Source organism: Streptosporangium sp. NPDC049078 (assembly GCF_040648855.1).
Taxonomy (GTDB): Bacteria; Actinomycetota; Actinomycetes; order Streptosporangiales; family Streptosporangiaceae; genus Streptosporangium.
In genome coordinates, this window is record NZ_JBEZEL010000008.1 from 1 (window position 1) to 57,671 (window position 57,671).

43 protein-coding genes and 1 pseudogene are annotated in these 57,671 nt (G+C 71.0%); 19 read left to right on the top strand and 25 right to left on the bottom strand.

What is annotated here, in order from left to right:
• The 7 genes and pseudogenes from AB0B90_RS14695 to AB0B90_RS14725 form a co-directional block, all read right to left on the bottom strand.
• Positions 1 to 686: pseudogene (locus tag AB0B90_RS14695) on the bottom strand (hypothetical protein); the annotation flags it as partial.
• A 31-nt stretch (positions 687 to 717) separates the two neighbouring features.
• Positions 718 to 2,016, bottom strand: coding sequence for an activator-dependent family glycosyltransferase (locus tag AB0B90_RS14700; RefSeq protein ID WP_362922856.1), 1,299 nt, complete (start codon positions 2,014 to 2,016; stop codon positions 718 to 720).
• Positions 2,013 to 3,128 (bottom strand): DegT/DnrJ/EryC1/StrS family aminotransferase, encoded by a 1,116-nt coding sequence (locus tag AB0B90_RS14705; protein ID WP_362922858.1) that lies wholly within the window; start codon positions 3,126 to 3,128, stop codon positions 2,013 to 2,015. Before AB0B90_RS14705 ends, AB0B90_RS14700 begins: the two co-directional genes overlap by 4 nt.
• Before the next feature lie 31 nt (positions 3,129 to 3,159).
• Positions 3,160 to 4,965, bottom strand: coding sequence for a fatty acyl-AMP ligase (locus tag AB0B90_RS14710; RefSeq protein WP_362922860.1), 1,806 nt, complete (start codon positions 4,963 to 4,965; stop codon positions 3,160 to 3,162).
• 43 nt (positions 4,966 to 5,008) lie between these two features.
• Positions 5,009 to 5,572 (bottom strand): LmbU family transcriptional regulator, encoded by a 564-nt coding sequence (locus AB0B90_RS14715; RefSeq protein WP_362522351.1) that lies wholly within the window; start codon positions 5,570 to 5,572, stop codon positions 5,009 to 5,011.
• A 259-nt stretch (positions 5,573 to 5,831) separates the two neighbouring features.
• Positions 5,832 to 6,134, bottom strand: coding sequence for a hypothetical protein (locus AB0B90_RS14720; RefSeq protein WP_350950407.1), 303 nt, complete (start codon positions 6,132 to 6,134; stop codon positions 5,832 to 5,834).
• A 5-nt stretch (positions 6,135 to 6,139) separates the two neighbouring features.
• Positions 6,140 to 6,775: a GNAT family protein gene (locus tag AB0B90_RS14725; protein WP_350950399.1), complete on the bottom strand. Its 636-nt coding sequence runs from the start codon at positions 6,773 to 6,775 to the stop codon at positions 6,140 to 6,142.
• Between the two features lie 306 nt (positions 6,776 to 7,081).
• Here AB0B90_RS14725 and AB0B90_RS14730 point away from each other — a divergent pair, with 306 nt between their 5' ends.
• The gene (locus tag AB0B90_RS14730; protein ID WP_350950397.1) at positions 7,082 to 8,311 is read left to right on the top strand and encodes an acyl-CoA dehydrogenase family protein; all 1,230 of its coding nucleotides are present in this window, start codon (positions 7,082 to 7,084) and stop codon (positions 8,309 to 8,311) included.
• Positions 8,312 to 8,319: 8 nt separating this feature from the next.
• Positions 8,320 to 9,633, top strand: coding sequence for an activator-dependent family glycosyltransferase (locus AB0B90_RS14735; protein ID WP_362922862.1), 1,314 nt, complete (start codon positions 8,320 to 8,322; stop codon positions 9,631 to 9,633).
• A gap of 27 nt (positions 9,634 to 9,660) precedes the next feature.
• Here the strand turns inward: AB0B90_RS14735 and AB0B90_RS14740 are convergent, their stop codons facing one another.
• The 7 genes from AB0B90_RS14740 to rfbA all read right to left on the bottom strand — a co-directional run bounded on the left by AB0B90_RS14740 (position 9,661) and on the right by rfbA (position 16,871).
• The gene (locus AB0B90_RS14740; protein WP_350949588.1) at positions 9,661 to 9,924 is read right to left on the bottom strand and encodes a phosphopantetheine-binding protein; all 264 of its coding nucleotides are present in this window, start codon (positions 9,922 to 9,924) and stop codon (positions 9,661 to 9,663) included.
• 14 nt (positions 9,925 to 9,938) lie between these two features.
• Positions 9,939 to 11,438 (bottom strand): amino acid adenylation domain-containing protein, encoded by a 1,500-nt coding sequence (locus AB0B90_RS14745; RefSeq protein WP_362922864.1) that lies wholly within the window; start codon positions 11,436 to 11,438, stop codon positions 9,939 to 9,941.
• Positions 11,435 to 12,709: an acyl-CoA dehydrogenase family protein gene (locus AB0B90_RS14750; protein WP_362922866.1), complete on the bottom strand. Its 1,275-nt coding sequence runs from the start codon at positions 12,707 to 12,709 to the stop codon at positions 11,435 to 11,437. Before AB0B90_RS14750 ends, AB0B90_RS14745 begins: the two co-directional genes overlap by 4 nt.
• 31 nt (positions 12,710 to 12,740) lie before the next feature.
• Positions 12,741 to 13,781, bottom strand: coding sequence for a ketoacyl-ACP synthase III family protein (locus tag AB0B90_RS14755; RefSeq protein WP_350949585.1), 1,041 nt, complete (start codon positions 13,779 to 13,781; stop codon positions 12,741 to 12,743).
• Positions 13,782 to 13,809: 28 nt separating this feature from the next.
• Positions 13,810 to 14,604 (bottom strand): NAD-dependent epimerase/dehydratase family protein, encoded by a 795-nt coding sequence (locus AB0B90_RS14760; protein WP_350949584.1) that lies wholly within the window; start codon positions 14,602 to 14,604, stop codon positions 13,810 to 13,812.
• 340 nt (positions 14,605 to 14,944) lie between these two features.
• Positions 14,945 to 15,976: a dTDP-glucose 4,6-dehydratase gene (gene rfbB, locus AB0B90_RS14765; protein WP_350949583.1), complete on the bottom strand. Its 1,032-nt coding sequence runs from the start codon at positions 15,974 to 15,976 to the stop codon at positions 14,945 to 14,947.
• 22 nt (positions 15,977 to 15,998) lie between these two features.
• A complete protein-coding gene (rfbA, locus tag AB0B90_RS14770) occupies positions 15,999 to 16,871 on the bottom strand; it encodes a glucose-1-phosphate thymidylyltransferase RfbA (protein WP_350949582.1) in 873 nt (290 codons plus the stop codon).
• A gap of 202 nt (positions 16,872 to 17,073) precedes the next feature.
• Here rfbA and AB0B90_RS14775 point away from each other — a divergent pair, with 202 nt between their 5' ends.
• Together AB0B90_RS14775 and AB0B90_RS14780 are read left to right on the top strand one after the other, a co-directional pair.
• Positions 17,074 to 18,384 (top strand): activator-dependent family glycosyltransferase, encoded by a 1,311-nt coding sequence (locus tag AB0B90_RS14775; protein WP_350949581.1) that lies wholly within the window; start codon positions 17,074 to 17,076, stop codon positions 18,382 to 18,384.
• A 13-nt stretch (positions 18,385 to 18,397) separates the two neighbouring features.
• Positions 18,398 to 19,111: a class I SAM-dependent methyltransferase gene (locus AB0B90_RS14780; RefSeq protein WP_350949580.1), complete on the top strand. Its 714-nt coding sequence runs from the start codon at positions 18,398 to 18,400 to the stop codon at positions 19,109 to 19,111.
• Here AB0B90_RS14780 and AB0B90_RS14785 read toward each other — a convergent pair.
• Complete coding sequence (locus AB0B90_RS14785; protein WP_350949579.1) at positions 19,057 to 21,261, bottom strand: BTAD domain-containing putative transcriptional regulator; 2,205 nt, start codon at positions 21,259 to 21,261, stop codon at positions 19,057 to 19,059. The two genes, AB0B90_RS14780 and AB0B90_RS14785, sit on opposite strands and share 55 nt — an antisense overlap.
• Positions 21,262 to 21,961: 700 nt before the next feature.
• Here AB0B90_RS14785 and AB0B90_RS14790 point away from each other — a divergent pair.
• The 5 genes from AB0B90_RS14790 (at position 21,962) to AB0B90_RS14810 (ending at position 28,287) form a co-directional block, all read left to right on the top strand.
• Positions 21,962 to 23,236: a beta-ketoacyl-[acyl-carrier-protein] synthase family protein gene (locus tag AB0B90_RS14790; RefSeq protein ID WP_350949578.1), complete on the top strand. Its 1,275-nt coding sequence runs from the start codon at positions 21,962 to 21,964 to the stop codon at positions 23,234 to 23,236.
• A gap of 64 nt (positions 23,237 to 23,300) precedes the next feature.
• Positions 23,301 to 23,555 carry an acyl carrier protein gene (locus AB0B90_RS14795; protein ID WP_350949577.1) on the top strand — a complete coding sequence of 85 codons (255 nt, stop codon included), beginning with the start codon at positions 23,301 to 23,303 and terminating at the stop codon, positions 23,553 to 23,555.
• 107 nt (positions 23,556 to 23,662) lie between these two features.
• Complete coding sequence (locus tag AB0B90_RS14800; RefSeq protein ID WP_350949576.1) at positions 23,663 to 24,835, top strand: long-chain fatty acid--CoA ligase; 1,173 nt, start codon at positions 23,663 to 23,665, stop codon at positions 24,833 to 24,835.
• Complete coding sequence (locus AB0B90_RS14805; protein ID WP_350949575.1) at positions 24,832 to 26,340, top strand: aromatic amino acid ammonia-lyase; 1,509 nt, start codon at positions 24,832 to 24,834, stop codon at positions 26,338 to 26,340. Before AB0B90_RS14800 ends, AB0B90_RS14805 begins: the two co-directional genes overlap by 4 nt.
• A gap of 162 nt (positions 26,341 to 26,502) precedes the next feature.
• Complete coding sequence (locus tag AB0B90_RS14810) at positions 26,503 to 28,287, top strand: FAD-binding oxidoreductase (protein ID WP_362922871.1); 1,785 nt, start codon at positions 26,503 to 26,505, stop codon at positions 28,285 to 28,287.
• 51 nt (positions 28,288 to 28,338) lie between these two features.
• Here the strand turns inward: AB0B90_RS14810 and AB0B90_RS14815 are convergent, their stop codons facing one another.
• Together AB0B90_RS14815 and AB0B90_RS14820 are read right to left on the bottom strand one after the other, a co-directional pair.
• Positions 28,339 to 28,830, bottom strand: coding sequence for a nitroreductase/quinone reductase family protein (locus AB0B90_RS14815; protein WP_362922873.1), 492 nt, complete (start codon positions 28,828 to 28,830; stop codon positions 28,339 to 28,341).
• Between the two features lie 144 nt (positions 28,831 to 28,974).
• The gene (locus AB0B90_RS14820) at positions 28,975 to 30,048 is read right to left on the bottom strand and encodes a hypothetical protein (protein ID WP_350949573.1); all 1,074 of its coding nucleotides are present in this window, start codon (positions 30,046 to 30,048) and stop codon (positions 28,975 to 28,977) included.
• Positions 30,049 to 30,189: 141 nt separating this feature from the next.
• Between AB0B90_RS14820 and AB0B90_RS14825 the strand changes: the two genes are divergently transcribed.
• The gene (locus tag AB0B90_RS14825) at positions 30,190 to 32,289 is read left to right on the top strand and encodes a M6 family metalloprotease domain-containing protein (protein ID WP_362922876.1); all 2,100 of its coding nucleotides are present in this window, start codon (positions 30,190 to 30,192) and stop codon (positions 32,287 to 32,289) included.
• A 261-nt stretch (positions 32,290 to 32,550) separates the two neighbouring features.
• Here the strand turns inward: AB0B90_RS14825 and AB0B90_RS14830 are convergent, their stop codons facing one another.
• Positions 32,551 to 33,423 (bottom strand): hypothetical protein, encoded by an 873-nt coding sequence (locus AB0B90_RS14830; RefSeq protein WP_350949571.1) that lies wholly within the window; start codon positions 33,421 to 33,423, stop codon positions 32,551 to 32,553.
• 163 nt (positions 33,424 to 33,586) lie between these two features.
• Here AB0B90_RS14830 and AB0B90_RS14835 point away from each other — a divergent pair, with 163 nt between their 5' ends.
• A complete protein-coding gene (locus AB0B90_RS14835) occupies positions 33,587 to 34,387 on the top strand; it encodes a tyrosine-protein phosphatase (protein WP_362922879.1) in 801 nt (266 codons plus the stop codon).
• A gap of 3 nt (positions 34,388 to 34,390) precedes the next feature.
• Here the strand turns inward: AB0B90_RS14835 and AB0B90_RS14840 are convergent, their stop codons facing one another.
• Positions 34,391 to 35,458, bottom strand: coding sequence for a Gfo/Idh/MocA family oxidoreductase (locus AB0B90_RS14840; protein WP_350949569.1), 1,068 nt, complete (start codon positions 35,456 to 35,458; stop codon positions 34,391 to 34,393).
• Positions 35,459 to 35,518: 60 nt separating this feature from the next.
• Complete coding sequence (locus tag AB0B90_RS14845) at positions 35,519 to 36,427, bottom strand: PAC2 family protein (RefSeq protein WP_350949568.1); 909 nt, start codon at positions 36,425 to 36,427, stop codon at positions 35,519 to 35,521.
• Between the two features lie 331 nt (positions 36,428 to 36,758).
• Here AB0B90_RS14845 and AB0B90_RS14850 point away from each other — a divergent pair, with 331 nt between their 5' ends.
• Entirely contained in the window at positions 36,759 to 37,754 is a 996-nt protein-coding gene (locus AB0B90_RS14850) for a 4-epi-cubebol synthase (protein ID WP_350949567.1), read from the top strand.
• A 1-nt stretch (position 37,755) separates the two neighbouring features.
• On the opposite strand, the gene AB0B90_RS14855 is transcribed toward AB0B90_RS14850, so the two are convergent.
• Positions 37,756 to 39,870, bottom strand: a complete 2,115-nt coding sequence (locus AB0B90_RS14855) for an ATPase (RefSeq protein ID WP_350949566.1) — start codon at positions 39,868 to 39,870, stop codon at positions 37,756 to 37,758.
• A gap of 160 nt (positions 39,871 to 40,030) precedes the next feature.
• On the opposite strand from AB0B90_RS14855, the gene AB0B90_RS14860 reads away from it, so the two are divergent.
• Entirely contained in the window at positions 40,031 to 40,195 is a 165-nt protein-coding gene (locus AB0B90_RS14860) for a hypothetical protein (protein ID WP_350949594.1), read from the top strand.
• A gap of 119 nt (positions 40,196 to 40,314) precedes the next feature.
• On the opposite strand, the gene AB0B90_RS14865 is transcribed toward AB0B90_RS14860, so the two are convergent.
• Together AB0B90_RS14865 and AB0B90_RS14870 are read right to left on the bottom strand one after the other, a co-directional pair.
• A complete protein-coding gene (locus tag AB0B90_RS14865; RefSeq protein ID WP_362922883.1) occupies positions 40,315 to 41,253 on the bottom strand; it encodes an ABC transporter permease subunit in 939 nt (312 codons plus the stop codon).
• On the bottom strand, positions 41,250 to 43,961 hold the full coding sequence (locus tag AB0B90_RS14870; protein ID WP_362922885.1) for an alpha/beta fold hydrolase: 2,712 nt from the start codon (positions 43,959 to 43,961) through the stop codon (positions 41,250 to 41,252). Before AB0B90_RS14870 ends, AB0B90_RS14865 begins: the two co-directional genes overlap by 4 nt.
• 246 nt (positions 43,962 to 44,207) lie before the next feature.
• Between AB0B90_RS14870 and AB0B90_RS14875 the strand changes: the two genes are divergently transcribed.
• Positions 44,208 to 45,329, top strand: coding sequence for a hypothetical protein (locus AB0B90_RS14875; protein ID WP_362922887.1), 1,122 nt, complete (start codon positions 44,208 to 44,210; stop codon positions 45,327 to 45,329).
• Here the strand turns inward: AB0B90_RS14875 and AB0B90_RS14880 are convergent.
• Together AB0B90_RS14880 and AB0B90_RS14885 are read right to left on the bottom strand one after the other, a co-directional pair.
• Positions 45,287 to 46,318: a CopD family protein gene (locus tag AB0B90_RS14880; protein WP_362922889.1), complete on the bottom strand. Its 1,032-nt coding sequence runs from the start codon at positions 46,316 to 46,318 to the stop codon at positions 45,287 to 45,289. The genes AB0B90_RS14875 and AB0B90_RS14880 overlap by 43 nt on opposite strands.
• On the bottom strand, positions 46,315 to 46,911 hold the full coding sequence (locus AB0B90_RS14885) for a copper resistance CopC family protein (RefSeq protein WP_350949561.1): 597 nt from the start codon (positions 46,909 to 46,911) through the stop codon (positions 46,315 to 46,317). The genes AB0B90_RS14880 and AB0B90_RS14885 overlap by 4 nt, the downstream gene beginning before the upstream one ends.
• A 1,076-nt stretch (positions 46,912 to 47,987) precedes the next feature.
• On the opposite strand from AB0B90_RS14885, the gene AB0B90_RS14890 reads away from it, so the two are divergent.
• The 5 genes from AB0B90_RS14890 to AB0B90_RS14910 all read left to right on the top strand — a co-directional run bounded on the left by AB0B90_RS14890 (position 47,988) and on the right by AB0B90_RS14910 (position 57,628).
• The gene (locus tag AB0B90_RS14890; protein WP_362922891.1) at positions 47,988 to 49,505 is read left to right on the top strand and encodes a condensation domain-containing protein; all 1,518 of its coding nucleotides are present in this window, start codon (positions 47,988 to 47,990) and stop codon (positions 49,503 to 49,505) included.
• Entirely contained in the window at positions 49,492 to 50,931 is a 1,440-nt protein-coding gene (locus AB0B90_RS14895; protein ID WP_362922893.1) for a condensation domain-containing protein, read from the top strand. The genes AB0B90_RS14890 and AB0B90_RS14895 overlap by 14 nt, the downstream gene beginning before the upstream one ends.
• A complete protein-coding gene (locus AB0B90_RS14900; RefSeq protein ID WP_350949557.1) occupies positions 50,925 to 52,955 on the top strand; it encodes a non-ribosomal peptide synthetase in 2,031 nt (676 codons plus the stop codon). The genes AB0B90_RS14895 and AB0B90_RS14900 overlap by 7 nt, the downstream gene beginning before the upstream one ends.
• Positions 52,952 to 56,101, top strand: a complete 3,150-nt coding sequence (locus tag AB0B90_RS14905) for an amino acid adenylation domain-containing protein (protein ID WP_362922895.1) — start codon at positions 52,952 to 52,954, stop codon at positions 56,099 to 56,101. Before AB0B90_RS14900 ends, AB0B90_RS14905 begins: the two co-directional genes overlap by 4 nt.
• A 255-nt stretch (positions 56,102 to 56,356) precedes the next feature.
• Entirely contained in the window at positions 56,357 to 57,628 is a 1,272-nt protein-coding gene (locus tag AB0B90_RS14910) for an MFS transporter (protein ID WP_350949555.1), read from the top strand.
• Positions 57,629 to 57,671 lie beyond the last annotated feature (43 nt).

Consider the following 57,671-nt stretch of genomic DNA (forward strand, 5'->3'; position numbering starts at 1 on the left):
GTGCCGTTGTAGGGGATGTAGCGCAGCGGCAGGTAGGTGTGGGGCAGGTCCAGGCGTAGTGAGGTGGGGGTGTAGTCGATGGTGAAGTGGCCGCTCGTCATGTCCTCGGAGAAAGCCACGCCCGCCCGCCTCGCGTGCAGCCCCATCCACTGCCCGAGCGCGTCCGACAGGTGGCCTCCGTGCTCGCGCCTCGCCCGCAGGTAGTGGCCGCGCATCCGGGCGAACAGGTCGAGCCCCCACATGAAACGGGCGTGCGCGGCCCCGGTCGCCTTCGCCGCGATCGCGCCGGCGTAGCTGAGCGGCTCCCAGATGACCAGGTCGGGCTTCCAGTGCCGGCAGAAGTCGGTGAGGTCCACGATCATCGGGTCGTTCACCAGCCGGCACCACCACAGCACGTGCCCCTGGTAGCCCTCCCTGATCTTCTCCCAGGTGAGCATCTCGGGGCGGTCCTCGGCCATGTCGAAGTCCTTCTCCTGGCCCGAGTCCTTGGCGTGCTGGAGCACCCTGCCGAGACTGTGGTCCCTGCCGACGGGCACCGCGGTGAGGCCGGCGCCGGTGATGACGTCGGTGAGCTCGGGCTGACTCGCCACCCGCACCTCGTGACCGGCGTTGCGCAACGCCCACGCCAGCGGCACCATCCCCAGGAAATGGCTTTTTTCGGCGTACGTCGTGAACAGGACGCGCATGGTGTTCCTTCCTGCGGCCGATCTCGTGGCCTCAGCCGGTCCCTGTGCCGCCGCGGTGGTGGGCGGTGAGTCTTTCCAGTTCGGGGACGAGGTCGTTGGGGGTGGGCATGGTGTGCATCTCCTCGCGGAGGCGTGCGGCGGCGTGGGTGTAGGAGGGGTCGCCGAGCAGGCGCAGCAGGTCCTCGCGCACCCGGGCTCCGGTGGCCTCGCCACCGCGCACCACCAGCCCCGCCCCCAGCCCGGTCAGGTGGTCGCCCAGCACCGGCTCGTCGAACAGCTTCGGGAGCACGAGCTGCGGCACGCCGTGCGAGGCCATGGTGAACACCGTGCCGGGTCCGCCATGGTCGATCACCGCGGAGCAGGTGGGGGCGAGGGCGTGCAGGGGGACGAAGGAGACGAGGCGGGTGTTGGCGGGGACGTGGTGGAGTTCGGCCTGTTGTTTTTCTGGGAGGGTGGCGATGATCTCGATGTCGAGGTCGGCGAGGTGGGTGAGGATGTCCTGGACGGGGACGGAGTAGCCGTCGAGGCGTTCGGTGGCGGAGGTGCCGAGGGTGAGGCAGATTCGGGGTTTGGTGGGTGGGGTGTGGAGCCAGGGGGGGATGACGGCGGTGCCGTTGTAGGGGATGTAGCGCAGCGGCAGGTAGGTGTGGGGCAGGTCCAGGCGTAGTGAGGTGGGGGTGTAGTCGATGGTGAAGTGGCCGCTGGTGAGGTCCTCGGAGAAGGTGGTGCCGACCTTGGCGGCGCGGGCGGTGAGCCACTGGGCCATCGCGTCGGGTTCGTGGGGGGCGTGTCGCTGCCTGGCGGTCAGGTAGTGGCCGCGCATCCGGGCGAACAGGTCCAGGCTCCAGAGCATCCGGGCGTGCGCGGCCCCGCTCGCCTTCGCCGCGATCGCACCGGCATAGGAGGCCGGCTCCCAGATGACGAGATCGGGTTTCCAGTGCCGGCAGAAGTCGGTGAGCTCCACGATCATCGGATCGTTCGCCACCCGCCACCACCACGGCACGAGCTCGTCGTGATAGCCCCGGCGCAGGTACTCCCAGGTGAGCATCTCCGGCCGGTTCTCCGCCATGTCGAACGGCGCCGGCCCGTCGGGATCCAGGCTTTCGGCGTGCGTGAGCAGCCGGTGCAGCATGTGGTCCTTGCCGACGGGCACCGCGGTGAGGCCGGCGCCGGTGATGACGTCGCTGAGCTCCGGCTGGCTCGCCACCCGCACCTCGTGACCGGCGTTGCGCAACGCCCACGCCAGCGGCACCATCCCCAGGAAATGAGTCTTCTCGGCATAGGTGACGAACACCACGCGCATCGGCCGGCCCGGCTGGTCGCCCGTCACAGTGCCGCCAGCACCTTGAGCAGCGACTCGACCACCTTCGTCTGGTCGCTCTCGGTCAGCGACGGATACATCGGCAGCGAGAAGATCTCCCCGGCCGCCGCCTCGGTGACGGGCAGCGTCCCCGCCCGGTAGCCGAGCTTCGCGAACCCCGACATCGTGTGCACCGGCCACGGGTAGCTGATGTTGAGCGACACGCCGTACGGCTTGAGCGCCTCGATGATGTCGTCGCGCCGCGGATGGCGGACCACGTAGACGTAGTACGAGTGCTCGTTGCCGGGGGCGACCGCGGGCAGGACGACGTCGGTGCCGGCCAGCGCCTCGGCGTACCGGGCGGCGACGGCCCTGCGGGCGGCGACGTAGCCGTCGAGCCTGGTCAGCTTGCGGCGCAGGATCTCGGCGTGCACCTCGTCGAGCCGGCTGTTGTGGCCGGGCGTCCGCTCGACGTAGTAGCGCTCCCTCATCCCGTAGTAGCGCAGCTGCCTCAGCGCCGCGTCCACCTCCGGGTCGGAGGTGATCGTCGCCCCGCCGTCGCCGTACGCCCCGAGCACCTTGGTCGGGTAGAAGGAGAACGCGGCCGCCTCGCCCATCGAACCCGCGATCCTGCCGTGGTGGCGGGCCGCGTGCGCCTGCGCGCAGTCCTCCAGGACCAGCAGGTCGTGCCGGGTGGCGATCTCCCGCAGCGGGGCCATGTCGACGCACTGGCCGTACAGGTGCACGGGAAGCAGGCAGCGGGTCCGCTCGGTGATCGCCGCCTCCACCTGCCCGACGTCCATCAGGTAGGTGTCCTCGTGCACGTCGACGAAGACCGGGGTGGCGCCGACGGCGTCGATGGCCACGACCGTGGGCGCCGCCGTGTTCGACACGGTGATCACCTCGTCGCCCGGCCCGACACCCAAGGCCTGGAGCCCCAGCACGATCGCGTTCGTCCCGTTGTCGACGCCCACACAGTGCGAGACGCCGTGGTAGGCGGCGAAGGCCGCCTCGAAGTCGCGCACACCGCGCCCGAGCACGAGCTGGCCCGAGCGGAACACGGTGTCCACGGCGTCGAGGATGTCCTCGCGTTCGTTCTCGTACTCCTGCAGATAGTCCCAGACGAAAAGGGGCCTGATCACGCATCACCTCCGGAAGGGAAGCCACTTCGGCTCAGTGGTCGAACTCCCCGCGGAGGTACTGCTCGCGGCAGGCACCACGGCGGATCTTTCCACTGGTCGTCCGCGGCAGGCTGCCGCGCCGTACGAGGACGAGGTCGTGCGCGGCCAGGCCGTGGTTGCGGGTGATCTCCTGGCGCAGGACGCGCAGGACCGCCTCCCTGTCGTCCTGCTCGGCCGCCATGAGCGCGGGGCCGGCCTCGACGAGGACGACGAGTCGTTCCTCGCCCTCGGCCTCGCTGGAGAACGCGGCCGCCGCCCCCTCGGAGCCGACGTCTCGCACGGCCTGAACGGTCGCCTCGATGTCGTCCGGGTAGTGGTTCCGGCCACGAATGATGATCATGTCCTTGGCCCGGCCCACCACGTGGAGGTTGCCGCCGAACAGGAAACCGAGGTCGCCCGTCCGCAGCCAGGGGCCGGAAAGCAGCTCGCCGCCGGTCTCGGCGAGGTGCTTCGCGAAGACCTCCGCCGACCGCTCCGGCTGGTTCCAGTAACCGTCCGCCACATTGGGCCCGCTCACCCAGATCTCGCCGACCCTCCCCTCCGGCAGCGAGGTCAGGCCCTCCTCGTCGCGGATCCGCACCGACACCCCCAGGCTCGGTACTCCGCAGGAGACGACGCGCACGGTACCCGGGCTGCCCGGCGGGCACTCGCGGGCGATGCCGGCGGCCAGGTCCGCGCGGTCGAAGCAGCGGTCGGTCATGCCCTCGCCGACCGGCGGCGCGCTCACCGGAAGGGTCGCCTCGGCCAGGCCGTAGCAGGGGGCGGGGGTGGTGGGCGCCAGGCCGCCGGCCGCGAACGCCGAGATGAACGCCTCGGTCGACTCGGCGTACACCGGCTCCGCGGCGATCGTGAGGAGCCGCAGCGAGCCGAGGTCGAGCTCGCCCCTGCGCTCGACGGCCACCCGGCGCACACACTGGGCGAGGCTGGAACTCGGCGCGACGCTCCAGTCGGCCCGGTAGTCGGAGATCATGCGGAGCCAGCGGTACGGATCCTGCACGAAGGCCATCGGGCTGAGGTTGACCGAGTGCGCGCCCGCGCCCAGCGGGTTGGTGATCGCGCAGACGAGTCCGAAGTCGTGGAAGAACGGCACCCACGACGCGACGACCGAACTCGGCCAGTGTGCCCTGATCTGGTGGTTGGTGACGGTCATGTTCTCGTGCGTGACGCGGACGCCCGACGGGGTGCCGGTCGAGCCGGAGGTGTACTGCAGGTACGCCACCGCCTCCGCCCGCATGTCCGGCCTGCGCCAGTGCGCGGCGTCGGCCACGGGAACCTCGTCGACGCGGACCAGATGCTCGGGCGGGCGCTCCATCCCCTCCAGCAGCCGCTCGACGGACGGGTGAACCGCGGAGGTGGTGAGCACGCACCGCGGTTCGCAGTCCCCCATCACCGATCGCAGGCGCTCGTTGCTGCGCAGCGCCTCGGGCGCGTAGAGCGGCACCGCCACGAGACCGGCGTACAGGCAGGCGAGGAACGCCACCACGTACGCCGGCTCGTGGGGACAGAGCACCGCCACCCGGTCGCCGGGCTCGCACCGCCGCTGGAGGACCGCGGCCACCGCGCGGGCCCGCTCGTCGAGCTCGGCGTAACTCATCGTCCGCGAGCTCTTCTCCCTGCGGCCGGTGTCGCGGCGCATGCCGTACTCGACGAAGGTGACGGCGGGGGAGGAGCCCGAGGTCCTGGCGAAGCGGCCGACGCTGTCGGGCAGGTAGCGGAGACGGAGGCGTTCCGATCCCCGAGGGGTGGTGACGGCGGTCTCGATGACGTCCTGTGGCGACGCGCCGTGATCGGGGTCCAAGCTGTCTTCTCCGTCCGCTCGTTGAGGCTTCGCCGCCCCGGGGTCAGGCGGACTGGGGGAGCGCGCCGGCCTTCCTCGACTCCAGCGCCGCGAGCGCGGCGCGGTCCAGGTTGGAGACCATCCAGACGAGCAGATCCTGCTCGGTGCTCTCCGCGGCCTCCTGCCAGCGTTTCTTCTGCTCCGCGATGATGTTCATCTGAATGTGGGTGACCTCGTCGGCGGTGCCGCCGTTGCGTTCCGCCTTGATACGCCGCCGCAGCTCGTTCCTCGACCAGCTGCCCTTCTCCGCCCGGTTGAGCCAGATCTCCTGGTCGGGCTCCGGCAGGCTGGCCACCTCCGCGTGGTGCTGGAAGCTCAGCTTGTCGCGCCGCCTGGAAAGACTGAACTGCCGGGCCACCCAGGCGTAGTTCCGCAGCGTCTGGTAGTCGAGGGAGGTCTCGGCGATCGCCCGCTTGTAGCGGTCGGGATAGTGCGCCTGGCCGTAGATCAGCCAGTCTCCCAGCCACCAGGCGGAGGAGTCGGAGATGATGAAGATCTGGCGGCCAAGGCGGCTCCAGGCGGTCAGCGACATACCGGGGGGCAGTGAGAGAGCCGTTCTCCTGGTCATGCCCGGTGCGTCGAGCGCCATCCGCGCGTTGCCGGCCGGTCTGGCCTGCCCGTGATGTGTGGTCGCAAGACTTGGGTAACCGTTGACGCCTGTCACATCTGTCACGCCCTTTCGCCCCGGCGGGTCGTCGATGGCTGAGAGTTTGCCCTAGGCGCCACGGGAGAGTTCTAGACAAGATCTAGACGCCCTGACAGATGAGTGACGGAGGCCAGGTCAAGGCCGTTTTCCCCGCTCACCGTGCTTGTCCCGCCCGTCGGCGCTACTTCTGGCCGTCGGCGCGCGCAGGGAGACGTTCGATGACGAAGTCCGCCAGGTCGTCGAAGTTTCTCCCGGTGAAACCGGCCATGTCGTCCAGGAGCGGGACGCCGTAGGTGTCCTCCAGGGCGAGGATGAGGAGGATGATGGAGAAGGAGTCGAGGTTGCCCAGATCGCTGGGCTCGGGAATCTCCCCCAGGTCGGTCAGCTCGGGAACGGCGAGCTCGGAGGAGCTGAACAGCACGATCTTCAGCGCCTCGCGCTCGATCTGCTCGCGCACTTCCTTCTTCTGGTCGGAAACGAACATCTCGGTCAACTCTTTTCTCCTTCGGATGCCTCGGCGGAATCGGTGGACACTGCGGATACGGCGGATACCGTGGACGCGGTGGATGCCGCCTCCCGGCGTTCGCCCGGCCCCTGCGCGAGCTTATTGAGGAGCTCGGTGCCGTGCTCCTCCCACTGCTCGCGGTAGACGGCGTAGATATGCACGTCTCGCAGCGCTCCGCGATCGTAAAGATGCTCGGGGAGAGTCGCCTCTTTGTAGGCGGAGTTGAAGGCCGTACGGAAAGCCGCGAAATCCGTCTCGGTGGTCCAGAAATATATCTTTCTGACGTTCCACATGGCGAAGGCGTAGTTGACGGTCATCAGGATGACCTCCGCGCCGACCCCGTTGCCGGCCGCGGCGGGATCGGTGAAGAAGCTCGCCCGCACGTGCTGTCCCGAGAGGTCGAGATGGTGGAACGAGACGTATCCCACGACCCTGTCGGTGTCCCGCCGCTCCACGATGAACTGCGCGGACACCTCTTTGGAGTACAGCGCGCCGAACACCTCCGCCGAGGGCAGGTCGTTCAGCTCGGCCTTCAGGAGAAGGTCGTGCGCCGTGACGCCCTCCGGAGGATTGGCATGGCGCAGCAGCGTCCTTCTGGTCTTGGTGTGGGGAAAGAGCACGTTCTTCCACCTTCAACTCGGCGTTGCGGCTGAATGGGATTACCCGGGGTATTGTTCGAGCCGGCCGGGTGACTGTCATCCCCTGCTTCAAAGCGGCGGGTCCGTCTCGCCAGCGGGACAGATGCTAGTTCCGGGTGATCGGTGGGTCAAGCTATTCTCCGGCCGCCTCCAATGCCCACGGAATGCCATTTCCCGGATCGTGCATAATTTCCCGGTTGATTTCTTAGGCGGCTGGCGGAAAAGTCGTTTATGGTGCATGCGGCGGCAGCGGGCCGACGTGCGAACGCAGGGAAGCGGGATGGGCTGATGACAGTGCACACCGAGAACGCCGTGATGCCGGGAGAGCTCCGCGAGCCGATCACCCCCGAGGGCCGCGACCTGATCGGCCTCGTCGAGACGCACCTACCGGCGATCGCCGCCGCGGCCCCGGACAACGACCGCAGCGGCACCTTCCCGCGTGACATCTTCGAGGACCTGCGAAGGAGCGGGGTCCTCGGCGCCACGGTGCCCTGCGCGCTCGGCGGCCTGGGGGTCGATCGTCTGCACGACGTCTCCCTGGCGTTGCTGAGGGTCGCCGAGGCGGACGCCTCGACGGCGCTCGCCCTGCACATGCAGCTCAGCCGGGCGCTGACGCTGACCTACGAGTGGCGGACGGGACCGGCGCTCGCGCGGACGCTGGCCGAGCGGCTGCTGCGCGGCATGGGCTCCGGCGAGGCGGTCGTTTCCACCGGGGTGAAGGACATCCCCCGCGACCGGCGTCCGACCACGCTGACGCAGACGGCCGACGGCGGCTGGCTGCTGTCGGGCGGCAAGACCCTGGTGAGCATGGCGCCCATCGCCACGGACTTCGCGGTGTACGCGCAGACGCGCGTCCCCGGACAGCGTCCCCAGTCGGGGATGGCGGTGCTCTCCAGGAACTGCCCGGGGCTTCGCGTACTGGACAACTGGGACGGCCTGGGGATGCGGGCCTCCGGGAGCGTCGACATCGTGTTCGACGACTGCGTCATCCCCCCGGAGGACGTGGTCCTGCGCGGGCCCGCGGGTGAGCAGGACCTCGCGATGCTCGCGGGGCAGACGGTGAGCTCGATCACCATGCTGGGGATCTACACCGGCATCGCCCAGTCGGCGCGCGACATCGCGGTCTCGACCCTCATCCGCAGGGGAGCCGCGGGGGCGGCGGCCGCGCGGACGCTGGTGGCGGAGATGGACGCGCGGCTCTTCACGATGAGGTCGACGGTCGCGGCGGCCCTGGCGCGCGCCGACCGGCTCTCCTACGACGACACGGGCGACCCCCGGGAGCGCGGACCGGCCATGATGACGCCGTTCCAGTGCGCGAAGCTGATCGTCAACCAGCTGGCGCCCGCCGTCGTCTTCGACGCCCAGAGCCTGATCGGCGGCGCCTCCTTCTCGGCCTCCCACCCACTGGCGCGGCTCTACCGCGACGTGCGCGCGGGTGGCTTCATGCAGCCCTACACCTACATCGACGCCGTCGACTATCTGAGCGCCCAGGCCCTGGGAGCCGTGAAGAACGGTTAGGAGAGGTCATGCGCGTTCTTTTTACGGCGTACGCGGAGAAGACCCATTTCCTGGGGATGGTGCCGCTGGCGTGGGCGTTGCGCAACGCCGGTCACGAGGTGCGGGTGGCGAGCCAGCCCGAGCTCACCGGCGTCATCACCGGCGCCGGCCTCACCGCGGTGCCCGTCGGCAAGGACCACATCCTGCACCGGCTGGTGAGCACGACGAAGGAGAGGGACGCCGCCTCCAGGGACGCCGTTTCCGGAGGCGCCGCCTCCGAGGAGCGGGAGTCCTCCTTCTTCGACCTGGCGGAGGAGCGGCCGGAGAAGCTCACCTGGAAGTATCTGAAGGACGGCTACGGCGGGAAGTTCGTGCCGTGGTGGTGCCGGGTGGTGAACGACCCGATGATCGTGGAGCTCACCGACTTCTGCCGGCACTGGAAACCCGATCTCGTCATCTGGGAGCCCGTCACCCACGCCGGTGCGATCGCGGCGAAGGCGAGCGGGGCCGCGCACGCCCGGATGCTCTGGAGCCTGGACCTGTTCGCCCGGATGCGCGGCCACTACCTGACCGCCAGGCAGCGACACGCCCCCCACGAACCCGACGCGATGGCCCAGTGGCTCACCGCCCGCGCCGCCAAGGTCGGCACCACCTTCTCCGAGGACATGACGAGCGGTCACTTCACCATCGACTACACCCCCACCTCACTACGCCTGGACCTGCCCCACACCTACCTGCCGCTGCGCTACATCCCCTACAACGGCACCGCCGTCATCCCCCCCTGGCTCCACACCCCACCCACCAAACCCCGAATCTGCCTCACCCTCGGCACCTCCGCCACCGAACGCCTCGACGGCTACTCCGTCCCCGTCCAGGACATCCTCACCCACCTCGCCGACCTCGACCTCGAGATCATCGCCACCCTCCCAGAAAAACAACAGGCCGAACTCCACCACGTCCCCGCCAACACCCGCCTCGTCTCCTTCGTCCCCCTGCACGCCCTCGCCCCCACCTGCTCCGCGGTGATCAGTCACGGGGGGACCGGCACGTTCCTCACCATGGCGGGGCAGGGGGTGCCGCAGCTGATCGAGCCGTTCATGTTCGACGACGGGCTCCGCGCCGAGCGGCTGGCCGGGCTGGGGGCGGGGCTGGTGGTGCGCGGTGGCGAGGCCACCGGAGCCCGGGTGCGCGAGGACCTGCTGCGCCTGCTCGGCGACCCCTCCTACACCCACGCCGCCGCACGGCTCCGCGAGGAGATGCACACCATGCCCACCCCCAACGACCTCGTCCCCGAACTGGAAAGACTCACCGCCCACCACCGCGGCGGCACAGGGACCGGCTGAGGCGGCGTCCCTCGGGCCGGGGAGGAGTCAGAGCAGGCGCAGCGCGGAGGCGATGCCGCGGACGCTCTTGAAGGCCCGGGGGTCCATCATCTCGAACGCCACGTCGATCCCCATCTCGTCGCGGATGTGACTCACCAGGATGGCGGTGTTGAGCGAGTTGAGGATCCCCCACTCCAGCAGCGGGGTGTCCTCGTCCAGCTCTCCCTGCGGATCCCCCGACAGGAACCGCTCCCTGATGAAGGCGATCAGCCGGTCCGATATCTCCCGCTCGGACAGGTCGGTGGTGGTCATGGTGGTCGTCTCCTTCACAGCCGGCCATACGGCGTGGTCTCCGAGCCCAGCGCGGCCCGGTCGATCTTCCCGTTGCGGGTTCTGGGCAGCTCGCCCACGAAGTGGAACTCGTCGGCGATCATGTAGGGCGGGAGTCGTTCCGCGCTGTGCCGCTTGAGGCTCAGCACGCCCGGTGTCCTGTCGCGTACGGGCACCACGAACGCGTGGAGCCGCGCGTCGGCGCCCTCGCCGCCGACGATCACGGCGACGTCGGCCACCTCGGGGTGACCGCCGAGGACGGCCTCGACCTCGCCGAGCTCGACCCGGTGGCCGCGTACCTTCACCATGTGGTCGCGGCGGCCGAGGTAGTCGAGCGATCCGTCGGCGAGCACCCGCACCATGTCGCCGGTGCGGTACGGGCCGCGCTGCGGCGCGGCACCCCAGTAGCCCCGCATCACGGTGGGCCCCTCCACGACCAGCTCGCCCTCCTCGCCGGGGCGCGCCTCCCCGCCGTCGGGCCGCGTCACCCGAACCGTGTCGCCGCAGGCCGCGCGGCCGATGGGCACCGAGCGGTCGCGGGTCAGGTCGCCGGGGACGACCTCGTGGAAGGTGCAGACGTTGGTCTCGGTCGGGCCGTAGAGGTTGAGCAGCCGCGCGCGGGTCCAGCCCGCCAGGTCGCGGACCCCCGCGATGGGGAAGGGCTCGCCCGCGAAGAGCAGCGCCCGCAGCGCACCGGGCGCGGGCCTGTCGAGCAGGCCGCCGTCCCGCATCATCAGGGTGAGCGCGGACGGCACCGAGTACCAGACGCTGACGCGCTCGCGGTGCAGGAAGTCCACCATCCTGGCGGGGGCGTAGGCGAGCTCGGACGGGACGAGGCAGACCGCCGCCCCCGCGGAGAACGCCGCGTACAGGTCGAGCACCGACAGGTCGAAGGTGAAGGGCGCGTGGTTGGCGAACCGGTCGTCCGGCCGCGCGTCCAGCTCGGCCGCCGCCCAGTCCACGAAGGCGCGGGCGGCGCGGTGGCTGACGCACACCCCCTTGGGAGTTCCGGTCGAGCCGGAGGTGTAGAGCACGTACGCCAGGTCGTCGGGGTCGACCGGATGGTCGACGGGCCGCACCCGGTCACGGTGCTCGCCGGGGTGCTCGCCGGAGTGCTCGTCGAGGTCCACGGCGCGCACGTCCGCCCCCAGGTCCTTGACGAGTCGCCGCAGCCGGTCGCCGGAGCCGCAGACGGCCCGGGGGCGGCAGTCGCGGACCATGGCGGCGACCCGGGCCACCGGCGTCGTCTCGCCGGCCGGCACGTAGGCGGCGCCCAGGCGCAGCACGGCCTGCATCGCCACGACGGCGAGCGGTGACTTCTCCGCCCAGATCACGACGCGGTCGCCGGGCCGCACACCCTCGCGGGACAGCGCGTGCGCCAGGACGTCGGCCCGGCGGTCGAGCTCGGCGTAGCGCATCTCGCCCGCCGGGCCCGCGACGGCCAGGTTGTCGGGGAAGCGGGAGGCGCTGTCGATGAGCAGCCGGTGCAGGCTCACAGCCCGAGCCCTCTCGCGACGAGTTCCCGCTGTATCTCCGTCGTACCGGAGAAGATCGTGCTCGGCACCGCGTCGCGCAGCTGGCGTTCGACGCCCGCGGCGCCGAGATAACCGGTGGCGCCGAATATCTGGATCGCGTCGAGGCTGCTCGCCACGGCCGCCTCCGAGACGGCGATCTTCGACAGCGCCGCCGCGGTGGCGGCGTCGGGGTCCTTCTCGTCCAGCGCCCAGCACGCCCGATAGAGCAGGAGCCTGGCTCCCTCCAGCCGCTGCTTCATCGTGACCAGCCGGTGCGAGACCGCCTGGAAGTCGCCCAGCGCGCGGCCGAACTGGCGCCGCGCACGGGCGTGTTCCACCGCCCGGCGCAGCTGCTCCTCCATCATCCCGAGGTAGACGGCGGGCAGGCACGCCCGCTCCCACGCCATCGAGCCCTGGAAGACGGTGCTTCCGCCGCCCTCCGGGCCGAGCCTGAACCTGGCGGGGACCCGGCACCCGGAGAACTCCACCCGCCCGGCCGGGCAGCTGTCGAGGCCCATCTTCGCCATCGGCTCGCCCACCCGGATCCCCGGCAGGTCGCGGGGCACCGCGAAGGCGCTGATGCCGAGGAAGCCGAGGGTGGGATCGGTGACGGCGTACGTGACGAGGACGTCGGCCATCGGGGCGTTGCTGGCGAAGGACTTCACGCCGTCGAGCACGTAGTGGTCGCCGTCACGCCGGGCGGTGGTGGCGAGCCTGCTCACGTCGGATCCGGCCTCGTCCTCGGTCATCGCGTTGGCCGCGATCAGCTCCCCCGAGGCGAGGCCGGGGAGCAGCTCCGCGCGCACCTCCTCGCCGGCGTTGTCGCGGATCGCGACGCAGCAGGCCAGCAGGTGCGCCGAGACCGCGAAGGCGAGGCCGGTGTCGCCGCACCCCTCGGACAGGGCCTCCAGGCACAGCGCGGTGTCCAGGGCGCCGAGGCCGCCGCCGCCGTGTTCCCCGGGCAGGCACAGGCCGGTGGCGCCCAGTTCGGCGACGGCGCGCCAGCGCTCGCGGGTGAACGGCCGCGACGGCGACTCAGACGATGACTCAGACGGCGACTCAGACGGCGACTCAGACGGCGACTCAGACGGCGACTCAGACGGCGACTCAGACGGCGACTCAGACGGCGACTCAGACGGTGGCGCCGACAGTTGCTCCGATGACGGCCCCGACGCGTCGTGGAGGCGCTTGCGCGCGGCGTCGAACATCGCGTCGCGCCGCTCGCGGCGCGCGCCGGTGAGACCGAACTCCATGAACCCTCCTCCCCTTCCGAGACGGCTCCCCCTAGATCCACGGGGGAGTGCTGAGGATCTCCAGGACCGCGCACGAGATGGTGACGCCGGGACCGATGCCCCCAAGGAGCACGTGGTCGCCGGGGCCGAGCTGCCCGGTCGACAGCAGGTGGTCCAGGGAGACGAGGTGGTCGCTCGCGCCGAGATGGCCGACGGTCCTGGCGTAGTCCCAGCTGGACTTCGACATGGGCATCCGGAGGACCGACATCCAGCGGTGCTCGACGGCCTCGGGGGAGAGGCTGGTGAACACGGTCCGGGTGAGATCGTTCGCCGTGATGCCGGCCTCGGACAGGGTGCGGCCGAGGACCCGCATCATCCGCTGCTGCACGATGACCCAGGCGAGCGCCAGGTCGCCGTCGACGGAGCACATGCGGCCGAACTCCTCGGCACGCGCGCTGAAGTCGACGGCCTCACCGGTGGTGGCGCTCGGAGGGAAGAGCGGAGTGCCCGCGCGGTGCAGTTCCTCGGCCTCGGGGACGGAGATCGAGCTCACCGAGAGCAGCCGGGCGAAGCCGGTCTCACGGCTGAGCACCACGGCGCTTCCCGCGTCGCCGAGGACGAAGTCGGGACCCGAGCACCACCGGTCCATCCGGGCGGTGCCGAAGTTGTCGGCCGTGACGATCAGCGCGTCGCGCCGGCGCGGATCACCCGCCATGAACCCCCCGGCCAGCTCCAGGGCACTGAGCACGCCGTTGCACCCCTGACGCACCTCAAGGGCGAGCAGGTCGCCGCCGACGAGATGACGCTGCAGGTAGTACTGCGGCGACCAGCCGTCGGGGCCCTGGTGCCAGACATCGGCGTACAGCAGCAGCCCGAGGTCCCCGGCGTCGGCCCCGCCGCGTCCGATCGCCTCCCGCGCCGCCCGCAGCGCCATCTCGGGAGCGGGGATGTCACCCGCGACCGCCGCCCCCAGCATGTCGTGGACCTTGGCGTGCTCGGCGGAGCACAACCCGTCGGCGACCGCCGACTCCACGCTTACCGTCGGGGGGACGAACGCGCCGATCCCCCTGACGAAGACCTCCGGTGTGCGCAATGGCGTACCTTTCTGCTCGCCCGGCTCCTCACGCCGGCCGGCGTGAGGAGCCGGTGGGCCGCAACTCCGGTGCCCCGTCCCGCAGCTGGGAGGTCGCCTCCAGATAGCGGTCGATCACGGTCCTGTGGTAGTCGGGACCGAAGTCCATCTCCTTCACCGCGGGCACCAGCCTCCGCAGCTTCTCCACGGATATGTGATGGGACGTGCCCTCGTCGATGATCTGCCTGCGGGCCGTGACGCCCAGGCGCGACTCGAGGTGGTCGACGATCAGCTTGATCGGCACGGACTCGCCGGTGGCGACGTTGACCACCTCCTGGGTGATCCGCTCGGCCAGCAGCATGTCGATGACCCGCACCCAGTCGGTGATGTCGATCAGGTCCCTGCGCGCGCTGCGGTACATCGTGAGGTTGTCGGAGCGGATCTGCTCGATGAGGGAAGGGATCAACCGGTTCGCCGGGACGTGCGGGCCGACGACATAGCCGAGCCGCAGGATGAGGTGGCGCACCCCCGAGTCCTGGATCCGCCGCTCCAGCGCGAGCTTGTGCCATCCGTACGGGGTCACGGGTTCCACGGGTTCGTCCTCGCGGCCACGGCAGCCGGGACCGCCGTACATGCTCATCGAGGCGGTCGAGAAAAAGACGAGTACACGGTCCTGGCGAAGGCTCTTTACGATCGTCTCCTCGACCAGAGCGGTTTCCCGTTCGTAGTCGGAATCGGAATTCTTCCACAGAGACACCCCGGCGGCGAGAATCGTCATCTCCGGGTGTGCGTCGCTGATCGGCCGCAGATGTCTCGCGAGAAAACCATTTCCGATGATCTCCATTCCCAGCACCGCTTTCCAGCTCTGGAGGTTAACGTATCGGTTCCGTTCGTCACCATATAGCGACGCGTGTAATAAGAAAGCTCCCCGCTCCCCGCGGCCGGAGGGCCGTTTGTCCCGCCAGCGAGACAGATAGGGGTTCCGGGGCGGTCAATGGGAATTCCGCGGCCTTCGCCGCGCTTCGGGTCGCGTGCCGGGGGCGTTGGCGGAAGTGGTTCCCGCGGGGTCCGGGAGTGCGCGCCCCGGTGGGTCTTCGCACCGGCTGCCGGGGGTGCCGGGGGAGCGCGACGGCGCGTCTTCGCACCGGGTCCCGGACGGCGCGGTCGTGCGCCTTCGCGCCGGGTCACGGGCCGGCCGGCACGTCCGCGCCGGGCCCGGGGTCCGCGGCGACCGAGGCGGCCCTCTCCTTCTTCAACGGCTCCCACCAGCTGCGGTTGTCCGCGTACCAGCGAGCCGTCGCCGCCAGACCCTCCGCGAAGGGGGTGAGCGGCCGGTAGCCCAGCTCGGCGGTGATCTTCGAGCTGTCGACCGAGTATCGGCGGTCGTGCCCCGGGCGGTCCTCCACCTGCCTGACCATGGACCAGTCCGCTCCGGCGATGTCCAGCAGCGCCCGGGTCAGCTCCCGGTTCGTCAGCTCGGCGTTGCCGCCGATGTTGTAGATCTCACCGGGCCTGCCCCTCCAGGCGACCAGGGCGATCCCCCGGCAGTGGTCGTCGACGTGCGTCCACTCGCGCACGTGCAGGCCGTCGCCGTACAGCGGCACGCGCTCCCCGTCCAGGAGGTTGGTGACGAACAGCGGGATCACCTTCTCGGGGAACTGGTAGGGGCCGTAGTTGTTGGGGCAGCGGGTGATCGAGACGGGGAAGCGGTAGGTCCTGGAGAACGCCCGCGCCAGCAGGTCGGCCGCCGCCTTCGAGGCGGAGTAGGGGGAGTTGGGCTCCAGCGGGTGGCTCTCCACCCACGAGCCCGACTCGATGGACCCGTAGACCTCGTCCGTGGAGACGAGCACGAACTTCCCCACCCCGGCGCGCAGGGAGGCCTCGAGCAGCGTCTGGGTGCCCACCACGTTGGTCGCGACGAAGTCGGCGCCGCTGTCGATCGACCGGTCGACGTGGGTCTCTGCGGCGAAGTGCACGACGAGGGAGACGCCCCTCATCACCCGCGCCATCAGCGAGGCGTCGCAGATGTCCCCCTCGACGAACTCCAGCCGGGGGTCGTCGGCGACGGTGGACAGGCTCTCCATGGTTCCCGCGTAGGTCAGCTTGTCCACGATGACGACCCGGACGTCCTCGAACCCCTCGTAGGCGCCGGAGAGCGTGCGCCGGACGAAGTTCGAGCCGATGAATCCGGCACCGCCAGTGACCAAGATCCGCATTTGCCTGCACCTTTGCTGTCAGTCACGCGAGTGATCGAGCGATGTCCATGACGTACCGGCCGTACGCCGACTGCCTCATCTCGGTGCCCCGGTGGTAGCACGCCTCGGCGTCGATGAATCCCATGCGCAGGGCGATCTCCTCCAGGCAGGCGACCCGCACCCCCTGGCGGCGTTCGAGGATCTGCACGTACTGGCTCGCCTCGAGCAGGGACTGGTGCGTCCCGGCGTCCAGCCAGGTGAAGCCCCGTCCCAGCGGCAGCAGTCTCGCCTTGCCCTGCTCCAGGTAGACCCGGTTGACGTCGGTGATCTCCAGCTCGCCGCGGCCCGAGGGCCGCTGCTCCCTGGCGATGTCCACGACCTGCTTGTCGTAGAAGTACAGGCCGGTGATGGCCTGGTCGGAGCGGGGAACGCTCGGCTTCTCCTCGATGGAGACCAGCCTGCCCTCGGCGTCCAGCTCCCCGATGCCGTACCGCTCGGGATCGCTCACCGGGTAGCCGAACATGACGCAGCCGTCCAGTTCCTCCTGGGCCCTGCGCAGCAGGTCGGGAAAGCCCGCGCCGTGAAAGAGGTTGTCTCCCAGCACGAGCGCGCAGGGATCCCCGTCGATGTGCGAGTCGCCCAGCAGAAACGCCTCCGCGATGCCGCGCGGTTCCCGTTGCGGCACGTAGGTGAAGTTCACCCCCACGTGCGACCCGTCACCCAGAAGCGCGTGCAGTGACGGAAGGGTGTCCGGCGTGGAAATAATGAGGATGTCGCGTATCTGTGCCAGCATCAGCACCGCGATGGGATAGTAAATCATCGGCTTGTCGTAGATGGGAAGCAACTGCTTGGAGGTCGCGAGGGTCAGCGGATGCAAACGCGTCCCGTTTCCTCCGGCAAGGACTATGCCTTTCATCGGAGCTCCTGCGTTTTTGTCTGCGGCGGTGCCTGAGACTACTGTTCGAGCTCCTCAGGAAATCAACCCCCGCCGTCCCGCAAAACGGTATTGCCTTTTGGCGGAACAAATGTGATAGGGGTTGGAGTGTGTCCCGTCGGAAACCTGTCGCGACGGGGCACGGCCTTCGCCACTCCGCGTTCGCGCGCCCGGAAGGACGAGTATGCGTATTCTGTTCGCAACCTACGCTGAGAAGTCGCATTTCCTGGTCATGGTTCCGCTGGCGTGGGCGCTGCAGGCCGAGGGGCACGAGGTGCGGGTCGCGAGCCAGCCGGACCTGACCGACGTGATCACCCGGTCGGGGCTGACCGCGGTGCCGGTGGGCAGGGACCACAGCCTGTGGCGGGCCAACCGGGCGTTCGGCTTCTTCGACCCCCGCAAGAAGCACAAGAGGGCGGTGCCCTTCTTCGACATGGCGGACGACCACCCCGAGCAGCTCACCTGGGAGCACTTCAAGCGGGGATACGCCCAGTTCGTCCCCTGGTGGTGCCGCCTGGTCAACGAACCCATGATCGACGGGCTCGTCGAGTACTGCCGGAGGTGGGAGCCCGACCTGGTCATCTGGGAGCCGGTGACCTACGCCGGGCCGATCGCGGCGAAGGCGTGCGGAGCGGTCCACGCGCGGTTCATGTGGAGCCTGGACCTGTTCGGCCGGATGCGCGGCCACTACCTGCGGGCGAAGGCGGAGCAGCCGCCGCAGGAGCGCGAGGACATGCTGCAGGCGTGGATCGCCGCGCACGGCCGCAGGTTCGGCGTGGAGTTCTCCGAGGAGATGACCACCGGTCATTTCACCGTCGACTACACACCGCCCTCCCTGGAGCTGCCGCCCGACCCGGCCGCGGGGCCGGAGCCGCACCGGGTCCCGGTCCGGTTCATCCCGTACAACGACCGCGCGGTGATCCCGCCCTGGCTGCGGGTCGCGCCCGAGCGGCCGCGGGTCTGCCTGACGCTGGGGACCACCTCGGCGGAGAACCTGGACGGCTATCTGGTGCCGGTCCAGGAGATCCTCGACGGGCTCGCCGACCTCGACGTGGAGATCGTCGCCACCCTGCCGGAGCACCACCAGGCGCAGCTGGAGCGGGTGCCGGACAACGTGCGGCTGGTGAGCTTCGTCCCCCTGCACGCGCTGCTGCCGACCTGTACGGCGGTGATCGACCACGGCGGGAGCGGCACGTTCTTCACGACGCTGGCGAGCGGGGTCCCCCAGCTCGTCCTGCCCAACCTGTTCGACGAGCCGCTGCGGGCGCGCTACCTCGCCGAGCAGGGGGCGGGCCTGACGATGCACAGCAGCGAGGCGACCGGCGCCGGCGTGCGGCAGGCGCTGCTGCGGCTGCTCGAAGAGCCGTCCTTCGCCGAGGAGTCGCGCAGGATCCGCGACGAGATGAACGCGATGCCGGCCCCCGCGGAGGTGGCGGCCGGCATCGAGGCCCTCGTCGAGACCTACCGTGCCGCGGTCCCTGCCGCCGGCCGCTGAGAAGGGGAGGGGCATGTACGAGGCCGAGCTGGCGGACGTCTACGACGCGATCTACGCGGGGCGGGGCAAGGACTACGCGGCCGAGGCGGCGACCGTCGCGGAGCTGATCCGCGAACGGCTCCCCGCGGCCGCCGCGCTGCTGGACGTGGCGTGCGGGACCGGGTCGCACCTGAGGTTCTTCGCCGAACTCTTCGACCACGTCGAGGGGCTGGAGTTGTCGGCGGACATGCTGGCCGTGGCGAGGACGCGGATCCCCGGGGTCGTCGCGCACCAGGGCGACATGCGCGACTTCGCGCTCGGCCGCGCCTTCGACGCGGTCACCTGCATGTTCAGCTCCATCGCCTACATGCGCGACGAGCGGGAGCTCGCGGCGGCGATCGGGCGGATGGCGGCCCACCTGGTGCCCGGCGGGGTTCTCGTCGTCGAGCCGTGGTGGTTTCCCGAGCGGTTCCTGCCCGGCTACGTGGCCGGGGACGTGGTCACCGTGGAGGGGCGCACCCTGGCCAGGGTCTCGCGTACGGTGCGCGAGGGCGACGCGAGCGTGATGGAGGTCCACTACGTGGTGGCCGACGCGGCCACCCCCGTCCGGCACTTCACCGTCACCCACGTGAACACCCTGTTCACCCGGGAGCAGTACGAGGACGCCTTCACCGGGGCGAAACTGCGGGTGGACTACATCGAGGGCGGCCCCTCGGGACGCGGGCTGTTCGCCGGGACGCTCGTATGAGCCTCGGGCCGGGCGTGCAGGAAGTTCTGGATGAGCGGCGGGAGCCGTTCCTTGGCGTGGGACACGCCGTAGGCCTGCGCCTGCCGCGCGGCGACGGTGAGGTTGGGAAGTTCCGTCTCCAGCCAGTTCCTCGCCTGCTCGGGGCATTCGAAGCGCGGGCGCGGCACCCCCTCGGGCGCGGGGAGGGGCGGGATGACGGGACAGCGCCCCGGATACAGCAGGCGCAGCGCGATGTCCGCGGTCCGCACGTAGTGGCCGAGGAACCGCGAGACGGCGGCCCGCCTCGTCTGGTAGGGCATCTCGGCCACGGCGCGGTCCTTGGCGTACGCGCGCAGCATGCCGTCGTGGAACCGGAGCCGGTTGTCCGGCGTGATCCTCAGCAGATGCCCGCTCAGTAGGTAGTCGACGCTCTGTCTCGCCCGGTGCACGTCGACGTCCGCCGTGACGGCGGCCGTCGTCAGGTCGAACGTCGGGCCTTCGTGCAGGCTCATGAGGCGGAACATCTCCGCGGCGTCGTTGGGCAGCGCCAGGTAGGAGGAGGAGAACACCGAACGCATGGACGACTGCTCGTCGCACTCGACGTCCTGGCTCTCCAGCAGGTCCTCGCGTCCCGGCGGCGTCTGGCCGACGCTGGTGAGCCCGCCGTGAAAACGGCTCGTCATCCGCTCCGCCGCGATCCGCAGGGCGATCGGCAGGTGGTCGCCGACCTGGCAGAGCCGGTGGACGAGGGGATGCTCCGCGTACCCGTTCGCCTGCCTGATGACGTGCCTCACCAGGGTGGCCGCGTCCTCCTTCGGCATGAGGTCGAGCGTCATCCTGAGGGCGCCGTCGCGGGTGGTGAGCCCCGACAGCCTGTTCCTGCTCGTGACCAGCACCAGGCACGACGGGTCGCCGGGGAGCAGCGGACGCACCTGCTCGGCCGACCTGGCGTTGTCCAGCACGATGAGGATCCGCTTGCCCGCCACCAGGCTCCGGTAGCGGCTGGAGCGGACCTGGAGGTCCTCGGAGGGTTTGGGAGTGCTTCCCAGCCCGGCCAGCAGGTGGTCGAGGGCTTCGGCCGGCATCATCGGCTGGGCCGTGTTGGAGAAGCCCCGCAGGTCGAGGTGGAGCTGGCCTCCGTCGAAGCGCTCGGTCAGACTGCGGGCGAAGCGCAGGGCGAGCGCCGACTTGCCCACCCCGGGAGCACCGCTGATCAGGATGAGTCCGGCCTCGTCCAGCCGGTCTGCCGCCGCGACGAACCCCTCCAGCCGTTCCAGCTCCCTGAGCCGGCCGGTGAATCCGGGGATGTCGCGGGGCAGCTGGGCGGGGGGCGGCGCGAACCCCGGTGGGAGGGCGTTGTCGGGGGAGGAGAGTGTCACCGGGGAGTCGGGGGCCGGCGCGGGGGAGCGGAGGGTGCCGTTCAGGATCTGGTCGTGGCACCTGCGCAGGTCCTCGCCGGGCTCGATGCCCAGCTCCCTGATGAGCAGGCGCCGCACGCTGTGGAACTGCTTCAGCGCGTCCGCCCGGCGCCCGCAGCGGTAGTGGGCCACCATGAGCAGGTGGTGGAGCCGCTCCCGCATGGGATGGGTCCTGACGAGGCTGGAGAGGTCACTGATGATCTCGGTGGCGCGGTCGGCCTCCAGCAGGAGCTGCGCGCGGTCCTCGATGGCGGTGACGCGCAGCTCGTCCAGGCGGATCCGCTCGGTGTCGGCGAGAGGGCCGACCGCGCCGCCGAACGCCGGCCCGCGCCACAGGGCGAGCGCCGCCTCCAGCCTCTTCACCGCCTCGGGCCAGGGGCCGGATCGTTGAAGCTCCCGTACGTCCTCCAGGTGCTTCTCGAAGACCTGGACGTCTATCTTGCGGGCGTCGAGCTGGAGCAGGTAGCCGTTGGCGTCGGCGACCAGGAGTCCGGAGGGCGCCCTTCGTGGCCTTTTCGGCTCAAAAGTACGTCGAAGGCGAGCTATGTAGGTATAAATGCTGCTTTCGACAGTTATAGGAGGATTTGGGCCCCATACCGCATTGATTAACTCCTGTCGGCTGAGAGTGGTTCCGGGGCGCGTGGCCAGTGCCGCGAACAGCGCTCGCTGGGTCGGAGACCCCAGGTCAAGTTCGTGATCGCCCCGCGTTGCACGCACCGGCCCGAGCAGGTGCACCTGTACCAGGTCGTTCAACAACGCTCTCCCAGTCTCAGCCCGCCTAGAGACGCGATGAAAGGCCCTCCTGAGTGTGCGCTCAGGATCAAACGGTTGGACCTACGCATATAGCCATATCTGTGGAAACGAAGGGTCGGCAAGGGAGGTTCCTCGGGTGACACTATTGTTACCTGCGTCACAGGAGTTTCTGGACGAACTCAGGTCAATCCCGTAAGCAGGTGTCTCGCTGGCGGGACATCGTGTCATGCCAGGCGAAGGACCGCAGGACGGGCGCGCCGCCCGGGAGCGATCTCGCTCATCCCGGGGTCGCGGGACGGGTGTGGACGAGGAGTGTCCGGGGACGGCCGCGCGGCCGGGGCGCCGAGCGCGAAAGGGCGGCCGAGGGAGCACGGGGGAACCGGCGAGGGGGCGTCGAGAGGACGCCGAGAGGACGCCGAGGGTGCGGGCCGAGGGACGCCGAGAGTGCGGGCCGAGAACGTGCGGGAAGCGGCGGAAATCAGCCGGGAAAACAAGATGGGAAGTGGCCGGGAAACCGCCGGCGGCCCCGCCCTCACCGGCAGGTAAAACCCGGCCGGGTCTTGTGAGACGGCACCTCCGTGTAATAGGAGTTTTTTCACCGCTCGCACCTGAAAAGCGTATCCGAGGCGGTGACGAATCCACTGGTCTCGGTTACCGTCGAGCCCGGCATCGGATTCCCGAACTTCCCGGTGAGGCGCTGGTGGTCATCGACGACATTCGTTCTCCGCGAGGTGCGCCGCTCAAGAGGGTGGTCGTCACCGGTTACGGAGTCATTTCCCCGTTCGGGGTGGGCTGGGAAACCGCGTGGTCGAATCTGATCCAGGGCGGAAGCGGTATTCGCGAGCTTTCTGGAATTGACACCTCGGGGCTCCCGGTGGGCATCGGCGGCCAGGTCCTGGACTTCGACCCCGGGGTGTGGCTCCCGGCCTCGCTGGTGCGCCGCACCACGAGACCGGCGCACCTCGCCCTGGTCGCCGCCACCCTCGCGCTGAGGGACGCCAAGCTCGACGTCGACGCCGGGCTCGCGCCGAGGCTCGGGGTGACGGTGGGCACGGCCTGCGGCGCGAGCGCCGCCGTCGTGGACGCCGGCGCCGCGTTCGCTGAGCGCGGGTTCATGGCGCTGAGCCCGTACACCTTCACCTCCACGGGCGTCGTCACGGTCGCCTCCGAGGTGGCCCTGCACGTCGGCGCGCAGGGGCCCGCCGCCTGCACGGCGACCGCCTGCGCGACCGGGGCGACCTGCGTCGGCGAGGCGATGCGGCTGATCCGGCTCGGTGAGGCGGACGTCGTCCTGGCGGGGGGCGCCGACGACACCATCACCCCCTTCGACATCGCCGCCGCGGCCAGGGCGAGGGCGCTGTCGCGCCGCTCCGGAGACCCGCGCGCCGCCAGCAGGCCGTTCGACACCGGTCGCGACGGGTTCGTGATGAGCGCGGGCGCCGGGATCCTGGTGCTGGAGAGCGAGGAACACGCCCTCGCGCGCCAGGCCCGCGTGTACGGGGAGGTGGCGGGATACGCGGCCACCACGGACGCCCACAACCTGACCAGCCCGCATCCGGAGGGGGTGGCCGTCGAGAGGGCGGTGCGTCTCGCGCTCCGGGACGCGGGCGTCACCCCCGCCGAGGTCGGCTACGTCAACGCGCACGGCACCGGGACCCGGATGAACGACACCGCCGAGATCAAGGTGATCCGCCGGGTGTTCGCCGAGCGGGCCACGTCCGTGCCGGTGAGTTCGACGAAGAGCATGACGGGTCACATGCTGGGGGCGGCCGGCGCCGTCGAGGCGATGATCGCGATGGAGGCCGTACGCACCGGGATCGTCCCGCCCACCGTCAACTGCGACGACCCGGAGGACCCGGAGATGAACTTCGTCGCGCACCGGGCCCAGGAGCACGCGGCCGACGTGGCCGTCAGCAACTCCTTCGGATTCGGCGGCCACAACGCGGTTCTGGTCCTGCGCCGCTGGCGGGACTGATCACTCTGACCGGCGTGAAAAGTCGGAAAAGCCGTCCGGTGGGACCGTGAAGGGATTTCAGGAAATGTCTACCAAGCAGCAGGAAATGCTCTCGAATTTGGCCGACATCGTGGAGAGGGTCGCGGGCGTGCCCGCGGAGCGGGTATTGCCCGACAAGTCGTTCACCGACGACCTCGCACTCGATTCCCTGGCCGTCGTCGAGGTCGCCTTCTCCATGCAGGAGCAGACCGGGGTGGAGATTCCGGAAGAGGATCTGGCGCGCATAAGGACGGTCCAGGACTTTCTTGACTTCGTCGAACTCTCCGCGGGGTCGAATTGACCGCGCAACGAGTTCCCGAACACGGCGGCGTCGTGTCCGCCGACGCCGTGCCAGATGCCGTGCCAGATGCCGTGCCAGATGTCGCGCCCCATGACGTGCCTCGTGACGTGACCTACGAAGAGCTGACCCCCGCCGAGTTGCTCGGCTCCGGCTTCGCGGCGCCGCGGATCAACGAGAGTCCCTGGCTGGTCCGCTGGGACCTGCTCGGCGACGGCCCCGATGTCGAGAGGTTCGTCCTGGAGGCCCTCGCGGAGACCGTGGACCTGGAGACCTCGGGCAGCACGGGACCGAGCCGCCTCTGGCGGCGGACCCGCGAGCAGATGTGGTCGGAGGCGGGACTGCTGGCCGGCCTGATCGAGCGTGACCGCCCGAGCGCCCTGCTCTCCTTCGCGCCGCCCAGGCACGTGTACGGCGCACTCGCGAGCGTGCTCGTACCGGCCAGGTTGCGCCTGCCCGCGTGGTACCGCCCGCAGTACTTCGGCGCGATGCCTCCCCCCGCGTCCCGGCGCTGGGCCGTGGTGGCCGTTCCCTGGACCTTCTCCATCCTGCGCAGGCAGGTGGCCTGGGTGCGGGGGACGGAGCACCTGAGCGTGCTGCACAGCACGGCGACGCTTCCCGCGACGGCGGAGTCCGTCGTCAAGGAGGCGGGGACGAGGCGGATGCGCATCGTGGAGGTCTTCGGCTCGACGGAGGCGGGCGGGATCGCCGCGCGGACCTGGACCCCGGACGGGCCGCCGTGGGAACTCTTCGACGACGTCGCGTTCGCCGTCCCCGGCGACCCCGGCGACGGTCCGGCCGGCCTCCCGCCCGAAGGACGGCCCGGCGACCCGTACGAGGAGGAGGCGCCGCTGGTGGTCCGGAGCCCCCGGCTCGCCTTCCGGCCGGGCGAGGCGCCCACGGACGTCTGGCGGACCGACGACTACGTGCGGCGGCTCGACGAGCGCAGGTTCCGCTTCGACGGCAGGCGCGACCGGCTCGTGAAGATCAACGGCCGCAGGATCGACCTCGACAGGCTGGAGGAGTCGGTGAGATCGGTGCTCCACTGCGCGGATCTGGCCTTTCTCCCGGTGGAGGACGCCTTCAGCGGCGAGAACTTCGACCTGCTCGTGGTGCAGCAGGACGGCGCACCGCTGTCCGTCACGGAGGTGCGCGCGGCGGTGGGGCGGTTCGACGCCCGGCCGCGCCAGGTGCGCCTGGTCGATCGGATCGACCGCTCCGACACGGGCAAGCTCCGGCGACTACAGCGACCTTCCCTTTCCGACGCGGGAGCAGACACGTGACAGCATTGATCGACGGACGTTCCACCGAGAGCCTGGCCTCGATCGTCAGGAGCGCGCACTGGGACGCCCGGGTGGAACCGTGCGAACACGAGGACGCCCACCGCATGCGGGCCAGCGTCGACCTGCTCGCCGAACGGCTCTCCGGCTCGGACTCCGTCTACGGGGTCACCCACGGGTTCGGCCCCCTGGTGGCGTTCTCCGCCGCCGACTCCCCCATGGAGCAGGGCGCTGGCCTCATCGCCCACCTGGGCTCGGCCCAGGGCAGGCCGCTGGACCCCGAGGTGTGCCGCCTGATCGTCTGGCTCCGCCTCAGCAGCATGCGCAAGGGCCACTCGGCCGTCTCGCCCGACTTCTGGCAGTCCCTGGCCGACCTGTGGAACGCGGGCTTCACCCCGTCGATCCCGCGTGACGGCACGGTGAGCGCGAGCGGGGACCTGCAGCCGCTCGCCCACGCGGCGATGGCCCACGCGGGCACCGGTGAGGCGTGGGTGCGCGGCGGCGACGGCGGCTGGTCGGTCGTGCCCGCCGCGCGGGCCCTCGCCGACATGGACGCCAAACCGGTCGAGTGGTCGGCCCGCGAGGCGCTGGCCTTCGTCAACGGGACCAGCGTGAGCCTGGCGGTGTGCATACTCAACCACCAGGCGGTGCTGCGGCTGGTCAGGGCGGTGGGGATGCTGACGGCGAGGATCGCCGACATCCTCGGCTCCAACCCGGAGGCCTACCACGCGGGCATCGGCCGGGCCAGGGGGCAGACGGGGCAGCTGACCGTGGCCCGGTGGATCCGCGAGGACCTTCCCGTCGGCATGAAACGCGACCCGCTCCGGCCGCTGCAGGAGCCCTACAGCCTCCGGTGCGCCCCCCAGGTCCTCGGCGCGGTGCTCGACCAGCTGTACGGGGCCGAGGAGATCCTCGTCCGCGAGGCGATGGGCTGCACGGACAACCCGATCTTCTACGAGGGTGAACTGCTGCACGGCGGCAACTTCCACGCCATGCCGGTCGGCCTGTGCTCGGACCAGATCGGCCTCTGCGTGCAGCAGGTGGCCTTCCTCGCCGAGCGGCAGCTCGCCCTGCTGTGCGATCCGACGTACAACGGCGGGGTGCCGCCGATGCTCACCCCCCGCCCGGGGGCGGGCAGCGGGCTGGCCGGGGTGCAGCTGAGCGCCACCTCCTTCGTCTCCAGGATCAGGCAGCTCGCCTATCCCGCCTCCCTCACCGCGCTGCCGACGAACGGCGGCAACCAGGACCACGTGCCGATGGCGCTCAACGGGGCCAACTCGGTGGCCGAGGCCGTGGAGCTGGCGTGGCTCGTCGTCGGCTCCCTCGCGGTCGGCGTGGCCCAGCGGGGCGCGCTCGCCGGGCGGAACGAGACGGCCTCCGGCCTCTGGGCCGACCTGGCCAGAGTGTCCCCGCCGCTGCGGGCGGACCGGCCGCTCGCGGCCGAGGTGCGTGCCGCGAGCGGCCTGCTGCAGGAGGCCGCCGAGGAACTGCTCTCCCGCGAGGGCTGAGGCCTTTTCCCGAGGTTCGCGAATTCACGGGACCGCGCGTCGGCAGGAACCGTGAATCCCGCCGTAAAAGGAACGCCGAGGGCGCCTCGGCGAAGGAAAATCATTCCTCCCCGGGGAGGAACGCTCATGAGAACGTGAAATGCGAAAGGTCTGGTAACGACGGTGGCCGAAGCAACACGCCGTGGATTTCTGGGAGCGATGGCCGTCGCGGGAGGGGCGGCCGCGGGGCTGGCCACCGGTGAATCGGCGGCGAATGCGACGACCGCGGGCCGGTCGTCGCACGGGCGTTCCGAATGCGCACCCCCTCCGAACGCGGCGACGATAAAGCCGGACGACCCGAGATACGCGGAACTCATCACCAGGGGCTACAACTCCCGGTTTATCGCGCAGCCGGAGTCGGTCCGTGTCGTCCACTCCGCGGAGCAGGTCGTGCAGGTGGTGAACGAGGCCGTGCGCGCGGGCAAGAAGATCGTCGTACGCAGCGGCGGTCACTGCTTCGAGAACTTCGTGGACGACCCCGCCACGTCGATCATCATCGACGTCTCGGAGATGAACGACGTCTACTTCGACCCCGCCCACAAGGCGTTCGCGATCGAGGCCGGTGCCACGCTCGGGCAGGCCTACCGCTCGCTCTACCTCGGCTGGGGCGTCACGATCCCGGCCGGCGGCTGCCCGAGCGTGGGGGCGGGGGGTCACATCGCCGGCGGCGGGTACGGTCCCCAGTCGCGCAGGCACGGGCTCGTGATCGATCACCTCCACGGTGTGGAGGTCGTCGTCGTCGACCGCTCGGGCCGGGCGCGGATCGTCGTCGCCACCCGCGAGGCCCGCGACCCCAACCGGGACCTGTGGTGGGCGCACGCCGGTGGCGGTGGCGGGAACTTCGGGATCGTCACCCGCTACCTGATGCGCTCCCCGAGCGCCCGAGGCAACGACCCCGCGACCTTGCTGCCCAGGCCCCCCGCGCAGCAGCTCGTGGTCTCGGCCAGCTGGAGCTGGGAGAACATGACCGAGGAGGCGCTCTCCCGGCTGGCGGACAACTACGCCCGCTGGCAACAGCAGAACCACGCCGACCCCGCCTTCGAGAGCATCGACAGCTCGCTGACCATGTACCACCGCTCCAGCGGCAGGATCGAGCTGTTCACCGCGATGGACGGCGACGTGCCCGGCGCGGACGGCATCCTGTGGACCCTGGTGCAGACCGTCGGCGAGGGCGTCGGCATCGAGCCCACCTTCGACTACTTCAGCGTGGCGCCGTGGCTGCGGGTCACCCTCTCCTACGACTCGGGAGCCGGTGCCTACGCGCTCAGGTTCAAGTCGAAGGCCGGCTACCTGAGAAAGCCCTGGACGCCGGCGCAGCTCAAGGTCGTCTACAGGTATCTGACGGAGGGCGAGGGGGACGTCGGGGCCTCGGTCTACCTGATGTCGCTCGGCGGGAAGATCAACGCCGTGGATCCCGCGGCCACGGCGAACCCGCACAGGACCGCGCCGCTCATCGGCTTCTTCGACGTCGGCTGGTGGGACCCGGCGGAGGACGACAAGTGGCTGGCGTCGATCCGCGACGCCTATCGGGAGATGCACGCCGACACGGGCGGCGTTCCCGTCCCCGGCGAGGCCTACGACGGCGCGTACATCAACTACCCCGACAACGACCTCGCCGATCCCGCGTTGAACACCTCGGGAGTGCCCTGGCACAAGCTGTACTACAAGGACAACTATCCGAAGTTGCAGCAGGTCAAGGCGAAATGGGATCCCCGCGACGTCTTCAACCACGCGTTGTCGGTCCGGTTGCCCGGAGCCTCGGACGCCCTGCCCTCGCTGCCCTCGCTGCCCTCGCTGCCCCCGCAGACCCGTCCCAAGAACCCCCGCAAGGCCGAGACCAAGAAATACCCCCGGAGGGTTTCTCCGAGGCACGCGAACAACCTGCGTTCGCTCGGCCGCCCAGACTGAGCGAAGAGTCCCCCACCGGGACTTTCCTCCCGGTGGGGCACTGCCCCGCTCCTAGCGCGGTGTCAGGTAGACGACCCCGAGGTCGCGCCGCCGGATCGCCTCGGCGAGCTCCTCACGGGTCGGTGTGCGGTCGACGTTGACGACGATGCCGAGTCGTTGCCGTGCCTCCTTGAGCCCGATCTTCTCGATCAGGGACTCCATCTCGGCGGCCATGGTGTCGGGATCGTCCATCAGTTCGGCGCGCATGGGAGTGCGCACCCCCATCTCGGTCACCTCGATATCGGCGCCACCGCGCAGGTTCGCCTTCCATCGGGCCTCGGTGTAGACACACGACCTGCCGCTCTCGTCCTGCTTCATGACAGGAATCTCGTATTTTTTCCCGGTCTTTCTTCCGGTGATATGAAGCAGTATGACGCCGGCGACGGAGCTCGATTTACCCTTGCGTATCTGCTTGCGCATCATAGGGTTGAAGAGGCGCATCATGAATTTCATCATGACGGGCGTTTCCTTGATGGTGACCGCGTGGGACGTGTTTTCCGGCATGACTCATTGTTTCATCTTCGCGGGGATTTAAAGAGGGGGTGCGGCCGATTCCTCGGACGGCGGACCGCGCGGTCCGCGCACCGCACGGCGAGCGGGGCGGGGTGCGGGCGAGATCAGGCGGGACGTCGGGGTGCGGGAGCGGGGTCAGGCCGGACGTCTGCTCTTCGCGTCACCGCTGTTCACGGTGCCGGGGGCGTTCGCGCTCTCGTCGAGGCGCCAGTGTGCCCGGCCGCCCACGAAGGTGGCCACGCACCGGCCGGGCCCCTCGTGGAGCAGGGCGGTGTAGGCGTCCCGCTCGCCGGCCTCCACGGCGAAGACGGCGAAGTCGGCCCGCCCGCCCCGTCCCAGGGAGCCCAGGCGGCCGGGCCCCTCGTCCATGCCCAGCGCCCGGGCGCCGCCCAGCGTCACCGCCTCGACCAGGAGGCGGTCGTGGTCCGGGGCGTGCGAGAGCGCGCGGGCGACCGAGAGCGGGTCGCCGCCGGTACGGGTGCCGACGGCGATCGCGCTCTCGCCGTCGAGGAGACCTTCCGCGGCGAACGGCGACGAGATGGCGATCACCGTGCCGCGGACCTTGAGGAGTTTGCGGTCGGCCTCGTCGAGCGGACCGGAGATCGCGATGTGACAGCCCGCGGTGAGCACCCCCACCTCGTCGAGGAAGGCGATCGGGCGGCGGCCGGGCTCGGCGTGCAGCCGGAGCCCGAACGTCCGTGACAGGACGGCGAGGTCCTCCATGACGAGGGGGTCGGGGGAGTGGGCGGCGATGCCGATGACGCCGGGGTGGTCGACCTCGCGGATCGCGGTGATCAGGCGGTCGCGTCCCTCGTCCTCCCACTGCTCCTCGTCCTCGCAGCGGGTCTCCAGGTAGGTCACGCCGTCCAGCCCGGCCTCGCCGAGGGTGGAGGCGGCGTCGAGATCCGCGGCGATGCCTCCCACCGCGGTGACGCCGTGCACGGAGGCCGGGGGCGAGGTCCTCTCGAGCCGGAGATGCGCGTCGATCAGCCCCGGAACGATCATGCCGGGCCAGTGCACCGGGGAGAGCAGGGGGTGGGCGGCCTCGATCTCGGCGCGCGGCCCGACCCGCACGATCCGGTCGCCCCTGACGACGATCGCGCCGTCCCTGACGGGAGGGCTCGCGACGGGCAGGACGAGGGGCGCGCAGTGGATGGAGACGACCGCCCGGGCACGCGTGCCGATGGTCCGACCGGCCCGCGTCGACATAGGCACTCCTGTATGTTCGTCCCCTTTGGAGAGGTTAAGGGGATGAACCGAAGATCTCAAATGCATCTCGGGTAAACGTCTCGCGGACCTCCTTGACAGCGGGTTGTTGATCTATTTGAAAGCTGTCTATACCGTTTTAGCGTGATACGACCCCCCAGGTTGCTGAAGGTACTGCTTGCCGCGATCGTACTGATCCCCATCGGTCTCACCTCCGTTCCCGCCTCCGCCGAGCCCGCTCCCGACCCGGGAAACCCCTGGCGCGTGGACCACTGGCCCCGGACGCAGCCCTGGCAGCAGGACGCCCCCGAGACAGGGGCCGCGCGGCGGGCCGACCCCGCCGCCCCGGCACCGATCGACCCGCAGAACTGGAAGAACCCGGACCACATGACGTGGGCGGACTACCGCAAACCACCCGGCACCAACTGGGCCGACCCCTCGGCGAAAGGGTCCAAGCGGACCTTCCGTGGCGCGCTCGTCCTCGTCGACTATCCCAACCAGCCGTTCGTGGTCACCCAGCCCAAGGGCTCGACCGTGTTCAAGAACCCCAGCGCCGAGGCCCACGACATCCCCCGTGAGAAGGTCGCCCGGTTCTACCAGGACTTCCTCAACACCCCCAACGAGCTCAACCGGGGGCACACCATCCACGAATACTGGATGGAGGACTCCGGAGGCCGCTACGGCGTGGAACTCGCCTCCTTCGGCCCGTACCTGATGCCGGGCAAGTCACACGAGTACGCGATGGAGTTCCAGGGAGGCACGGCCTGCCCGTCCGGGGACACCTGCACCAGGAACATCAGGACCGACGCGCGGGCCGCGTGGGTCGGCTCCGTCGGCCAGGAGGTCCCCGCGGGCTTCGACTTCGTCTTCTACCTGAGCGCGGGGCAGGACGAGTCGGCGACCTGGCAGGAGTTCGGCCCGATCAAGTTCCCGACCAAGGAGGCGGTGACCGACGACTTCGGCCCGCCCGACCCGGCCCTGCCCAACTGGGCCAGGACCCGCTACGTGGAGTGGACGTCCTGGGCCTCGGCCGCGTCCATCTGGCCCAACGCCGGAGGCGGCTCCTCCACCCAGGCCGAGAGTTCGGGGCAGGGCGTCTACGCCCACGAGCTCAGCCACATCCTCGGCATCGGCGACAACTACAACAACCCGTTCGGGGTGCCACCGCGCCGGGCGTACACCGGAGTCTGGGAGATGCTCAGCCGGGGCAGCTTCAACGGCCCCGGCGGCCCGCACAGCCGCTGGCTGATCCCGCCCACCTCGGGCGGCTCGATGGGCGCCCAGCACATGCTCCGCAACAAGATCAAGCTGGAGATGGTGGACGAGGCGAACGTGCTGCGCCTGTCCAGGGAGGCGCTGGCCGACTCCGGCCTGGTGGTGGCCAAGGTGACCGCCCGGGTGGCGCAGCCGGGACCCGGCGGCCTGTCGGGCGTCAACATCGCCTTCGGGAACGGCGACCGCAGCCCGGCCTGCGACGTGAACACCGACCCGTTCTGCGACGGCGGCGGCTACGACAACTACACCGTCGAGGTCGTGGACAGGATGGGCGCCGACTCCTTCACCCCCGACTCCGGCGTGCTGCTGGCCAAGACCAAGAACGAGGACCGCGCGCCCTTCGAGTGGGTGGTCGACGCCAACCCGCAGGACATCGGCATGACCGACTACGTGCTGCCGGACGGCACCGCCGTGCCCATCACGATCGGCGACTACCGTCAGCTTTCGGACGCGCTGTTCCACGCGGGCACCGGCTCGGGCTCGGAGTTCGAGTACGTGGACCAGGCCAACCGGCTCCACTTCTACGTCCTGGACCTCAAGCGCGACCGCGAGGGCGTCCTGTCGTACACGGTGGCGATCCGCTCCCTGGACGGCGCCGGCCCGAACGGGCGCGGGGTGAGGCTGCTGCCGTCCGTCGGCGTCCCGAAGGGGAAGGAGCTGACGTCCTGCCGCTTCCCGCTGTTCAACACCGGCAGGGTCGCCCCGGCACGGGGGCAGCACCCCGAGGACGTGAGCGCCTACCTCAAGGGTGACGTCTACCGGCTGTCGGCGAGCGTCGAGGGCCGCGGCTGGACGGTCTCGCTGCCCAACGAGCTCGCGACCGCCGACTCCGGCGGGAACACCCTGGTCACCGTGAACGCGCTGCGCGCGGCGAAGGGCGGCCATCTCGCGAAGGTGACCCTCACCGCCACCTCGGAGAGCGACCCGTCCAAGAAGGCGAAGGCGACCTGCCTCGTGCTGGGACGTTAGCGCCGGGCCCGCGTCCCACCCGTCCCGTGCGGGGACCGGGGCGCGGGTCAACGCGTCGTACCTCTGCTCGTGCCCGTGCGTGCCGTGCCCGTGCGTGCCGTGCTCGTGCGTGCCGTGCTCGTGCGTGCCGTGCTCGTGCGTGCCGTGCTCGTGCGTGCCGTGCTCGTGCGTGCCGTGCCCGTGTGTGCCGTGCCCGTGTGTGCCGTGCCCGTGCCTGTGAGTGCCGCGTGCCGTGCTCACGCCGGGGGGTGGGGCCGCGTGTCAGGACTCGGAGGCCGTCAGCAGGTGCCGGGCGGCGTCGCGCGCCTCGTCGATGCTCTCGTGGAACAGCTTCTCGACCTGCCGGGCCTGTTCGCTCAGGCGTTCGAGGCCGGGGAGGTCCAGCGTGTCCTGCGCGGTCTCGGCGACCAGCGCCTCGTAGCGCGGCGTCCGTTCCGCGAGTGTCCGCAGCTGCTGGTAGGCGCGGTAGACGCCGTCGGCCTTGCGCACCTGCCTGGCGTACTCCTCCAGCGCACGGACCCGCCTGGTCAGCGAGATCTCGGCGGTCTCCAGGGCCTTCACATAGGGGGCGAAGGACTCGGCCACCTCGGGCGGGGGCTCGCCGGGTACGAGCCGGTTGTGCTCGGCCCTCATGTCCGACAGGAGCACCAGTTTTCTCGCGATCTGCCAGGTCTGCTCGGGCAGGGTCACCGCGTTGTCGACGGTGTCGAGCAGGTTCGCCCTGTTGATCTCGGAGGTGAGGATCGACTCCTCGGCGTCCTGCGCGCGGCGGAGCAGGTCTCCGCAGTCACGGTCGAGGTCTTCCGGCAGGATGAACCGGTCCTTGTGCTCCATGGCCACCCGGACGCGCCGCCGCTCCCGCCGGCCCTCGGGGTCGTCGCTCACACCGCGCAGCGTGGAGAAGACGACGAGGACGAGGACGGCGACGAAGCCTCCCGTAGGACTCAGGCTCGCCATGAGCAGCAGGAGGCCGGCGATCGCGACCAGCTTGACGGGGTCGGGTCCCCTGCGCCGGGGAACCTGCCCCAGCCGGGCCGCGCGCAGCGCCTGCGGACTGGCGCGTAAGACCGAGGAGATCGGGGCCGGCAGGGCCGGATCGACCAGAAAATGCGGGGGACGTCTCCTCTGATCCACGCGACCTCCTTGTGGCGGGGAGTACAGGACCGTTCCTTCCACTGTCACCCATGAAGGGAGAAAAGGCGCACTTACCAATGCCAAACGAGGACATCGACGATTACGGATGCCGACGTCGACAGTTAACGGTCCGGACGTAAGGCGATGTATAGACTCGAAGGCGATGAACGACTTCACGCGTTGGATCGATCTTGAAGGTGCCGTCAACGTCCGCGACCTCGGCGGGCTCGCCACGGTGGACGGCGGGACCACACGCTTCGGCCGGATCTACCGGTCCGACAACCTGCAGGGGCTGACCGGAAGAGACGTCCGGCAACTCGTCACAGCTCTGAAGCTCCGCAACGTCGTCGACCTGCGCTCGGGTCCCGAGGTGCGTCTGGAGGGGCCGGGGCCGCTCACCAAGGTGCCGGAGGTGAACATCCACCACCACACCCTGTTCGCCGAGGGCGGCGTGTACACCGACGTCGAGGCCGACACCATCGAGGCCGACAAGGTGCTGCCCTGGACGGAGGAGCGGCTGGAGGAGGATCTCGCCGAGCTCCGGGTGACCGGGTTCTACTACGGCTACCTTCGCGACCGTCCCGACTCGGTCCTGGCCGCCCTGCGCGCCCTCGCCCTCGACGAGGGGGCCGCCATCGTCCACTGCGCGGCGGGCAAGGACCGCACGGGCGTCGTCTGCGCCCTCGCGCTGGAGGTCGCCGGCGCCACCCGCGAGGCGATCGTCGCCGACTACGTCGCCACGGGCGACCGCCTTGAGGGCATCCTGGCGCGGCTGCGCTCCAGCACCACCTACCGCGCCGACCTCGACACCCGCCCGGCAGACGACCACCGGCCGAGGTCGGAGTACATCGAGCGGTTCCTGAGCGTCCTCGACGACCGTTTCGGCGGACCGCTGGAGTGGCTCGCCTCCCACGGCTGGAGCGAGGGCGACTCGCGTCTCCTGCGCGCACGCCTGCGCGACTGACGGTCAGGAACCGGAGGTTTCCAGAGTGACGACCCGGCGCTCGGCGGCCGAGCGCCGGGCGGCCTCCAGCACGGTGAGCGCCTCGACGACCTCTTCTGGGGCGACCGGTGGCGGGGCGCCCCGGGTGAGGCACGCCACCACGTCCCGGTAGAAGCCGGCGTAGGCGCCGGGCTCGGTGGGGACGGCACGGGCCTCCTCGCCGGGACCTCCGCCCTCCGCGCCGAGGGTGCCCCACCGCTCGGACGGCTCCTCGCCGAAGCCGGGGGAGGCGGGGGTCAGCCCGGCGCGCAACTGCTCCTCCTGCACGTCCAGGCCGTACTTCAGGTAGCCGGCCCGCGAGCCCAGCACCCGGAAACGGGGGCCCAGCCGGGGAGCGACCGCGCTCACCCACAGGTGGGAGCGGGCCCCATTCGCGTGGGAGACGGCGATGAAGGTGTCGTCGTCGGAGTTCACCCCGCGGCGGCGCACGTCGGACTCGGCGTAGACCTCGACGGCCGGACCGAGCAGCCGCAGGGCCTGGTCGACCAGGTGGCTGCCGAGGTCGTACAGCAGTCCCGCGACCTCCTCGGTCCCGCCCGTCTCGCGCCAGCCGCCCTTCGGCACCGGCCGCCAGCGTTCGAAACGCGACTCGAACCGGCGCACCTCGCCCAGCGCGCCCTCGGCGACGAGGCGCTCGACGGTGCGGAAGTCGCCGTCCCAGCGCCGGTTCTGGAACACGGTCAGCATCAGGCCGAGATCGCCCGCCAGCTCCGCCAGACCGCGCGCCTGCGCGGCGGTCGCGGCCAGCGGCTTGTCCACCACCACGGGCAGGCCCGCCCTCAGCGCGGCCTGCGCGAGCGGGACGTGCGTACGGTTGGGGGAGGCGATCACGACCAGGTCGACGGAGTCCCACAGCTCGGCGGGGTCCCCGGTCGCCCGCGCGCCGTACTTCTCCGACACCTCGGCGGCCCGCCCGGGATCGCCGGTGACCACCGCGGACAGTCTCAGACCCGGCGTCGTGGAGATCAGCGGGGCATGGAAGAACGCCCCGGCCACGCCGTAGCCGACAAGGCCGACGCGCAGGTCGGTCATGGCGCGGCCGGCGGGTCGGCGGCAGGGGACGGGTGCCCGCTCCCGCGCCCGGCGAGCGGGTCAGTCACCGCGCCGCTCGTCACGCTCGGCCAGGAACGCCTCGAACTGGGCGGCGAGCTCGTCGCCGGTCGGCATCTCCGAGGACTCGGCCATCAGGCTCTCGCGCTCGGAGCCCGCCGCGAACGCGTCGTACTGCTGCTCCAGGCCGGTGATGGCGGTGGACAGCTCCTGGGAGGCCTGGATCTGCTCGGCGATCTCGGCGTCGGTCTTCTCCGCGGCCTCGCGCAGGCTCTCCAGCGGGAACACCAGCCCGGTGCCCTTGGTGACCGCCTCCAGCGCGGTCACCGCGGCCGACGGGTATTCGGCCTGGGCGAGGTAGTGCGGGACGTGCACGGCGTAGCCGAGGGCGTCGTGCCCCTTGGCGCCGAGCCGGAACTCGATCAGCGAGGCCACGCTGCCGGGCACCTGGACCTTGCCGAAGGCGCTGGTCTGGCCGGTGACCAGCTCGGGACGGCTGGCGTGGCCGGTGACGCCCAGCGGGCGGGTGTGCGGGACGGCCATCGGGATGCCGTGGGTGGTCACCAGCTTGCCGACCTTCAGCCGGGTGACCAGCGTGTCGACGGCCGCGGTGAACAGCTCCCACTCGCGGTCGGGCTCGGGGCCGCTGAGCAGCAGGAACGGGGTCCCCGTGGTGTCGTGAACCAGGTGGAGCACGAGCTCGGGGCTCTCCAGGGCGACCCAGCGATCGGTGTCGAAGGTCATGGTGGGCCTGCGGGAGCGGTAGTCCAGCAGACGGTCCACGTCAAAGGTGGCCACGACCTGGTGCTCCAGCTCGTCGAGCAGGTGGGTGACGGCGAGTTTTCCGGCGCCGCCCGCGTCCACGAACCCGTCGAAGTGGTAGAGCAGCACCGGATCGGTCAGCTCAGGGACGTCTCCGCTGAGCCGGTAGAGATCCGTCGGGTCGAACACCGTTTCCAGCCTTTCGTCGGTCGTCTTTTCAGCTCAACCCGCTGGGGGGCCGCTGAATTCCGCCTGCTCTCGGCGATCACACGGCACCCTACCGGGGCGCGGTGGGTCACATGCAGCCTGACCCTGGGCATGAGGGGTTCGCAACCCGTCCGCCCCGGCCCGGCGAGCCGGGGCGGCTCCGAGCCCGCGTAGGAGCCGAGGTCGTGGCGGGCCGCACCGACGACGGGGGACGAACACCTGAAAATGATTCACGTGATGAATCAGAAGTCCACGATATCCAGGTGTTTCCTGATGTATAGGAAAACAAGCGCCGTTCGGCCATCCTTGGGGAGTGGGAACTACTACTACGCGTAGGTCAGACCTGTCTCTCCGCATCCCTCCGCTGCCCTGTCCCTTCCCCAGCGAGGTCAACCCTCATGTCGAGCGGGTCAACACCGAGACCCTCGACTGGCTGGTGGAAACGGGCATCCTGGAGGATCCCGAGACCGTCCAGCGCTACCGCCAGGCCAAGTACGGCTGGCTGGGAGCCCGCACGTATCCCTATGCCGAACACCACACGCTCCGCCTGGCGACCGACTGGTGCGTGTGGCTGTTCGCCTTCGACGACGCCTTCTGCGAGTCGGGCCGCGGCGCCGGTGAGATAAGCCGAGCCCTGCCCCGGCTGTTCACCGTCCTCGACGACCTTGAGGCCGGGCAGGAGGTCGACGACGTCTTCGCCAGGACGCTCCTGGAGATCAAGACCAGGATCTCCAGGTACGGCGACGACGACCAGCTCGACCGCTGGCGCGCCGTTACCAAGGACTACCTCTTCGCCCAGGTGTGGGAGGCCGCCAACCGCGAGGCCGACGTCGTGCCGCAGGTGGACGACTACATCTTCATGCGACGGCGCACCGGCGCCATGCTCACCGTCTTCGCCCTCATCGACATCGCCAGCGGATGCAGCCTCACCCCCGAGGAGTGGCGCCACCCCGATGTCAAGGCGATCACCGAGAGCGCCAACGACGTCGTCGTCTGGGACAACGACCTCATCTCGTACGCCAAGGAGAGCGACGGCGCCAACTCGCGCAACAACCTCGTGAGCGTGCTCGCCAGGCACCGGGGCTACTCGCGGCAGCAGGCGATGGAGGCGATCGGCGCCATGCGCAACCGGGCGATCGCCGACATGGTGGCACTGCGCCCCTCGCTGGAGGCGCTCGGTTCCGAGGCGGTGCTCGCCTACGTGCGCGGTCTGGAGTTCTGGATCAGCGGCAGCGTCGACTACTCGCTGACCAGCTCCCGGTACACGTCCGCCTGGCAGGCCGAGGCGCCCAAGCCCTCCGCCCGATGACTCACCCCCGAACGGTCTGACCGTCCTCGTGGTCTCCGAGCGCGAGGACGATCAGCTCCTCCAGGTTCAGCTTCCTGCCCTCGGCGAAGGCCTTCTCGTGCGCCTCCTCGCCGAGGATGCGCCTGCACTCCTTGACACAGCGGTCGTGCTCGGAGTTGAAGAACGGGGAGCCCAGCTGCGGCATCCCGAAGGTCCGCCAGTTGGCCTGGCCGCCGCCCATCAGCCGGGCCGCGAGCTCCGCCTGCCCGTCTTCCAGCGACTGCTTGGCCACCACCTCGATCGCGAGGCCGATCCCGAGCACGTCGTGGAAGTAACGCTTGAGCCGCAGCGCCTCGCGCGCGTTCGACATGGCCTCGGGGGAGCGGCCCATCACCTGGTACACGCTGGCGAGCGCGTAGATGGCGTACGAGCGCAGCCACAACTCGCCGCGCTGGGTGCAGACCGCGATGCAGTCGCGCAGCAGCACCTCGGCCTCGGCCGGCTCGTTCTGGATGAGCAGCACCATGGACAGCTCGACGATCGAGGGCAGCAGGCCCGGGTTGAGCTCGCGGCCGCTCTTGTGGAACTCGATCGCCACGCCCAGCAGCGCGCTCGCCTTCTGCAGGTCGTTCTGCAGGAACGCGGCCGTGCCGAGCATCTTGGTGGCGAGGATGACCGCGCCGGAGTCCCCGACCCTGACGGCGTCGGAGCTGCACTGCTCCGCGGCCTCGATGGCACCGGTGATGTTTCCCTGCGCGCTGTTGATGTAGGACAGCACCCACAGCGCCTTGCACCGGTCGGGGCTCGGCTGGCGCGCCAGCTCCAGGGTCTTCTCCAGATAGAGCCTGCCCTCGCGGGCCAGCCCGCAGGCCACCCACATGAACCACAGCGAGGACAGAAGCTTCAGCCCCGCCTGCACCTCGCCGGGAGTGCGCAGGCAGTGGTCGAGCGCGACGCGGATGTTGTCGTGCTCGTGGCGCATCCTGACGTACCAGTAGACCTGACGGGCGCCCGACCAGGCGTCCTCGCTCCGCTTGGCCAGCTGCAGGTAGTAGTCGCGGTGCCTCTCCCTGATCACGGCGCTCTCGCCGAGCTTGTCCAGCCACTCCTCGCCGTACTGCCGCAGGGTGTCGATCAGCCGGTAGCGGTGCCCGGAGGGCGTGCCGTCGCTCAGCAGGATCGACTTCTCCACCAGGCTGGAGATGAGCTCCATGATGTCCTCGGAGGGGAGGTTGTCGCCCGAGCAGACGTAGCGGGCGGCGTCGAGCTCGAAGTCCCCCGCGAAGACCGAGAGCCGCGCCCACAGCAGCCGTTCGGCCGGCTCGCACAGTTCGTGGCTCCAGCCGATCGCGGCCCGCAGCGTCTGGTGCCTGGGCAGCGCGGTGCGGCTCGCCCCCGCGAGCAGGCTGAACCGGTCGGCGAGCAGACCGAGGATCTGCTCCACCGACAGGGCGCGCATCCGGACCGCGGCGAGCTCGATGGCGAGCGGTATGCCGTCGAGCCGGCGGCAGAGCTCGGCCACCGGGCCGATGTTGCCCTCGTCCAGCATGAAGTTGGGCACCACCGCGCTCGCCCGCGTGACGAAGAGCTGCACCGCCTCGTTGGTGAAGACGTCCTCGCCCGAGGAGTCGCCGGGAACGGTGAGCGGCGGGATGGTGACCGTGTGCTCACCCCTGCAGTTCAGCGACTGACGGCTGGTCGCCAGGATGGTGAGACCCCGGGCGCTGCCGAGCAGGTCCTCGAAGAGGGTGCCGCACGCGTCGACCAGGTGCTCGCACGTGTCGATGATCAGAAGGATCTCGCGGTCGCCCAGCCACTCGACCAGCGTCTCGTCCGCCGAGCGGGCGGACTGGTCGGCGATCCCGAGGGCCGAGGTGATCGTGTGACGGACCATTCCCGGGTCCTGGAGGCGGGCCAGGTCGGCGAACCAGACGCCGTCCTTGAAGTCACCCCGCATCTGGTGGGCGATCCGCAGGGCGGTGCGGGACTTGCCGACGCCCCCGATGCCGGTCACCGTGACCAGGCGGTGCTCGCCCAGCCGCTGCCTGAGTGTGGTGAGCAACCTGGTGCGCCCCACGAAGCTGGTCAGCTCGTTGGGCAGATTGCCGTCTCGCCGCCATCCTGCTGGCGTTGTCATGGCGCCTCACGGGGGGATAGCCGGAACCTGCCACCGCATCGTACCGTCTGGGCCTTGGCCTGTCCCCGTACAGCGCGGGGCGCGGGCCCTCTCCGGACGCGGGGCGCGGGCTTTCCCGAGAAGGGGAGCGCGGGCCGCGAGGGTGGCTAGCATGGGGCTCGTGACAGTGCCCGAGCCCGATGACCTGCGCCCCGTCGACCTCGCCGACGACGGGCTGCCGATCCTGCCCGACCAGACCGTCGACGACACCGATCTCGGCTGGAACGAGTGGCGTGAGGCCGACGACGACGCCCGTCTGATCGAGGACCGTCCTCCCCACTGGTGACCTCTCCCGCGAGCCGGTCCCCCGCGACGGAGCCCCTTCGCGGGGCTCTCGTCGCGGGGGCCGGCCGGGAGGGCTTCGCGCGGCGGGAGGTCCCGCGGAAGACGCCCCCGCGCGTTCCGCTAGGAGACGACGTCCTTGGCGCGGAAACGGCGGAAGGCGAACGCGATCAGGATGGCCGAGTAGGTGACGGAGACGGCCACCCCCTTGAGCATGCCGTCATACTCCGGCTGGGGGGCGAGGGCGTCCAGCCACGCGGTGTTCCAGAACGTCGGCAGAAACTCCCTGAGCCCGCCGAGCGCCTCGACCGCCTGCAGGATGTTGCTCACGATCACCAGGCCGACCGCTCCGCCGACCGCCCCCAGCGGGGAGTCGGTGCTGACGGAGAGCAGGAAGGCCAGCGCCGCGACCACGAACTGGCTGACCAGGGCATAGCCGATCACCACCGCGAACCTGGGCAGCACGTCCAGGGCGGCGATCGTCTCACCGGTCCCCGGCACCCGGACGTCGTTCCACCCGAAGGCGAGGGTCCCGGCGAGCAGGGCCATCACCGGCAGGCAGATCACCGCCGCCGCCGAGTAGCCCATCGCGACGATCAGCTTCTGGCGCAGCAGGCGGTCGCGCGGGATCGGTGCGGCGAGCAGATAGCGCAGTGACGACCAGCCGGCCTCGCTCGCCACGGTGTCACCGCAGAACAGCGCGACCGCGACGACCAGCAGGAAGCTCGCCGACACCGACAGGGCGAACGCCGCGAAGTTCAGCCCGCCCTCGGTGGCCAGGTCGGAGATGCGCAGCGTGGTGGTGGGCTGCCCGGATCCGGCGCCGAGCTTGAAGGCGATCACCAGGATCCACGGCAGCGCGAGCAACAGGCCGAACATCACCAGCGTGCGGCGCCGCTTGAACTGCCTGACGATCTCCACGGAGAGCGGCAGGGTGCGCCCCGGCGCGTACCCGCGCGCCGAACCGTTCTCCGCGACGCCGTTCCGCAGGGTCCCCGCCCGCGCGGGGCCGTCGCCCGCCGGGCCGGTCATGGTGCCACGAGCACCCTCGGTGTCGCTCACGCCTTCTCTCCGATCAGGTCCAGGAAGACGTCTTCCAGCCGGGTGCCGGAGCCGTTGACCGGGGTGCGGCTGCTCAGCAGTTCGGCCACGGTCCCGGCCGTGACGAGACGCCCGCGGTGCATGACCACCACGTGGCTGCAGGTCTGCTCCACCTCCGAGAGCAGGTGGCTGGAGACGATGACCGTACGGCCCCCTCCGGCGTAGCGGATCAGGACCTCGCGCATCTCGCGGATCTGGGGCGGGTCGAGACCGTTGGTGGGTTCGTCCAGGACGAGCAGGTCGGGCAGGCCGAGCATGGTCTGCGCGATGGCCAGACGCTGGCGCATGCCCTGGGAGTAGGTGCGGACCGCGCGGTCCAGGGCGTTGCCGAGCCCGGCGATCTCCAGGGCCTCGGCGAACCCGGCGTCCTCGACGGGGCGGCCGGTCGCCTTCCAGTACAGCTCCAGGTTGTCGCGGCCGTTGAGGTGCGGCAGGAAACCCGGCCCCTCGACGAACGAGCCGAGCCTGGACAGGACCGGGGCGCCGGGCACCACCCGGTGGCCGAAGATCCGGATCTCGCCGCCGTCGGGCTTGATCAGGCCCATCAGCATGCGCAGGGTGGTGGTCTTGCCCGCCCCGTTGGGGCCGAGCAGGCCGAGCACCTGGCCGTGCTCGACGGTGAACGACAGATCGTTCACCGCGAGCTCGCCGTTCCGGTACGCCTTGGTCAGGCCATCGATCCGCAGCGGCACGGAGTCGAGCCCGGGGTCGTGCTCGTCGGCGGCGCGGCGGCGTCCGGCGAGCAGCAGGACGGCCGCGACGACGAGGGAGAGCAGCGGCAGTGCCCAGATCCACCAGGCGGGGCCGGTCGAGGGGGTGCGCAGGGTGGCGTGGGTGGGGACGGTCACCTCCGGCGAGGCGAGGGCGACCGTGTGGACGGCCGGGGCCGCGGGGGTGCTGTAACCCAGGTCGGTGGTGGTGAACGCGACGCGCAGCCGGTGCCCGACGTCGAACCTGTGGTCGATGGCCGGCAGGGTCACCGTGGCCTCCCCCGAGCCGCCCTCGGGGATCGCGATCCTGATCGGGGCGACGAGCCCTTCCGGCAGGAGCGGTGCCTGGGTCGCGCCCGCGACGTCGTAGAGCTTGGCGAACAGCGTCACCTCGTCCGCCGCCCGCGCCTCACCGCTCTCATTGCCACTCTCTGGGCCGCTCCGAGTGCCGCTCTGTGGGCCGCCCTCCGCGACGTCACCGGCCGCGGGGGACCCGGAACGTCCGGGCGTCACCCGCACCCGTACGGTCGAGCTGCCGGTGACCTGGAGCGGGGTGGTGAGCGGGGCGGAGTCGAAGACGGCGCTCTGGCCCGCCATGTCGATCGACAGGTTCGCGGTGGCGGCGCCGCCGAGACCGCCGAAGCCGGGGACCGCGGAGATCGAGGCGGGGGAACCGCCCGGCGGGTTCGCGACCTGCTGCTCGGGGCCGCTGAGCGGCACGGAGGTCTGGCCGGTGCCGCTCAGCCCGGGGTAGCCGTCGGCGACGGCGTGCAGCTGGACCGGGCGACGGGTGCCCGGGTCGCGCCCGCCGTCGCGGGTGACGGTGAAGGCGCCCTCCTGCCCGGCCGCCTCGCTCTCCTTCAGGTGGCGGTCGAACCAGCCGAGCGTCTTCTCGTGCAGCCAGTCGACCTCGCCGTTGCCGCCGTCGTGGCCGCCGTCGAACCAGGCGACCTCCACCGGGGCGCCGGTGGCGGCGATCGCCCTGGCGTTGGCGTCGGCCTGCCCCAGGGTGAACAGCGAGTCGCGCTGTCCCTGGAGCAGCAGCGTGGGGACCTTGATCCTGCCGGGTACCGAGATCGGGCTCGACCTGCGCAGTGTCTCCACCGCGTCCGCCGTCGCCCGTCCGCTTTCTGCCACCTTCTGGTACATGTCACAGATCTCCGGCAGGAACCGGCCGCACCGGACCTCCTCCGCGGTGAGCGGCCTGGGCCGGCCGGGCGGCGACCCGTTCCCGGCTTCCGCGTCCTCCTCGCCTCCCCCGGCTCCCGCGCCGGTCTGGCCGAGGGCGGCCAGACCGGCCGCGCCCGGGGTGGGACCGCCCCGGCTGAAGAACAGCCCGGCCCACATGCGCTTGAACACCCCGCTCTCCGGGCCCTGCCCGGTGGCGTTCGGGAACAGCGCGTCGGCCAGGTCGTACCAGGTGATCTGCGGGACGATCGCGTCGATCCTGGGGTCGTGGGCGGCGGCCATCAGGGAGATCGCCCCGCCGTAGGAGCCGCCCGCGATGCCCACCCGAGGGTCGCCCGCCGCGTCGAGCCGGACCTCGGGCCGCTTGGCGACCCAGTCGACCAGCCGGCGCACGTCCTTGACCTCGTAGTCGGGGGAGTTCAGCGCGATCTGTCCCGAGGAGCGGCCGAAGCCGCGCGCCGACCAGGTCAGCACGGCGTAACCCTCCTGCGCCAGCCGTACGGCGGCGTCCCGCACGCTCAGCTTGCTGCCGCCGAACCCGTGCGCGAGCAGCACCGCAGGGGCCCTGCCGCCGCCGGCGGGAGGGAAGAAGCTCGTGTCCAGCGTGACCCGCTGGTCGTCCTCCGGCCCGTCGAGCACTGTGATCATCTGGTCCTGGGCCCGTACGCCGGGAGCGGACGGCCACACCAGCCAGGCCGCGGCGCCGACGACCAGCACGACGATCGCAGCGATCCCCGAGATGCGGATGGTCCGTTTTCCCCCACGTTGCATGACGAGAGCCTACTGATTGCAGCTGAAAGGCTCCTGAGACCGTTCTCAGGCGCGTTCCAGCGGTCAGTCGCCGACCGGTTCGGTCGCCGGTCGTCGCGGCGGGGACGAACATGGGTGATCCACCCACGTGGAGCAGGGGAGGCGTCCCGATCCTCAGGGTTGTCCCCGATTGCGGACCGAGGTGAAGGAGCGGCATCATTTCGACGCGTGAAGCCAGTAGAGAGCCTTCGAAGAAGAGCCACTCCCGTGATCGAGTGGGCTCTGCCGTATTGGACGCGCGGGGAGGCCGGCAGGGAGACCCCGGAGGATCTGTTCAGGGTCCTCTACCTCGGGTGGCTGGTGGCTTTCTCGTTCAAGGTGCTCGGAGCGTCCTGGGACGTCTCCTGGCACTTCAAGTGGCTTCGCGACGACCTGGCGCCGCCGCACCTGCTCAACAGCGTCGGCACCGCTCTCGCCCTCGCTCTCACGATCATCCACATCTACACCGGCTACGGCGTGGACAAACTCGCGCAGCGTCTCATCGCCTGGGGCACGGGCATCTTCTTGGTCGCCGTCCCGCTGGACCTGATCAACCACCGGATCAACGGGCTCGACATCACCTCGTGGAGCCCGTCCCACCTCATGCTCTACATCGGCACGCTTTTCATGATCTGCGGCGTCATCCGGGGCTGGTTCGTGCGGGCGCTCCCGGGACGGACGCGCACGCTGGTCCTCGGCGGGCTCTTCGTGTTCCTCTTCGAGAACGTCTGGTTCCCGGCCCAGCACCAGGAGTACGGCGTGTACGCCATCTCGGCCTGGGACCGGGGGGCGCCCGAGGCCGAGCCGATCCTGATCAAGTTCGCCGCCGACCAGATCGGCCTGCCGGTGACCGACAGGGCCGTGGCGCTCCACTTCGCGCTGCCCGTGCCCGACCAGCTCTACCCGCTCTACGCGGCGATCGCCGCCGTCCTGGTGGCCGTCTACGCCCGCGCGATGATCGGCCGGATGTTCTCGGCCACCGCCGTGATCGGCGCCTACGTCGTCTTCCGCACGCTGATCTGGCCGCTCCTCGCCGCGGCCGACTTCCCGCGCTCGGCGATCCCGGTCTTCCTCATCGCCGGGGCGCTCGCCGTCGACCTGGCGTTCCTGATCAGGAATCCCGTGGTCAGGGCACTGGTCGGATCCCTCGGCGCCACCCTCCTGATGGACCAGGCACTGCGCTTCCAGCACGCGACGTTCATGGCGCCGCCGCTGGTGCCCCCCACGACCATGGTGATCGGGGGGGCGGGACTCGCGGTCCTGTGGCTGGCCGCGGAGTGGTCCTTCGGCCGCCACACGCTGCGGGCTCAGGACAGGGAGGCAGTGGTCAGCGCGACCGCGACCCCGTAGGCGAGCCCCATCACGGCGATCTCGGCGGCCGCCCACGCGACGACCGCCGTCGCCCGCCTCTCGGCGATGTGCGGCAGCAGGCGGAAGCGGATGTGGGCGGCGAACGGGATCAGCAGTGCCACGCACGCGGCCTTGGCCAGCACCAGCAGGCCGTACTCACTGGTCAGGAGAGCCCCGGGGAGTTCCACCCCGGGGGTGAGGGCCATCGTGGCCAGGCCGTTCACCAGGCCGGAGGCACTGACCACGACGAGTGCGAGGGTCGCGAGCCTGGAGAACGCGGGCAGCACCCGCGCCAGCAGCTCCCGGTCCCCGGTGACCAGCAGGATGATCGTGAGCAGGCCGCCGGTCCACGCCGCCGAGCCCATCACGTGCAGCTCCATCGAGATCATGATGGGGTCGTGCCAGAGCGAGTCGACCGCGTGGCCGGTGACCGGGATCGGCAGCAGCCCGAAGAAGGCGATCACGATCCGCAGCTCGGCGGGGACCTTCTCGCCGTACCGCACGGCCAGCAGCCCGATCCCGGCGTAGGACAGCGCGCAGGCGGCGCTGAAGAGCATGCCCTGCCCGGCGCCGACGCTGTCGACGTACTCGGCGATCATGCCGGGGGTGGGGACCAGGCCGGGGTTCAGCTCGGCCGTCTGGAAGACGATCACGACCAGCGCCAGCAGTGCCCAGGCCCAGGCGAAGGTCACGGCCGCCGGCCGGGCCCGGCGCATCACCGGCTCCGTGCGGTCGGGGTCGTCGAACCCGAGCAGCTTCGGCAGCAGGCTGAGCCCGACCACCGCCACCGCGGCGAGGTCCAGCAGCACCCGCAGCACCGGCAGCCCGTACTCCACCAGCGGTCCGGGAATGGCGATCCCCGGCACCGCCTCCTGGCGGGAGAGCGCCGTCGCGGTCAGCACGGCCACCAGGGCTCCGGAGACGAGCCCGCCGACGACCAGCCTCCTGGCGGTGCCGGCCTCGGCGGCAGGCTCGGCGGTCAGGGTCATCCCGCGCCCCCCTGCTCCTTCGTACGGCGCATCGCCACGACGGTGGCCCCGCCCAGCAGGACGATGGAGCCCGCGATCCACAGCACGGCCATCCCGGCACCGCCGTTCTGCGCGGCCTCGGCGGCCTGGGCGCCCAGATCGGGTTCCTGCGGCGCGGCGGCGGAGGCGACGGGGGCGGCCGGGGTGGCGGCGGCCGGATCGGCGGAGGACTGGGCGGACGCGCCGGGGCCGGGGGCGGTGAGGGTGAAGGTGATCTTGCTGGAGACCGGGTGGCCGTCGGAGGAGAGGATCCGGTAGCCCACCGCGTACTCCCCGGCGGAGCCGAGGGGTTTCACACCGACGCTCACCTTCGCCCTGTCGACGGTCGTCTTGCCCTCCTCCCAGCGCGTGCCGTCCGGGCCGATCACGCTGATCTGCGCGAAGCCCTGCCGGACGGGCTGGTCGAAGGTGAGTGTGATCTTCTCGGGACCGGTGGCCAGCTCGGTACCGTCCTTGGGGTCGCTGCTGATCAGCACGTTGTGGGCCTGTGCCGGGACGCCCGCGCCGAGCAGCGCGGCGGACGCGAGCAGCAGGACCGTGAGTAGCCGCCTCACCGGTCGTGGCCTTCCTTTGGGGTCGTCATGACGAATGACATGCTCCCACCCCGGCCTCCCGCCCGGGAATCGCGCTCGCGCGTCTCATCTCGTCCGTCCATCCGTGCCCGTGCCCGGCTGAGGGGACCCGTGCGCCGGCGGACGGGCCGATTCCGGCGCTCCGGCCACCGAGGGGGAACGACGGGGGCCGATGGGGGCCGGCGAGGGCTGACGGGAAGTGCTGGAGGCGGACGGGACCGACGGGGGCCGACGGGGGCCGACGGGGGCCGACGGAGACGCCGATGGAGACAGGGAAGGCCCGGGAACATCCCGGCGGAGAGCAGGAGCCCGGCGGGACGGAGTCAATGACTAAGAGGATGACAAATTTTCAAAGAATGAAGAATAGGTCGATTTATCTGGTAAAAGCCCTGGAGAGATATTTTGTTTAGTTTTATCGGACTGTAAAACAACCGTGAAACCTTGACGAATTCGGCGCGTGATCCTTAGCCTCGCTCCAAGCGACGCCACCGATTCGCCGCGCTCGCGCACGGTGAAGAAGTCGCCGTGCCCTCGCACGGTGTGAAGGCGTGACATGTGGTCGGGACACGTCACGCCGGGCGTTCGCGCATCTCGGTGTCGGAGCCGTGTTCCGTGCCGCGCAAGTCCTCAACGCCATCGGATCCGCGCGTCCCCTCGGGGCCGGGCCGATCCGGTCGGTCGTCATGGGATCCCCCATTCGGGAGATGCCATTTTCCGCCGTAAGGGAACGCGCCCGGGTTCCTCTCCCGACAGTACGGAGGCGTCGTGACGCGCACCGGCCTCTCGCCGGACAAGAAGGCGGTATCCGCCCGCGCCGGTGTCGAATCAGGGCCTTTCCGATGGAACGCCCCGGCCAGGCGCGAGACGCCCGAGCGCATACCCGTCGTCGGCACCCCGCCGGCGAAACGGCGGGGAGAAGTCATCACAGGGAGCCGCGGGGGTCGTTCGAGGCCGCCGCGACAGGCCGGACGGAAGGCGCCTGAAATGTCGATGTCGCAGGTGAACGGATGGAACAGGGCGTCCCACGAGGGCGTCGGCGAAGAGAACGGCCGGACCCGATGACGGCCGGCCTCGCGCGGCTGAGCGCGATGTCCGTGGAGTTCACCGGCGTACGGGGCGGTGAGGCGCCGTTCAGCTGGGGCCAGCTCGCCATCTGGCGGCTCACCCGGTGGCTGGACGACGACGACCCCTACTTCAACATGCCCTGGGTGCTGCCCGTCTACGGCAGACGCGACCTCGACACCGTCCTGCGGGCGCTGCGCCTGCTCGTCGAGCGGCACGAGACGCTGAGGACGACCTACGAGGAGACGCCCGGCGGGCTGGTCCAGCGCGTGGCACGCGAGGGCCGCTTCACCGTCGAGGTGTACGACGCGGAAGGCGCCAAACCGACCACCGCGGCGCGGGAGATCTCCACCAGGCTGGCGGCCACCGCGTTCGACTACGCGAGCGAGCTGCCGTTCCGATGCGCCGTCGTGACCGTCGACGGCCGCCCGAGGGCGATGGCCCTCACCCTGTCCCACCTGGCCGTGGACGGCGGGGCACTGGACGTGCTGGCGCGCGACTGGCGGGACCTGCTCGCCGGTGGCGAGCCGCCCGCGCCCGCCTGGCAGCCGATGGACCAGGCCGCCTTCGAGCGCGAAGGTCCTGGCGCCGCCCGAGGCGAGCGGACGCTGCGTCACTGGCGCGCGGTCCTGGAGAGGGCGCCGCTGAGCATGTTCGACTTCCCCCGTACGACGCCGGAGGAACCGAGGTTCGTCAAGGTCGGCATGGAGTCGGCCGCCACCGCGGCGGCGGCCGAGGTGCTGGCGGCGCGCTGGTCGATCAGCACGGCCAGCGTGCTGACCACGGCGAGCGCCGTGCTGCTGGGCACGCTCACCGGCCACGACGAGGTGGTCATGCAGCTCGTCGTGGCCAACCGGCACGATCCCCGGGTCGCGGCGATGGCGGGCAGCGCCGTGCAGGACGGGATCTTCGTCCTGGGCCTGCCGGGGGGCACGTTCGCCGACGCCGCCCGCGCCGGGCACCGGCAGGCGCTGACCGCCTACCGGAACGCGCAGTACCACCCGTACCGGATGATGGCGCTGCGCGAGGAGGTCGGCCGCGAGCGCGGCGGACCCGTCGACCTGTCGGCCTACTTCAACGACACGCGGACCGTCGGCCACTGGCCCCACCTGCCCGCGGTGGAGCCACCGGGCGACCCCGCCGCGATCGCCGCGCTCACCGAGCGGACCAGGACCTTCCACGTCGGATCCTGGCCCGAGGTGGACGCCACGGCCCTGTTCGCCACCGGCACCGCCACCAACACCTGCGAGCTGTACCTGACGGCCGACACCGCCTACCTGCCGCGCCCCACGGCCTACGCGCTGCTGCGCGGGGTGGAGAGTCTGCTGGTCGCCTCGGTGGCCGGGGACGTCCCGCTCGGCGAGGTCGCCGGACTGTGCGGCATCGTCCCGGTCGAGCGACCCTCCGTCCACGGCCAGAACGGTTCCTCCGCCGGTTCACCGGGCGGCGGGGCGCGGGTCGCCCAGGATCTCGGCGCGCAGGGTGTGCGGGAGGTGGCCGGTGGTCACGTCTGACCACCGGGCGGGGCCCGACGGCCGTGCCGCGCTGCTCGAACGACTGGCGCGCCTCCCCGAGGCGCAGCGCGCCGCGCTGCTGAGCAGGATGCGGGAACGGGACGGGGAAGGCGGCGGGCAGTGGCCGCTGTCGTTCGGGCAGGAGCGTCTGTGGTTCCTCGGCAGGTTCGACCCCGGCGACACCACTTACCACACCCCCTGGTGCGTGCGCCTGCGCGGTCCCGTCGACGCGGAGGCGATCGCCGCCGCCTTCACCCGGGTGGCCGAGCGGCACCACGTGCTGCGCACCCGGTTCCGGCTGGCCGGTGACCGTCCCGTCCAGGTCGTCGTACCGGCCCGGCCGGTACCGGTGGAGCGGGTGGACGTCACCGGCGATCCGGCTCCGGTCGTGGTGGATCTCATCAACAGGCCCTTCGACCTCGAACACGGCCCGCCGCTGCGCGTGGCGCTGCTGCGACTGGGCGAGCAGGACTTCCTGCTCTGCATCGTCCTGCACCACATCGTCGTCGACGGCTGGTCGCTCGACGTTCTGATGCGGGAGGTGGCCGAGTGCTACGCCGCGCACCGCGAGGGCAGGCCGCCAGGGCTGCCGGAGCTCCCGGCGCAGTACCCGCAGGTCGCCGAGGAGGAGAGGCGCCGCGCCGAGTCGGACGAGGACGCCTCAAGCCTCGGCCACTGGACGAGGACGCTCGCCGGGGCGCCCGCCCTCGACCTTCCCGCCGACCACCCCCGCCCGGCCCGCTGGAGCGGACGCGGAGGTCAGGAGAGCCTGCTCGTTCCCGAAGAGGCGATCGCCCGGCTGGAGAACGTCGCCAGGGCGGCACGCTGCACGCTCTTCATGGCGCTGCTCGCCGCCTACCAGGCGACCCTCGGGCTGGCCTCCGGGCGAGAGGACCTGTGCGTCGGGGTACCAGTCGCGGGAAGGGACCGGCCGGAGATCGAGCCGCTGATCGGCTACTTCGCCACCACGCTCGTGCTCCGCGCCGACCTGTCCGGCGATCCCACCTTCCGCGAGCTGCTCAAACGCACCCGCACCGCGCTCTTCGGGGGACTGCGGCACGCCGGCACACCGTTCGAACGGATCCTCGGCGCGCTGCGCCTGCCCCGCGACCTGAGCAGGCCGCCGCTCTTCCAGGCCATGTTCAACCTGCACAACCTGCCCAAGGAGGACCTGCTGCGGAGCACGATGGGTGATTTGTCGGTCGAGGTCTATCCCGCCCCCGCGGCGGGGCGCACCAAGGCCGAGGTGTCCGTGGACGCCTGGCGGGGCCCCGAAGGTCTCGGCGGCGTCCTCGACTACAGCAGCGACCTGTTCTCCGCCGGAACCGCTCGGCGCCTCATCCGGACCTTCACCGACGTGGTGGAGCGCGCCGGAGCCGACCCGGACCTCCGGCTGTCCGACCTGAGAGGTGTACAACCGTGGTGACGACCCTGGAACCGGCGCGTGAACCGCTGGAGACGACGCCCGACGCGGTGGCGGTGAGCGGGCCCGGAGGCACGCTGACCTACCGGGAGCTGTACCGGCGGGTCGACGACCTCGCCGCGACACTCCGCGGGCAGGGGGTGGGCCCCGAGGTTCCGGTCGGACTGTGCATGGAACGCACCACGGGGATGGTCGTCGCGGTCCTGGCGGTCTGGGCCGCCGGCGGCGCGTACGTCCCGCTCGATCCCGCCTTCCCCGAGGAGAGGCTGCGGCTCATGCGCGAGGACGCCGGGATCGAGCTGGTGCTGACCCAGTCCGGGGTGGACCGGCGCCTGCTCGCGGACGTCCCCAGGACGCTTCTCCTCACCCCCGACGGCACCCCCGACGGCGCCGTTTCCCCGCCGTCCCGGTTCACTCCCGACGATGCTGTCTCCTCGGCGTCCCGGCTCGCCCTCGATGGCACGGTCCCACCGCTCCCCGCGCCCGTTCCCGACGGTGCCGCACTCCCCGGGCCGGGCGGGAGCGACTCGCAGCCGCTCCCGCCCGCCCTCGGAGACGACACCGCCCCGGCCCGCCGCCGCGACATCCCAGGAGGGCCGGGAAGCGGTCTGGCGTACGTGATCTACACCTCGGGCTCCACCGGGCGGCCCAAGGGCGTGGAGGTGCCGCGCCGCGCGGTGGAGAACCTCCTCGGGGCGTTCTCCGGCAGGCTGGGACTCACCCCGGAAGACCGCTGGCTCGCCGTGACCACCCTGTCGTTCGACATCTCCGTGCTGGAACTGCTGCTGCCCCTGGCGTGCGGGGCGCGGATCGTCGTGGCCTCGGCGCGGGAGGCCGCCGACGGCGCGGCGCTGCGGGCGCTGGCGGTCGCGGAGGGGATCACGGTCCTGCAGGCCACCCCGGCGACCTGGCGCATCCTGCTGGAGGCGGGCGGTGTACCGGAGACGATCCGCACCCGGCTCTGCGGGGGAGAGGCGCTGCCGCGCGACCTCGCCGACGCGCTCCTCGCCCCGGGGACGAGCCTGTGGAACGTGTACGGGCCGACCGAGACGACCGTGTGGTCCACCGCCGGGACCGTCGCGCCCTCCCCCACGGGGATCGGCCTGGGAGAGCCGATCTCCGAGACGTCCCTGTACGTCCTCGACGACGGCGGCCTGCCGGTCGCGGACGGTGCGGCCGGGGAACTGCACATCGGCGGGGACGGGGTGGCCCGCGGCTACCGGGGCATGCCCGCGCTGACCGCCACCCGCTTCCTGCCCGACCCCTTCACGAGCCGTCCGGGAGCGCGTATGTACGCGACAGGCGACCTCGTCAGGCGCGCCCCGGACGGCCGCCTCGAATACCTGGGCCGCGCCGACAGACAGGTCAAGATCCGCGGGTTCCGCATCGAGCTGGACGAGATCGAGACCGTCCTGCGCTCGGCCGACCAGGTCCGCCAGGCCGCCGTCGGCGCCTGCGAGGGACCCGACGGCCTGCCCGCTCTGGTGGCGTACGTGGTCCCCGCGGCGGGGTCGGCGACGGCGGGGCTGTGGGAGGCGCTGCGCGAAAGGCTCAGGTCGAGCCTGCCCGACTACATGGTTCCGGCGCAGCTCGTCACGCTCGACGCCCTGCCGCTCACCCCCAACGGCAAACTCGACCGCGCGGCCCTGCCGGTACCCGTCGGCGCGCCGGTGAGGACGGTCCCCTACCGGCCGCCGTCGACGGCGGCGGAGGACGAGCTCGCCGCCATCTGGGCGGAGGTGCTGGGAATCGACGAGCCGATCGGGATCGACGACGACTTCTTCGAGCTGGGCGGCCACTCGCTGATGGCCGCCCAGATCATCGCGAGGGTCCAGGCGCGCTTCGGCGCCGCCGTGCCGCTCCCGGCCCTCTTCGAGGACCCGACCGTCGCGGGGCTCGCCAGGCGGCTGGACCGTCTGGACGACGACCTGGACCTCGCCGAGGTCGCCGCGCTGCGCGAGCGGCTCGACGGCCTCGACGCCGAGGAACTCGCGGCGATCTTCGACGAACTGGCGCCGGGCGCATGAGGGCGCCCCTGTCCCCGGCGCAGGAGCGGCTCTGGCTCCTGCAGCGCCTCGACCCGGGCAACGCCTCCTACAACGTGTATCTCGTCCGCCTGCTCGGCGGCACCCTCGTCCCGGCCGCGCTGACCCGGGCGTTCACCGACCTGCTGGCCCGCCACGAGAGCCTGCGCACCAGGTTCGCCGAGGAGGAGGGCGTGCCCTGGGCCGTGGTGGAGGAGGCGTCGGCACCCCGGATCGAATGGCTGGACTCCGGCGGCCGCGAGGAGGCGGAACGCCTGGTCACCGAGCGGGCCAACACGCCGTTCGACCTGGAGGCGGCACCGCCGCTGCGCGTCGCGGTGATCCGGGTCGCCGAGGACGAGCACGTGCTCTGCCTCACCATGCACCACATCATCGCGGACGGCTGGTCACTCAACGTCATCCTCGACGACCTGGCCGACTGCTACGCCGCCCGCCTGTCGGGGGAGGAGCCCCGGCTGCGCCCGCTGCCCGTCCAGGCGGGCGACTACGCGCGATGGCACCGGCGCAGGGCCGAGCGGGCCGTGCCGTACTGGCGGGAGAAACTCGCGGAACCGCCACCGGCCGAGCTGCCGTTCCGCCGCCAGGGGAAGGCGAGCGGGCAGGGGGAGGTCCAGCGCGTCCTGCTGCCCCCCGCCACCGCGCGGCGGCTGGAGCGGCTCGCCGCCGAGCACCGCACCACCCTGTTCACGGTGCTCGTCGCCGCCTACCAGACGATGCTGCTGCGGCACACCGGGCAGAGCGACCTCCTGGTCGGCACCGTCGTCGCCGGCCGCGACCGCGTCGAGCTGGAGCCGATGGTCGGCTACGTCTCCCAGACGGTGATCCTCCGCGGTGACCTGTCGGGCGACCCGCCGTTCACCGGACTGATCGGCCGTACCCGCGGCGAGGTCTTCGGCGCGCTGGGCAACCCCGCGGTCCCCTTCGAGCAGCTCAGCCATCCCGCCGAGTCGCTGCTGCCCTCCATGCTCATCCTGCACACCCAGGACGCCAACCCGCGCAGGACGTTCGGCGACCTGAAGGTGGCCGACCTCGACGCCGGATTCCACCAGGCCAAGGTGGACCTCCTCGTCGAGGCGTGGTCCGGTGAGAACGGGCTCGACCTGTCCTTCTGCCACGACACGGGCCTGTTCGAGACCGGAGAGGTCGGCCGGCTGGCCGCGAGGTTTGCCCTCCTCCTCGAATCCGTCGCGGCCGCCCCCGGCACCCCGCTCTCCGCCCTGCCGATCTGGACCGACGCCGACCACGCCGAGATCCGCGCCCTGTCCGCCGGGCCGGTCCCGGACATCGGCCGTGCGGCGAACACCGGTCCCGTCTCGGGTCCCGTCTCGACCGTCTCGGGTTCCGCCTCGGAGGCCGGTCTGGTTCCCGGGATGATCCTGGCGGCCGCGCGGCGGGCACCGGACGCCGTCGCCGTGGTCTGCGGGAAACAGAGCGTCACCTACGGCGAGCTGCTCGCCCGCGCGGGCGAGCTCGCCGAGGTCCTGCGCGAGGGCGGCGTGCGGCGGGGGGACGTCGTCGGGGTCTGCCTGCCCCGCTCGATCGACGCGATCACCGCGCTGCTCGCCGTCTGGTGGGCCGGGGCCGCCTACCTGCCGTTCGACCCGGAGGTCCCCGACGAGCGGCTGGCCTTCTCGATGGCGGACAGCTCGGCCACCCACCTGATCACCCTGCGCGAACCGCCACCGGGCCGCGTCGCCGTCGCCCCCACGACCTCTCCGAGCCATGGAGGCTCCGGGGAGGTCGTCGACCTCTCCGCGCCGCGGGACGCCGCGTACGTCATCACCACCTCCGGATCCACCGGCGTGCCCAAGGGGGTGCTGGTGGAGCACGGCGCGGTGGCCGCGCGGGTGCGCTGGATGCGCGAGGACTACGGCCTCACCCCGGCCGACCGGGTCGTCCAGTTCGCCTCGCTCGGCTTCGACGCCCACGTCGAGGAGGTCTTCCCCACGCTGGCGGCGGGAGCCACGCTGGTGCTCCTGCCGGAGGGCGCGGTGTCGCTGCCCGCCCTGCTCGCCTCCCCCGAGGGAGCGGCGGTCACCGTACTCGACCTGCCGACCGCCTACTGGCACTCGCTGACCGAGGACCCGAGGGAGACCGCGTGGCCGTCCTCGCTCCGCCTGGTGATCCTCGGTGGCGAGCAGGTCTCGGCGGCGGCGGTGGAGCGCTGGCGGGGTCTGCTCGGCGACCGTGTCCGGCTGGTCAACACCTACGGCCCGACCGAGGCGACGGTGATCGCCACCGCCGCCGACCTGGGGGCGGGGGACGTCGCGGGACGCCCTCCGATCGGCCGCCCGATCGGCGCGACCGTCGTCCACGTGCTCGACGGCAGGGGAGACCCCCTTCCGCCCGGCGCGACCGGGGAACTGGTCATCGGCGGAGCCGGAGTGGCCCGGGGCTACCTCGGCAGGCCGGCGCTCACCGCCGCCGCCTTCGTCCCCGACCCGTACGGCGCCCCGGGAGCGCGCCGCTACCGAAGCGGCGACCGGGCGCGCTGGCGCTCCGACGGGCGGCTGGAGTTCCTCGGGCGGCTGGACGCCCAGCTGAAGATCAGGGGGTTCCGGATCGAGCCGGGCGAGGTGGAGAGCCGCCTGCTCGCCCACCCCGGGGTGCGGCAGGCTTTCGTCACCGGCAGGGGGGAGGAACTCGTCGCGTACGTCACGGGCACCGCGGGCCCGGCCGCCCTCAGGGAGCACCTGGAGCGGTCGCTCCCGCGCCAGCTCGTCCCCACGGCATGGGTGACGCTGGACGCGCTTCCCCTCACCTCGGGCGGCAAGGTCGACGCCGCCGCGCTCCCCGAACCGTCCGCCGCCGTCCCCGCCACGCGCCGCGTCGCGCCGCGTACGGACGCGGAGAGGCTGGTCGCCGAGATCTGGGAGGAACTGCTCGGCACGGGGCCGGTCGGCGTCCTCGACGACTTCTTCGCGCTGGGCGGGCACTCCCTGCTGGCGACCCGGGTGGGGGCGCGGATCAGGCGGGACACCGGGGTCGAGGTCCCGATCCGGACGATCTTCGCCAAGAGCACCGTCGCCTCCCTCGCCGAGGCGCTGGAGGAACTGCTGATCGAGGAACTGGACGCCCTGACCGAGGAGGAGGCGCTGGAGTTGCTCGCGGGCACCGACCGTTCCTGAGCCCTTCTCCGGGCGCTCCGCTTCCCCCGTGGGGACGCCTCCCGGCCTCTCCGGCTTCCCGCCACCGGGAGGCCGTCACCCGGTGCCACCGGGAGGCGTTGAGCCTCAGGACGGCGATCCGTTTCGCGGAGATATCGATCTGTGAGGATGTCGAGACGGGAAACGCTGGACCGCGTAGGCGCCGAGCCGTGAGGATGTCGAACCACGAAGATGCCGAGGCCCACGAAGAGCCGAGCCGCGGAGATGCGAGGTTCCATGAGCGTCGCCCAGCCTGTCCCCGACCCGCGGGCGGCGCTCGCCGAGCCGACCCGCAGGGTGGGGCCCTGGTGGGTGGCCGGCATCTCGCTCGCCAACCTCGCGCTCTGGATGGCCTACTTCGGGCCGCTCCAGGTGCTGTTGCCCTCGCAGGTGGCGGCGATCGACCCGGCGGGCAAGGAAGGGTCGCTGGCACTGGTGACCGGGGTGGGGGCCGCCGTCGCGATGCTGTTCAACCCCGTCGCCGGAGCGCTGTCGGACCGTACGGCGGGGCGTTTCGGGCGCAGGCATCCGTGGTCGCTGGGCGGGGCGCTGGCCGGTGCGGGGGCGCTGGTCCTGCTGGCGGGCCAGGGCTCGATCCTCGGTGTGACGGCCGGCTGGTGTCTCGCGCAGGCCGGGCTCAACGCGATGCAGGCCGCGCTCGGCGCCGGGGTGCCCGACCACGTACCGGTCGGGCAGCGAGGTGAGGTCTCGGGCTGGATCGGGATTCCCCAGTCGCTCGGGGTGGTGTTCGCCGTGGTCCTGGTCACCATGGTCGCCACCACCACCGAATCCGGATATTTCTTGATAGCGGTGCTGATCCCGCTCTGCGTGCTCCCCTTCGTCCTCACCACCCCCGACCCCCGCCTGACGGACAGGCCGCCCTTCGACCTCGGAGCCTTCCTGAAGGGGTTCTGGATCAGCCCTCGCACCCACCCCGACTTCTTCTGGGCCTGGCTGACCCGCTTCCTGATGCAGCTGGGCAACGCCGTCGCCACGCTCTACCTGCTGTACTTCCTCGCCGACGCGGTCGGCTACGAGAGGCTCTTCCCCGGCGAGAAGGCCGAGGACGGTCTGCTCGTGCTGATCCTGATCTACACCGTGGCCGTCGTGCTCACCACCGTCGTCGCGGGCGTCGTCTCCGACAGGCTCGGCCGCCGCAGGGCGCTCGTCACGATCTCCGGCCTGATCAGCGTCATCCCCGCGGTGATGCTCGCCTTCTGGCCGCACTGGCAGGTCGCGACGGTCGGCGCCGCGATCATGGGGGTCGGCTTCGGCATCTACCTCTCGGTCGACAACGCCCTCGTCACCCAGGTCCTGCCCGCCGCCGAGGGACGTGCCAAGGACCTCGGCGTCATCAACATCGCCAACTCCGGCCCCCAGGTGCTCGGCCCCGCCATCGCCGGTCCGATCGTGGCAGGTCTCGGCGGTTATCCCGTCCTCTACATGACCTCGGCGTTCCTCGTCCTCCTCGGTGCCGTCCTCGTCTGGAAGATCCGCTCGGTCCGCTGAGCGCCGGGCCGCCGTCGGCCCCCTGTCGGAAGGGCACCCACTG

Bases quoted from the DNA above. Each gene is read 5' to 3' on its own strand.
- AB0B90_RS14715 (WP_362522351.1), bottom strand. From the start codon at position 5,572: ATGACCAGGAGAACGGCTCTCTCACTGCCCCCCGGTATGTCGCTGACC.
- AB0B90_RS14720 (WP_350950407.1), bottom strand. From the start codon at position 6,134: ATGTTCGTTTCCGACCAGAAGAAGGAAGTGCGCGAGCAGATCGAGCGC.
- AB0B90_RS14730 (WP_350950397.1), top strand. From the start codon at position 7,082: ATGACAGTGCACACCGAGAACGCCGTGATGCCGGGAGAGCTCCGCGAG.
- AB0B90_RS14735 (WP_362922862.1), top strand. From the start codon at position 8,320: ATGCGCGTTCTTTTTACGGCGTACGCGGAGAAGACCCATTTCCTGGGG.
- AB0B90_RS14740 (WP_350949588.1), bottom strand. From the start codon at position 9,924: ATGACCACCACCGACCTGTCCGAGCGGGAGATATCGGACCGGCTGATC.
- AB0B90_RS14750 (WP_362922866.1), bottom strand. From the start codon at position 12,709: ATGGAGTTCGGTCTCACCGGCGCGCGCCGCGAGCGGCGCGACGCGATG.
- AB0B90_RS14760 (WP_350949584.1), bottom strand. From the start codon at position 14,604: ATGGAGATCATCGGAAATGGTTTTCTCGCGAGACATCTGCGGCCGATC.
- rfbB (WP_350949583.1), bottom strand. From the start codon at position 15,976: ATGCGGATCTTGGTCACTGGCGGTGCCGGATTCATCGGCTCGAACTTC.
- rfbA (WP_350949582.1), bottom strand. From the start codon at position 16,871: ATGAAAGGCATAGTCCTTGCCGGAGGAAACGGGACGCGTTTGCATCCG.
- AB0B90_RS14775 (WP_350949581.1), top strand. From the start codon at position 17,074: ATGCGTATTCTGTTCGCAACCTACGCTGAGAAGTCGCATTTCCTGGTC.
- AB0B90_RS14780 (WP_350949580.1), top strand. From the start codon at position 18,398: ATGTACGAGGCCGAGCTGGCGGACGTCTACGACGCGATCTACGCGGGG.
- AB0B90_RS14795 (WP_350949577.1), top strand. From the start codon at position 23,301: ATGTCTACCAAGCAGCAGGAAATGCTCTCGAATTTGGCCGACATCGTG.
- AB0B90_RS14815 (WP_362922873.1), bottom strand. From the start codon at position 28,830: ATGCCGGAAAACACGTCCCACGCGGTCACCATCAAGGAAACGCCCGTC.
- AB0B90_RS14820 (WP_350949573.1), bottom strand. From the start codon at position 30,048: ATGTCGACGCGGGCCGGTCGGACCATCGGCACGCGTGCCCGGGCGGTC.
- AB0B90_RS14835 (WP_362922879.1), top strand. From the start codon at position 33,587: ATGAACGACTTCACGCGTTGGATCGATCTTGAAGGTGCCGTCAACGTC.
- AB0B90_RS14840 (WP_350949569.1), bottom strand. From the start codon at position 35,458: ATGACCGACCTGCGCGTCGGCCTTGTCGGCTACGGCGTGGCCGGGGCG.
- AB0B90_RS14855 (WP_350949566.1), bottom strand. From the start codon at position 39,870: ATGACAACGCCAGCAGGATGGCGGCGAGACGGCAATCTGCCCAACGAG.
- AB0B90_RS14870 (WP_362922885.1), bottom strand. From the start codon at position 43,961: ATGCAACGTGGGGGAAAACGGACCATCCGCATCTCGGGGATCGCTGCG.
- AB0B90_RS14880 (WP_362922889.1), bottom strand. From the start codon at position 46,318: ATGACCCTGACCGCCGAGCCTGCCGCCGAGGCCGGCACCGCCAGGAGG.
- AB0B90_RS14890 (WP_362922891.1), top strand. From the start codon at position 47,988: ATGACGGCCGGCCTCGCGCGGCTGAGCGCGATGTCCGTGGAGTTCACC.
- AB0B90_RS14905 (WP_362922895.1), top strand. From the start codon at position 52,952: ATGAGGGCGCCCCTGTCCCCGGCGCAGGAGCGGCTCTGGCTCCTGCAG.
- AB0B90_RS14910 (WP_350949555.1), top strand. From the start codon at position 56,357: ATGAGCGTCGCCCAGCCTGTCCCCGACCCGCGGGCGGCGCTCGCCGAG.